Below are 57,671 nucleotides of genomic sequence, written 5' to 3'. Positions count from 1 at the left end.
TTAACCAAGCCAAAAAATGCACTTGTAAAGCAATATCAAAAAATGTTGGAGCTTGACAATGTAGAATTGGAATTTGAAGAAGAGGCGCTTCGTGAAATCTCGAAAAAAGCAATCGAGCGTAAAACGGGTGCTCGTGGGTTAAGATCGATTATTGAAAACATTATGCTAGAAGTCATGTTCGATCTTCCGTCACGTGATGATATTAAGAAATGTATCATTACAAAAGGAACTATTTTGGATAATGAAGCTCCGAAATTATTACTTGAAGATGGAACGATTGTAGAAGGTTCAGAAGAAACGAAAACTTCGGCGTAATAACAATTTATGTAAAAATTTTTAACCGGAGAGGAATGGTTCCTCTCTGGTTTTTTAAATAGTCTCTTTTCTAAAAGTTTGTTGCTTTTAACAACATTGAAAACGCAAAGTGGATTGAAGCGGAAGGCACTTGACTCCTGCGGGATGAGGAAAAGTCGAGACAAACGGAACGTCGAGGAGGCTCGACTTCCTCCCCGCGGAAAGCAAGTGCCTGTAGCGGAAAGGAACGGTCAACGGTAAATTGTTTATTCAAAAACAACAACAATCACTACGAAAAGAGCCTTTAATTATAAAATCTCTTTCATACATTTTTTGATTTCCGAGATGAATAAGCGAAGTTATTTATAGGAATAAAAAGGTATCGAAAAGATGCACTGTGCTTTTAGATTCTTTGTTTATTCCCTCCAGGTGAAGGAGATACTACCTTATAACAACAAGTTAAACTGGAGGGAAGTACATGAGCTTTGCAGGCATCGCATTAATCATCCAGTTATTTTTTGGAGTGATTATCGGTTTATACTTTTGGAACTTATTAAAAAACCAACGAACACAAAGAGTATCAATTGATCGTGAATCAAAAAAAGAAATGGACCAACTAAAAAAAATGCGTTCGATTTCATTAACTGAACCATTAGCAGAAAAAGTAAGACCGACAACCTTTGCTGATATTGTTGGTCAGGAAGATGGGATTAAATCACTAAAAGCGGCTCTTTGCGGACCGAATCCCCAGCATGTCATTATTTACGGGCCCCCTGGTGTAGGAAAAACAGCTGCGGCAAGACTTGTTTTGGAAGAAGCAAAACGTAATATTCAGTCTCCGTTTAAATCAAAATCTGTTTTTGTAGAGCTCGATGCGACGACGGCTAGATTTGATGAGCGAGGTATTGCAGATCCTCTGATTGGATCTGTCCATGATCCAATTTATCAAGGTGCAGGAGCAATGGGACAGGCAGGAATTCCTCAGCCTAAGCAAGGGGCTGTAACAAATGCTCATGGCGGCGTCCTTTTCATCGATGAAATTGGAGAACTTCACCCGATTCAAATGAACAAACTTTTGAAAGTCTTAGAAGATCGTAAGGTTTTTCTTGAAAGTGCATATTATAGCGAAGAAAACACACAAATCCCTTCTCACATCCATGATATTTTCAAAAATGGGCTCCCAGCTGATTTTCGTTTAATTGGGGCGACGACGAGAACACCTAATGAAATACCACCAGCGATTCGTTCTAGATGTATGGAGGTTTTTTTCCGGGAACTTGATCGAACAGAGGTATATAAAGTAGCCAAAGGTGCTGCTGAAAAGGTGAATCTCTCTATCAGTGAAGATGGGTTAGATACACTTTCTTCATACGCTCGTAACGGTCGTGAAGCTGTAAATATGGTTCAAATAGCGGCTGGTATTGCCATAACAGAGAAACGAGAATCGATTAGTGATAAAGATATCGAATGGATGATTCAATCAAGTCAGCTTTCACCGAGATTTGATCGTAAAATTGGAAACAAGGCAACAGTCGGTCTAGTAAATGGGTTAGCTGTCACCGGCCCTAATACCGGCTCCCTTCTTGAAATCGAAGTTACCGTTATTCCAGCTGAAGATAAAGGAAGTATTAATATTACGGGGATTGTTGAGGAAGAGAGTATTGGCGATCGGAGCAAGTCTATACGGCGAAAAAGTATGGCAAAAGGATCGATTGAAAATGTACTAACGGTATTACGAACAATGGGTGTACCTGCTGATCAATACGATATTCATGTGAACTTTCCTGGAGGAATTCCAGTAGATGGACCTTCCGCAGGAATTGCAATGGCGACAGGAATTTATTCTGCTATTTATCGGATCCCCGTTCGACATGATCTCGCGTTAACTGGTGAAATTAGTATCCATGGTTTTGTTAAGCCGGTTGGAGGGGTTTATCCAAAAGTGAAAGCAGCGAAAATCGCAGGATGTAAGACAGCTATCATTCCTTTTGAGAATAAACAATCGATCTTGTCAGAAATTCAAGATATAGAGGTTAAGACTGTTCAGCATTTACAGGAAGTGTTTGATCTTGCCCTCAATAAAGAATTAATGGAAGAAACCCATGAATCAGTGGTAGAAAATTTTAATCAAAAAAGTGTTTAAGATCTCGAGCTGCTCCATTTATGTTAGTGAAGTGGACAGCTCTATATTATTTTATCATCTGGAGAGAAGCCAGGGCTAGGAATTAATAATTTTTCCAAGCTTCACATTAATGGACACTATCTGGTAAATAAGATAGAATTGTACAAAGGTTATAGACAATTGGAGGTGTATGACATGGCTAAACAAACGAAAGTAACAGTTCCCCTCCTCCCTTTAAGAGGTTTGCTTGTATACCCGACGATGGTTCTCCATTTAGATGTAGGACGAGATCGCTCGGTACAAGCTTTGGAAAAGGCCATGATGGATGATCAGTATATCTTTTTGACGACCCAAATTGATATGAATATAGATGAACCAACAACAGAAGATTTTTATAGTATGGGAACCTTAACAAAGGTTAAGCAAATGTTAAAGCTTCCTAATGGAACAATCCGTGTATTGGTGGAAGGGGTTAAACGAGCAGAAGTAATCTCTTTTACGGATGAAAAAGAGTTTTATGAAGTAGTGCTCGAAACTTTTGATGATTCGGAAACCAAAGAATCAGAGACAGAAGCATTAATGAGAACACTATTAAATTACTTTGAGCAATACATAAAGCTTTCTAAAAAAGTTTCTGCAGAAACATATTCGACCGTTTCTGATATAGAAGAGCCAGGGCGTTTAGCAGATATAATCGCTTCCCATTTACCACTTAAAATGAAAGAAAAACAGCGTGTTCTTGAAACATTAGCTATTAAAGATCGATTACAATTAGTTATTCAAACAATCAATAACGAAAAAGAAGTACTAAATCTAGAGAAGAAAATCGGTCAGCGTGTAAAACGGTCAATGGAGCGAACCCAAAAGGAATATTATCTCCGAGAACAGATGAAAGCGATTCAAAAAGAACTTGGAGATAAAGAAGGAAAGACAGGAGAAATTGAGGATTTAACAAAGAAAGTTGAAGAGGCTAATATGCCTGAGCATGTGGAAAAAACGGTGATTAAAGAGCTTGCCCGTTATGAAAAAGTTCCGTCTAGCTCTGCTGAAAGCTCTGTTATTCGCAACTATATTGAGTGGCTTATTACTCTTCCGTGGTCTAAGGAAACAGAAGATGACTTAAATATAATAAAAGCGGAGGAAATTTTAAACAGGGACCACTATGGACTTGAGAAGGTAAAAGAGCGGGTCCTTGAATATTTAGCAGTCCAAAAGCTTACTCAATCATTAAGAGGACCGATTCTGTGCCTTGCAGGACCTCCTGGTGTAGGAAAAACCAGTTTGGCTAGGTCTGTGGCAGAATCGATGGGACGAAACTTTGTTCGTATTTCACTTGGTGGTGTACGTGATGAATCAGAAATCCGTGGTCACAGGAGAACATATGTAGGAGCAATGCCTGGAAGAATCATTCAAGGAATGAAAAAAGCTGGGACCATTAATCCTGTCTTTTTACTTGATGAAATTGATAAAATGTCCAGTGATTTTCGAGGAGATCCATCCTCTGCGATGCTTGAGGTTTTAGACCCAGAGCAAAATAGTAACTTTAGTGATCATTATATTGAAGAAACCTATGATCTTTCAAAGGTGATGTTCATTGCAACAGCCAATGATCTTTCAACGATTCCAGGACCACTTCGCGACCGTATGGAGATCATCACCATTGCAGGCTATACTGAGATTGAAAAAATTCATATTGCAAAAGATCACTTGCTTCAAAAGCAAATTAGTGAGAATGGACTAACGAAAGGGCAGCTGCAAGTAAGAGACGATGCACTCAAAAGCTTGGTTCGCTATTACACAAGAGAAGCAGGTGTTCGTGGTCTTGAACGTCAGATTGCGTCACTATGTCGTAAGTCAGCAAAAATAATCGTGTCTGGTGAGAAGAAAAAAGTGATCATCACAAATAAAAATATTGAAGACTTCTTAGGGAAGAAAAAATTCCGTTATGGTCAAGCAGAAACAGAGGATCAAATTGGTGTTGCTACTGGACTAGCTTATACTACAGTAGGAGGAGACACACTTCAGATTGAGGTTTCACTTTCACCTGGAAAAGGGAAGCTTGTGTTAACAGGTAAATTAGGTGATGTCATGAAGGAGTCTGCTCAGACAGCCTTCAGCTATGTCCGTTCTAAAACAGCGGATTATGGAATTGAAGAAGATTTCTATGAAAAATATGATATCCATATTCATGTTCCAGAGGGAGCCGTCCCAAAAGATGGACCGTCAGCTGGTATTACGATGACAACAGCTCTTGTTTCGGCCTTATCAGGTAAAAAGATTCGCAGAGAGGTAGGAATGACAGGTGAAATTACGTTACGTGGGCGTGTGTTGCCAATTGGTGGTGTAAAAGAGAAAACATTAAGTGCCCATCGTGCTGGACTGACGACCATCATCCTACCGAAAGATAATGAAAAAGATATAGATGACATTCCGGAAAGTGTTAGAAACGACCTTCAATTTATTCTCGTTTCCCACGTAGACCAAGTCTTAGAGAAAGCTCTTGTAGGTGATGAGAAATGAAAGTAAATAATGCAGAAATCGTTATAAGTGCCGTCAAACCAGAACAATACCCTGAAGATTATTTGCCTGAGTTTGCCTTAGCGGGTCGCTCAAATGTAGGGAAATCTTCTTTTATTAATAAGATGATTAACCGGAAAGCACTTGCCCGTATTTCCTCGAAGCCAGGAAAAACGCAAACCCTTAATTTCTACAAGATTGAAGAAGCTCTTTACTTTGTCGATGTTCCTGGCTACGGATTTGCAAAAGTTTCTAAGCGTGAACGAGAAGCATGGGGAAAAATGATTGAAACATACATCACATCAAGGGAACAGCTGCGTGCAGTCGTTATGATTGTTGATTTACGTCATCCGCCAACAAAAGATGATTTAATGATGTATGACTTTCTAAAACATTATGAAATCCCTTGTATCATTATCGCCACGAAAGCAGACAAGATTCCTAAAGGAAAATGGGAAAAGCATCTAAAGGTAACAAAAGAATCACTTGACTTAGAAAAGGGAGATGAGATTGTCCTCTTTTCATCTGAAACCGGCTTAGGGAAAGACAAGGCTTGGACCGCTATACAAAGAAGAATGGCTTAATAGAAAACAGTTCTCCAAAGGAAATGGACACATTTCAGGGGTGCAAACGTTATAAATCACTAAGGGAAACACACTCGATATCACACATGATTTCGCAGTGTGTTTTTTTTGTTTTATCTGTTATATCCCCAAGAGATTTCTGGGAGGGAGGAAATAATAATGGGAGTGGGATTAGTTTGATGTGACTTTTGGTGTGTATGTAACTGTGAAGGACAAAACTCTGTGGGAGAGCAGAAGAAAAGGGTTCGTCTAAAAAAAGAGAGTGGAACAAATTGTAATTCTTTTTCATGTAGAGTAGTAGGAAACGGGGCTGTCCAAATGGAGAGAAATCCAGGAAATTTTAAAAAATGGAAACGTTATTTTTCCTATTTCTAAAATCAAATGATCCGCCTGATAGTAGAAATATGGACTTATCAAACAGCCCCAAAACTCTGTGAAAAAGTAAAAGAAAAGTCCTTCATAAGGATTATGAGGTTTGTAAAAGATCAACATGAATAGTGCTTCGCGAAAAATTATATTCATTATTCATTTGATGAAAAACTATTTAGATAAAACCTTTGTCGAATACTGTAAAAGTAACATGAACCCTGAGGGATTAAGAGGATCTGTATGAATATCTATGCATTTATAAGAATGGGCAAGCATATTTTATTCTTAGAAAAGATTACAACGATATGAGCCTAATTTTCATTAAATTTGAATTTTGTGAAAATTCCCATTCGTTGATAAAATTATACAAGGATAAGAAAAAAGTACTACAAGGGGGACTATAGAAAAGTGAAAAAGTGGACTAGCGTAATTTTATTAATGCTAACAATGGTAGTGATTGCAGGATGTGGAAGTAAAGCGACAACAGAAAGTGGTGCTAAACTGGTTGAAGAAGGAAAGTTCACCTTTGCCGCTTCTGGTGAATTTAAGCCATTTAGTTTTACAAACGATGATGGAACAATGTCAGGATTCGATATTGCAGTAGGGGAAGCGGTTGCTAAAGAATTAGACTTAGAGCCGGAACAAAAGAAATTTAAATTCAATGGGATCGTGGAGGGTGTCCGCTCTGGACGTTTTGATGCAGCAGTAGCAAGTCATACGATTACACCTGAACGGGAAAAAGAAGTAAACTTTTCAACCCCATATTACTACTCAGGACCGCAAATTTTTGTTCGTTCAGACAGTGATGTTGAAACACTTGCTGACTTAGAAGGAAAAGAAATCGCCGTTTCAAAAGGTTCCACGTATGCTAAAACGGCTGGAGAGGTAACGGAAAATATTAAATCGTATGATAGTGATGTTGTTGCACTAGAAGCACTTAATAAAGGAAAACATGATGCTGTTATTACGGATTTTGTCACAGGTAAAGAGGCAATTGGTGCTGGCTTTAATATTGAAGCTAAAGAATTGCTTGGACGTAGTGAACAAGCAATCGCCGTTTCTAAAGAGAACGAGAAATTACTAGAAGAAATCAATAAAGCAATAGAAACCCTTCGTGAAAACGGTACTCTAACAGAAATCAGCAAAGAATACTTTGGGGAAGATATCACTAAAGACCCTGAAAAAGAGTAACGCATCGAGACACAGAGAGCGAATGTGCGGGAATGCTCATTCGCTTTTTTTTACTTTTAAATGATCGAATGGAGGGATTTCATTGACTTTTTTTGAAACGTTTATAGATACGTTCGATATATTTGTTGAGGGGATGCTTTTAACATTTAAATTAACGGTCGTATCTGTATTAATTGCTATATTCATAGGTTTATTTTTTGCCTTTCTCAAAATTTCCCGAGTGAAAATTCTAGAGCTTATTGCCGATTTATACATCTTCGTGGTACGTGGAACACCTCTTATTGTTCAAATCTTTATTTTCTATTTTGGTTTAACCTCACTTCAAATTTCAGGCTTTTGGTCGGTAGTATTAGGACTCGCCTTCCATAATGGAGCATATATAGCTGAGATCTTTAGGGGAGCGATCCAATCGATTGATAAGGGGCAGACAGAGGCTGGACGTTCGCTTGGAATGTCACTCGGACTGACAATGCGTCGCGTCATATTGCCACAGGCGTTTAGACGAGCACTGCCACCATTAGGAAATCAATTTATCATTGCACTAAAGGATTCTTCGCTAGCATCCTTTATTGGAATGTACGAATTGTTTAGTGTGGCCACCACATTAGGTTCACAAAACTTCGATTCCATGACTTATTTATTAATTGTTGCTGTGTACTATCTTGTATTAGTACTGTTCTTCTCTATTATTGTAAATATCATCGAAAAACGTATGTCTATTAGTGACTAATAGTAGTCAAGATTTTCTTTTATTCTACTGAATGATAGAGAGAATTCATGAAAAAGCTTAATACCTATTTGGTTAAATGACTTCCTTAGAAAATGGAGGGTTTAATTTGAGTCAAGAAATGATTAAAGTTGAAAAACTTAATAAATCGTTTGGAAACTTGCACGTATTGAAAGATGTAGATATGAGTGTAAAAGAGAGTGATGTGGTTTGTCTTATTGGTGCAAGTGGATCAGGGAAAAGTACGCTATTAAGATGTTTGAATTTTTTAGAGATAAAAGATAATGGCAAAATCATTATTGAAGGAGATGAGGTGAATAAAGAATCCCATGACCTAAATGATATTCGTACGAAAGTAGGGATGGTGTTTCAACACTTCTACCTTTTTCCTCACAAAACAGTGATTGAAAATGTTATGGAAGCCCCCGTTCATGTGAAAAAAATTTCTAAAAAACAAGCTAGGGAAGAAGCACTGATTTTATTGAAAAAAGTAGGATTAGCAGATAAAGAAAATGTTTACCCTTCTAAACTTTCAGGCGGCCAAAAACAACGTGTCGCAATTGCAAGAGCGCTTGCAATGAAGCCTGATATTATGTTGTTTGATGAACCGACATCAGCACTTGATCCAGAACTTGTAGGAGAAGTTTTATCGACAATGAAGGAATTAGCAGAAGAAGGAATGACAATGGTTGTCGTTACTCATGAAATGGGGTTTGCTAGAGAAGTTGCTGATTGGGTCGTTTATATGCATGATGGGAAAATCGTTGAGGTTGGTCATCCAGAGGATATTTTCCAAAATCCAAAAGAAACTAGAACGAAAGAGTTTTTAGATTCGGTATTATAATTTAAAACAGAGGGTGAGGCTGGCTCTTAACTAAGGGACAGCCCCATCCTCTGTTTATTTTTTCGATTTTTTCCGAAGTAGTAAGTAAACGCCAAGTAAGATAAAAAGTATCGGCCAAAACTCAAAAGCTATTGAAAAATTCCCTTCAATCACTCCCATCCACTTCATAACATGTTCATAAAATAGCAAGAAGATTGATAAGCTAAGAAAGAGGAATCCTTGGAATAGCCCTGCCCCCGTTTTTTGATAGCGGAGAAGAAATCCTAGAGAGATAACCAAGATGAAGGTCCCGATATGATCTGGCCAAATTGTGAGCTTATTGACAATATGAAAATGCAGTCCAAACCCTACTAATATGGTGCCTGGGAGAATAGCTTCATAATCTCTGCCCTTGTAACCTTGTCCTAAAAAAGCAAGACCTACAATGATTAATAGAGTTGGCCACGAATAAAATTCGCGAAACAAGGGTATGTTGCTACTTTCAAGGTAAAAGTATAATCCAAATCCAATTAAAATCATTCCTGGAAAAATTTTTTGACTCTTCATGTCTTCCTCCAATGTCCCCACTACTTGAAGTTAAAGTGTATTTTTGATACTCTACATAGTAGAGTTTGTCGAAATGTGTTATTAAATCGATTGCTTATAATGAAAGTGCTTCCACTGTTTGATTCCTTAGGGTTAAGGTTATAGACAGTATGAAAGTATTTTTCCACATGCATGTCATCCTGTCAAAGTCTTAGCATAAAAACGGCTATGATGTTTCAATTTATGTTCACATTTGGAATGATAGGAATTTTGAAGGACATGTTATACTTATAATAATGATTATTATTGGGGGTGTCATAGTATAAATGCATATTATCGTCGTTGGATTAAATTATAAAACGGCCCCTGTTGAGATACGTGAACGCCTATCTTTTAACGAAGGTGATCTCCCTTCGGCTATGAGATCATTAAAGGATAAAAAGAGTATTCTTGAAAACGTAATTGTTTCAACTTGTAATCGCACTGAAGTGTACGCAGTAGTTGATCAACTTCATACAGGTCGTTACTATATAAAAGATTTTTTATCCCAATGGTTTGGAATTGACAAAGATGAATTTAGTCCTTACTTGTTCATTTATGAACAAGATGGAGCTATCGACCATCTGTTTAAGGTAACGTGCGGATTAAATTCTATGGTGTTAGGGGAAACCCAAATTCTCGGACAGATTCGTAGTAGTTTCTTAACTGCTCAAGAAGCAGGTGCAACAGGAACAGTCTTTAATCAGCTTTTTAAACAAGCTGTAACCTTAGCAAAGAAATCACATTCTGAAACAGAAATAGGTTCAAATGCCGTTTCTGTCAGCTATGCGGCAGTAGAACTAGCGAAAAAAGTGTTTGGTGATTTAGACGGAAAGCATGTCCTAATATTAGGCGCAGGTAAAATGGGAGAATTAGCGATTAAAAATCTCCATGGAAGCGGCGCAACAAAAGTAACGGTCATAAACCGTACCTTCGAAAAAGCCGAAACTTTAGCTAACCGTTTCAACGGACAAGCGAAGACGCTTCAAGAGCTACAATGTGCACTAGTGGAAGCAGACATATTGATTAGTTCAACAGGATCTAATGATTATGTTGTGACGAAGGAAATGATGATCCATGTTGACAGTATGCGTAAAGGACGTCCTTTATTCATGGTCGATATTGCGGTTCCAAGAGATTTAGATCCTGGTATTGATGAATTAGAAAGTGTCTTTTTATATGATATTGATGATCTAGAAGGAATTGTTGAAGCGAATCTCGCAGAACGTAAGAAAGCGGCAGAAGAGATTCAACTCGTAATCGAAGGTGAAATTGTTGCGTTTAAGGAATGGTTGAACATGTTAGGAGTTGTTCCCGTCATTTCTGCATTAAGAGAAAAAGCTCTTTCCATTCAAGCTGAAACAATGGAAAGCATTGAACGCAAAATGCCGAATCTTACGGATCGAGAAAGAAAAGTTTTAAACAAGCATACAAAGAGTATTATTAATCAATTATTAAAAGATCCAATTTCACAAGTGAAAGAGCTTGCTGCATTACCTGATGCAGAAGATAAATTGGAATTATTTGTGAAAATTTTTAACATTGAAGAAGAACAAATACAACCGATTATTAAAGCAGCCGAAGAGAAGCAAGCTATCGGGCTCAAGCCACAACCTTCTTTTCAATCGTAAGCGAGGTTAATGTCTATGTTTGAACAAACGATGACAAGGCTGCATGAACTCATGATTGTTCTGTATGCTATTAGCATTTTATTTTACTTTATAGATTTCTTAAACAAAAACCGGAAGGCAAATCAGTTTGCCTTCTGGCTTCTTGCGATTGTTTGGGTTCTTCAAACAATTTTTTTATTTCTCTATATGATTCGAACTGGTCGTTTTCCAGTCCTTACAATATTTGAGGGACTTTATTTTTATGCTTGGGTATTAGTTACTCTTTCCCTTGGTATTAATCGCCTATTAAGAGTAGATTTCACTGTTTTTTTTACAAACATATTAGGGTTTGTCATTATGGCGATCCACACATTTGCTCCAGTACAAGTTGAGTCGAGAGCCATCGCAGAGCAATTAGTATCTGAATTGATGCTTATTCATATTACTATGGCCATTTTATCTTATGGTGCTTTCTCACTTTCGTTTGTTTTCTCTATGCTTTACTTATTACAGCATAAGTTGTTAAAAGAGAAGAAATGGGGCCAGCGTTTATGGCGGATTAGTGATCTGTCAAAACTGGAGAAAATGTCTTATATATTAAACGCGATTGGAGTTCCCATGCTTCTTCTCAGCTTAATATTAGGGCTTCAATGGGCGTTTATTAAAGTACCGAATTTTCTATGGTACGATCCGAAAATAATCGGTTCATTTATTTTATTAGTCGTTTATAGCAATTATTTATATATACGAGTTCGAAAAGGTATGTATGGGAAATCACTAGCTTATTTGAATGTAGGAGCTTTTCTATTTATTCTCGTAAACTTCTTACTTGTTAGTCGATTTTCTACATTTCACTTTTGGTACACATAAGGAAACCAGGATGATTTAGGTTATAACAAATCGGGATGTGAAATCAGTTTTTTTGTTTTGCTCCCCTTTACCTAGGTATTTTAACTTTAATTATTGGAGGTCATTATGAGAAAGATCGTTGTGGGTTCTCGTCGGAGTAAACTAGCTTTAACACAAACAAATTGGGTTATTCAACAATTGAAAGAATTAGGGGCTCCATTCGAGTTTGAAGTAAAAGAAATTGTGACGAAAGGGGACCAAATTCTTGATGTTACCCTTTCAAAGGTTGGAGGAAAAGGATTATTCGTAAAAGAAATTGAACAGGCAATGCTTGATCAGGAGATAGATATGGCTGTTCATAGTATGAAGGATATGCCTGCTGTACTTCCAGAAGGTTTAGGTATCGGTTGTATCCCAGAGAGAGAAGATCATCGAGATGCGATCATTTCGAAAGATCATAAAACACTAAGCGAACTTTCTCCAGGTGCCATTGTAGGGACAAGTAGCTTACGAAGAGGGGCACAAATCTTAGCAAGAAGGCCAGATCTTGAAATCAAATGGATTCGTGGAAATATTGATACAAGACTCGCTAAGTTACAAAACGAAGACTATGACGCCATTATATTAGCAGCTGCTGGTCTTTCAAGGATGGGCTGGACTTCAGATGTTGTAACAGAATTCCTAGATCCTGATATTTGTATTCCAGCTGTTGGGCAGGGGGCATTAGCGATTGAATGCCGGGAAAATGATGAGGAGCTATTACAATTACTCTCTCAATTTGCCTGTGACTCCACAACAAAAACAGTACAAGCAGAACGCGCATACCTTCACAAAATGGAAGGTGGATGTCAAGTTCCTATTGGAGGATATGCCTACCTTGAAGAGAACAGTGAAGTAGTATTAACAGCTCTTGTTGCTTCCCCTGATGGGAAAACAGTTTATAAAGAAATCGTTAGAGGAATAGATCCGATTGAAGTAGGAGAAAAAGCAGCGGAAATGTTAATCGAACAAGGTGCAAAGCAATTAATTGATCAAGTAAAAGAGGAGTTGGATCAATAATGGTTACTTTACCACTTGAAGGTAAAGAAATCTTGATCACAAGAGGGGAACAAGAGGCTGAAGGGATGTCAGAGCTTGTTAAACAATATGGGGGAATCCCCCATATTGTGCCTCTATTAGCTTTTCGTTTTTATGAAGATCACAAACAAACAGACTACATAAACCAGTTGCCTGAATATGAATGGATTATTTTCACTAGTAAAAATACTGTCCGTTTTTTCGTTTCATTATTGAAAGAAAAAGAGGTTACATTTTCTACAATGAAATGCAAAATTGGAGCGGTTGGAGATAAGACAGGAGAATTATTAAGGTCCTTTGGGTATACTCCTGATTTTATTCCAGATTCCTTTACTGCTGAAGATTTTGCAGAACAATTTCTTAACGAAGGAAAAAGACCTAAGAAAGTTCTCATTCCAAAAGGCAATCTAGCAAGAAATATTCTTGCTTCTAGTTTGAGGGAATATGGGATTTCTTGTGATGAATGGATTCTTTATGAAAACTATTTTCCACAGAAAAATCAAGAGAAGTTGAAACAATTGCTATTAATAAATGAATTGGATGCAGTCACATTTACAAGCTCATCTGCTATCCATCATTTCATAAAAACTGTTGAAAAAAATAATCTTAAGAGGATCATTGAGCACCCGATTTATGCTTGTATTGGTCCCGTTGCGAAAGAAACAGCTGAATCGTATGGATTGAAAGTAGAAATCGTTCCTGAACGCTATACGATGGAAGATCTCGTGGAGGCTTTGGCCCAATACTTTCATGCCCATTAAAAGGAGGAATCATGATGAGTGAAATTCAATTTAAGCGTCATCGCCGTTTGCGTAAAAGTGAAAATCTTAGATCTTTGGTGAGAGAGACATTCATTAGAAAAGAGGATTTAATCTATCCTTTGTTTGTAGTGGAAGGGGAAAATATTAAAAATCCTGTAGCATCTATGCCTGGTGTATTTCAAATTTCACTTGATTATTTAAAAACAGAAATCGATGAAATTGTATCCCTTGGAATAAAATCGATTATCCTATTTGGAGTCCCAGCTGAAAAAGATGAGCTAGGAAAAGAAGCCTATCATGATCATGGAATTGTACAGAGGGCTACACGATTTGTAAAAGAGCATCATCCTGAAATGGTTGTCATCGCGGATACATGTCTGTGTCAATATACAGATCATGGGCATTGTGGCATTGTAGAAGACGGGAAAATCTTAAATGATCCAACCTTAAACCTTTTAGCTAAGACAGCCATCAGCCAAGCAGAAGCTGGAGCGGATATAATTGCTCCTTCTAATATGATGGATGGATTTGTGGCAGCTATTCGTCAAGGCTTAGACGAAGCTGGTTTTGAAGATGTTCCAATTATGTCTTATGCTGTTAAATATGCCTCAAGCTTCTACGGTCCTTTTAGAGATGCGGCTCATAGTTCACCTCAATTTGGTGATAGAAGGACCTATCAAATGGACCCTTCAAACCGTATGGAAGCACTGCGTGAAGCGCAATCGGATATGGAAGAAGGGGCAGATTTCTTAATCGTGAAACCAGCCCTATCTTATTTAGATATCATTCGTGATGTGAAAAATGAATTTAATGCACCCATTGTTGCTTATAATGTTAGTGGAGAATATTCGATGATCAAAGCAGCTGCAGCCAATGGCTGGGTTAATGAGAAAGAAATGGTTATGGAGAAGTTATTAAGTATGAAAAGAGCAGGATCGGATTTAATCATTACCTATGCAGCAAAAGATGTAGCAAGATGGTTGTCTGAATAAAATGAGTATCTATTTTAAATTTTAAAAAAATGGAGGTAGATTTTTTGCGCATTTATGATCAATCTCAAAATGCATTTAAAGAAGCCGTTAAGCTTATGCCAGGTGGAGTAAACAGTCCGGTTCGTGCTTTTAAATCAGTAAATATGGATCCAATTTTTATGGAAAAAGGACAGGGATCGAAAATTTATGATATTGATGGGAATGAATACATAGATTACATTCTCTCTTGGGGACCTTTAATCCTTGGTCATGCGAATGATTCGGTGGTAGAAGCCATTAAGAAAGTAGCCGAACGCGGAACGAGCTTCGGTGCCCCTACCCTTATCGAAAATAAATTGGCAGAGCTCGTCATTGACCGTGTTCCATCCATTGAAGTAGTCCGCATGGTTTCTTCAGGTACAGAAGCGACGATGAGTGCTCTTCGATTAGCGAGAGGATATACAGGGAGAAATAAAATTCTAAAATTTGAGGGCTGCTATCATGGACATGGTGATTCTCTTCTAATTAAGGCTGGATCTGGTGTTGCAACCCTCGGACTGCCCGATAGCCCAGGAGTTCCAGAAGGTGTTGCCCAAAATACGATCACCGTACCTTATAATGATTTAGAAAGCATTCATTACGCCTTTGAACAATATGGTGAGGATATTGCGGGAGTTATTGTTGAGCCCGTAGCAGGAAATATGGGTGTGGTTCCTCCTAATCCTGGATTCCTTCAAGGTTTAAGAGAAATTACAGAAAAGAATGGTACACTGTTAATCTTTGATGAAGTGATGACTGGGTTTAGAGTTGGTTACAATTGTGCACAAGGCTATTATAATGTTACCCCTGATTTAACCTGTCTAGGGAAAGTGATCGGAGGTGGCCTGCCGGTAGGTGCTTACGGTGGAAAAGCGGAAATTATGGAAAGAGTAGCTCCAAGTGGTCCTATTTATCAGGCGGGAACCTTATCTGGTAATCCATTAGCGATGACAGCTGGATATGAAACACTTAAGCAGCTTACCCCTGATAGCTATAAGGAATTTGAACGTAAAGCAGTCTTGCTAGAAGAAGGCTTACATAGAGCTTGCTCAAAATATGACATTCCTCATACAATCAATCGTGCAGGCTCAATGATTGGCATTTTCTTTACAAATGAAAAGGTTACAAATTATGAAGGAGCAAGAAGTTCTAATCTTGAACTCTTTGCAGAATATTACCGTCAAATGGCTAATGAAGGGGTATTGCTCCCCCCATCTCAATTTGAGGGATTATTCCTTTCAACTGCTCATACAGATGAGGATATTCAGCGAACAATTGAAGCGGCTGAAAAAGCGTTTAGTAATATTAGCAGAAAGTAAATATTTTTTCAAAACCTGAACTAATTTTAGTTCAGGTTTTTTGTTATAACTCAATATGATGATTACTTATAAACAAGCCTTTTATACCCTTCTATAAGAATAATGAAAAGCTAGTTTCTATGGAAATTGACTCATTGATTTTTGACATTCTGATTTCCTTAACTAACTATTTAATTAATCAAAGATTAAATGTTCATATTCTAGTGATTTTCCACATAGATTGTTAATGACATTGTCATTCCTATGGCTGGAACTTGAAAGGAGGAGCTCTTTTGGCTGGAGAACAACAATCGTGTTTACGATTTTCATTGGAAGAATCCATTTGGTTTAAAAAAGGACAGGAAGTAGAAGAATTACTCTCAATCTCCTTAGATCCTCATATAACAATACAAGAGCAAGAACAATATGTAGTCATACGGGGAAGTCTAGACCTTACAGGTGAATATTTGCCCTCAACGATAAGAGAGGAAGAAGAAGATACTTGGGGAGATCTTCATCATAGTGGTAAGTTTGTACAAATCGTGGAGAAAAGAGAAAAAGGGGAATGTGAATTTACTCATAGTTTTCCTGTTGATGTGACAATTCCTAAAAATCGAATTGTGAATTTGGAAGACATAGATGTATTTGTAGAAGCATTTGATTACGTAGTTCCTGAAAATGCTTGTTTAAAACTAAATGCAGATCTGACGATTGCAGGAATTTATGGTGAACAACAAACTACAGCTCCTATTGATTTAGAAGAGGAACAGACCCTCGAGCCTCTTCATAGGTCTGCTCCCACACTTCAAGAAGCGGAAACCGAAGAAGGAACAGATGAATTTGAAGAGGAGTATGAGGAAGAATACGAGGAGGAAGAGGAGTATTATTCCTTTGATTTTGAAGAAGAGGATGACGAAGATTTATATGAAACAGTCTCTACTGATGGTAGACTATCTGAAGAAGAAGTGGGAGAAGAAGAATTAGAAGAACAAGTTGTCGAAGAATTTCGTCAGCCTGTAGAAGTGAATAAAGAAGCATTATATGAATCCATCTCGGAATCTGAAGAGGAGGATGACGAAGACTTATACGAACCTTTTTCTGTAGAAGGTCGACAACCAGTAGAGGAAGAAGAAGAGGAAGAGGAAGAGGAAGAAGAAGTACCTGTACAAATTCATTATGATTCCAAGCCATCTCAAGCTCCAATTTTAGGGTACTCGGAAGAAAACGAAGAGCAAGAAGTTAGAGGCAAGGAAAGTGTATTCGATTTACCAATCCAAGAACTTAGCGAATCTTCAAATGAGGATGTAAAGATGGACGTAGAGGTAGAGGAGATTTCTGCTGAAATAGAAGAAGAGTCATCTTCATCACCGCAAGTTCATCAATATTATAAGGGAAAAACCAAAAATGTTTCTGAAGAAGAGCAACCGGAAGAAACAGACAAGAAAAAGAAATCGAAAAAAAACTATGAGTCGATTTCATTAACAGATTTCTTTGCTCGAAAGGAAGAGGAAAGAGCAGCAAAATTGAAAGTATGTATAATCCAAGAAGGTGAGACCCTTGATTTAATTGCAGAAAGATATGAGCTAAGTGTCCCACAAATACTGAGAGTGAATCATTTAGAGGCTAACCAAGATCTGTATGAAGGTCAAGTTCTCTATATTCCAGTTGAACCAGCCTATTATAACTAATATATAGGGGCTGTCCCAAATCCAAGGTGTCTGGAACCACGACGAAGATGGTGGTTCTTAACCCCTTTGGGACAGCCTCTTCGATTTCGTTTTCTTTGGTGTCTATTCGCCACTCTAGGAGTATGTTTAATAGTAAGAATGCTTATTTAAGTAAGGCGGGTGATCATGTGGAACCTAACCAGTCTTCTAACCTAAATGAAATATTAAAACCATACGGAGTCACTCCACACTTTGTAGAGAACAATGGAAAAGTTAAAAAAATATTTAGTAATAAAGGGACATTGGCCTTAAAAGAAATTTCTGCTACAACAGGGGTTGACTTTGTTCGTAATGTTCAGCGCTTATTTCAACTTGGCTATAACCGCATTGTTCCAATCTACCCTACATTGGATGGACGATATGCAGTTTGGAATAAGGATAAGCTATATTATTGTATGCCATGGGTACTGAATGAATATAAGGAAGATCAATTTGAAAAAAATAAGAAGTTATTCCGTGAACTTGCGAGACTTCATACGATTTCTTCGAAAGAAATCACGATTGCTAAAGAAGAAAGAGAAGATCACTATGAAGAATTAACATCGAGATGGGAAAAGGAACAAGAATTTTTGGAGGAGTTTGTAGAAGCTTGTGAAAAAGAAACCTATTTATCCCCATTTCAATTGATTTATTGTTTATACTATCATGATGTATCTCAAGCGTTGAGGTTTTCTAGAAAGAAGTTTGATGAGTGGTATGAAGAAACCAAGGATCATGATAAAGTGAGAACAGTCATTGTACATGGAAAGATATCGTCAGAGCACTTTCTCTATGATGAAAGAGGGTATGGATACTTTCACAATTTTGAAGGTACAAGGGTAGGGTCGCCAATACATGACCTGTTACCTTTCTTATCACGAACACTGAAATCATACCCCAAATACTATGATGAGTGTATTGAATGGCTAATGACTTATTTTCAGCATATTTCATTCCGGAATGAAGAGATGAAGCTATTGTTAAGCTATCTTGCCTATCCAAGCACTGTTATTTCAGTAGTTAAAAAATATTTTCATACTCCAAAGTCTAAACGGAATGAAATGAAATTCGTTAAAAAAATTCAGCGACATTTTTGGCTTCTTAAAAATACAGAATACATTATTATGAGAATTGATGAATATGAAAGACAGAAAAAAGAACAACAACAATCACAAGAAGGAGCTTCCACATAGAGTGAAGAAGCTCCTTTTTAAATCCATTCAGCATGGTAGGCAAAGGCTAATAAAAGAAAAATAGCTAATAGGAGGACATCAAATGTTGTAGGTATGAAGAAAGTACGAATCCCTTGAAAGATTGTAAAAGGTATGATGAATTGTTTACAAATATCGCGGCAGGTTTTTAACCATGGGGGCATAGAGTAATGGCCATAATTAAACTTTTTTTTCATCTCTCTCTCCTCCGAATTTTTCTCTATACATCACTATATGATATAAATATATGTTTGTGCATTTACCCATATTTATGAAAAAAAGAATGATTTTATAAAAATAAGTCAATAATGATTGACGAAATGAATTGTTTTTGGATACTATAATGAGTAAATAATCAATTTAATAAAGATTGAATGCAAAGATAGGGAAGAGTACAATGGTCACTTGCTTTCAGAGAGGGAATGGTTGCTGAGAATTCCTAAGCGTAGACATTGGAAGGTCGCCCTTGAGCAGCCTCTATGAAAAATGTAGTAGTAGAGTCCGGTTAAATAGCCGTTATCTCAATGAAGATTCAAATGAAGATCTGTTGTTCCTTTATTTGAAAAAAAGGTGGTACCGCGAATGAACTCCTTCGTCCTTTTGACGTAGGAGTTTTTTTATTTGGAATAAATTTTAAGGAGGAAATCATAATGGCAACGAATGAAAAAGAATTAACAATGCCCACAAAATATGATCCTAACAATATTGAGAAGGGTCGATACCAATGGTGGTTAGATGGCAAATTTTTTGAAGCAAAGGATGATCAAGAAAAGGAACCATATACTATCGTCATTCCTCCACCGAATGTAACGGGTAGACTCCACCTTGGTCATGCATGGGATACGACATTACAGGATATTTTGACTCGTATGAAACGAATGCAAGGGTATGATGTATTGTGGTTACCTGGTATGGATCATGCAGGAATTGCTACGCAAGCGAAAGTAGAGGAAAAGCTAAGAAATGAAGGCAAGACCAGATATGATCTTGGTCGTGAGAAGTTTGTAGAAGAAACATGGAAATGGAAAGAAGAGTATGCTGAGCACATTCGCAAGCAATGGTCTAAATTAGGTCTAGGTCTTGATTACAGTCGCGAGAGATTCACCCTTGATGAGGGGCTTTCAAAAGCGGTTCGTGAAGTGTTTGTTACTCTTTACAAGAAAGGTCTTATATATCGCGGAGAGTATATTATTAACTGGGATCCTGCAACCAAAACAGCCCTTTCTGATATTGAGGTAATACACAAGGATGTACAAGGTGCGTTTTATCATATGAAGTATCCTCTAGCAGACGGTACAGGACATATTGAAATCGCTACAACTCGTCCTGAAACAATGCTTGGTGATACGGCGGTCGCAGTACATCCAGAAGACGATCGATATAAACATTTAATTGGCAAGAATGTTATCCTTCCGATTACAAATCGTGAAATTCCGATCGTAGCCGATGATTATGTAGACATGGAATTTGGTTCCGGTGCGGTTAAAATTACTCCTGCTCATGATCCTAATGATTTTGAAATTGGAAATCGTCATAATCTCGAGAGAATATTAGTGATGAACGAAGACGGCTCAATGAATGGTAAAGCAGGAAAATATCAAGGAATGGATCGCTTTGAGTGCCGCAAACAAATTGCTAAAGATCTAGAGGAGCAAGGAGTCCTCTTCAAAATTGAAGAGCATTTACACTCTGTCGGACATTCTGAACGAAGTAATGCAGTAGTTGAACCCTATTTATCGACACAATGGTTTGTTAAAATGCAGCCATTAGCAGATGAAGCCATTAAGTTACAGGATTCAGAGGAAAAGGTTAACTTTGTACCTGATCGATTCAATAATACTTATATGCGTTGGATGGAGAATACCAGGGATTGGTGTATATCACGGCAACTTTGGTGGGGGCATAGAATTCCAGCTTGGTATCATAAAGAGACAGGTGAAATTCATGTCGATCATGAACCACCTGCGGATATTGAAAATTGGGACCAAGAAGTGGATGTCTTAGATACATGGTTTAGTTCAGCTCTTTGGCCGTTTTCAACGATGGGGTGGCCAGAGATAGAATCAAAGGATTTTAACCGTTATTATCCAACAAATTGTCTTGTTACAGGATATGACATTATCGGATTCTGGGTTTCACGTATGATTTTCCAAGGCTTAGAGTTTACAAATGAACGTCCATTTAAAGATGTTTTAATTCATGGACTTGTACGTGATGCGGAAGGCCGTAAGATGAGTAAATCGCTTGGTAACGGTGTTGATCCGATGGAGGTTATCGATCAATATGGTGCAGATTCACTACGTTACTTCTTATCAACAGGGAGCTCACCAGGTCAAGATTTAAGATTCTCCATTGAGAAAGTGGAGTCGGTTTGGAACTTTGCAAATAAAATCTGGAATGCCTCTCGCTTCGCTTTAATGAACATGGATGGATTAAAGTATGAAGAAATTGATTTAAGCGGTGAAAAATCTGTTGCAGATAAATGGGTCCTTACTCGATTAAATGACACTATAGAATCTGTAACAAAGCTAGCCGATCGTTATGAATTTGGAGAAGTTGGACGCATACTTTACAACTTCATTTGGGATGATTTCTGTGACTGGTATATTGAAATGGCGAAGCTTCCGCTTTATGGAGATGATGAAGCAGCAAAGAAAACTACTCGATCAATACTTGCGTATGTTCTTGACAACACAATGCGCCTTCTTCATCCCTTTATGCCATTCATTACCGAGGAAATATGGCAAAATCTGCCTCATAACGGAGAGTCGGTTACAGAAGCCGCTTGGCCAACTGTGAATAGTGAGCTTTCAGATCATGCTGCTGCAGAGGAAATGAAGCTGCTTGTTGAAATTATTCGTTCAGTGCGTAATATAAGAGCAGAAGTAAATACACCATTAAGTAAACAAATTAAAATTATGATTAAAGCAAAAGACAAAAAGGTTCTCGGAATTCTTCAAAAAAATGAAGCTTATATTGATCGCTTCTGTAACCCAGAAGAACTTATCATCAATACCGAGATCAGTGCTCCTGAAAAGGCAATGACAGCAGTTGTTACAGGTGCTGAACTATTCTTACCCCTTAAGGGTCTGATCAACATTGAAGAGGAAATTGCTCGCTTAGAAAAAGAACTAGAAAAGTGGAACAAGGAAGTTGCACGTGTACAAGGTAAACTTAGTAATGAAAAGTTCGTAAGTAAAGCTCCGCAAAAAGTAGTAGATGAAGAAAAAGCTAAAGAAGCAGATTATCTTGATAAAAAAGCAGTCGTTGAAACAAGAATCAAAGAATTAAAAGAACAATAAAAAGGATTTGGAGGCTATCTGAACGGATGTAACAGAACAAATCGTCCTTCAGATTTGCCTCCTCTTTTAAAGAGGTGAAGAAATGGTTGCTACATATGAAGAAGCAGTGAATTGGATTCATTCGAGGTTACGTCTCGGGATAAAGCCGGGACTTAAACGCATGGAATATATGATGGAAAAGCTTGATCACCCCGAAAGGAAGCTCAAAACGATTCATATTGGTGGAACAAATGGAAAAGGTTCAACCGTTACCTTTTTAAGAAATATTTTGCAACAGTCAGGCAAGCGGGTTGGAACTTTTACTTCTCCATATTTTGAACGATTTAACGAAAGAATTAGTATTAATGGGGAACCTATCGCGGATAGCCACCTAGTGGAGCTAGTTAATATCATAATCCCATTATCCGAGGAAATGGAAGAATCGGAATGGGGAGGTCCTTCTGAATTTGAAGTGATTACGGCGATGAGCTTTTATTATTTTTCTCATGTTAATCCTGTTGACATTGTGATATATGAGGTTGGTTTAGGGGGGAGACTGGATTCGACGAATATTATTCAGCCATTAGTGTCGGCAATTACGAATATTGGCAAGGACCATACTCAGTTTCTTGGAGAAAGCTTCGAGGAAATAGCTTTTGAAAAGGCAGGAATAATAAAAGAACATGTACCTGTCATTAGTTGTGTTAAACAACCAGCGGCCATTAAAGTTATTAAAGAAAAAGCAAATGAACAGCAAGCTGATTTTTACCTATATGGTGTTGACTTTGATACTGATAAGGAAGAAAACCTTCAATCTGGAGAAAAGTTTACTTTTATATCAGGAGAATATAAAGAGTCTTATGAGATTTCAATGGTAGGCAGACATCAAATCGAAAATGCCTCACTTGCATTAAAAATAATCGAACTATTAAACGATAAGTATGGATTTCATATCGATCATAAAGCAGTACAATTAGGACTTAAATATGCCTATTGGCCAGGAAGAATGGAACAAATTTCTTCAGTACCATTGATCTATCTTGATGGAGCCCATAACCCTGAAGGTGTAAAAACTCTAATCAGAACAATTGAAGATAGATGGTCTAATAAAAAGGTAAAAATAATGGTAGCAGCTCTAAAAGATAAAGATCTAAAACCTATGCTATCAGGTTTTGAAAGAGTAGCAGAGCAATTAATATTGACGACCTTTGATTTTCCGAGAGTTGCTTCACCACAAGAATTAGCAACTTTTATATCAATTGATAACGTAATTGAAATGATTGATTGGAAATCAGCTTTGGCTAATATGATTAGCGAAGTCAAAGAGGATGAAGTTTTAGTGATTACCGGCTCGCTATATTTTATATCCCAAGTAAAACCATATCTTTATTCGGTTTTAAGGAATTAGGTGAAACTAAAGATGACTTCTTTGCTTTAGTTTGGTAAAATATTCATAAAAACATGACTTTTTAACTATTTTCGAGAGAGGGGATTGGAAATGGATGTAGGTACCAACCAGAAGAAATTTATTTGGATACTTTGGGCATTTATTGTTCCGCCAGGGCTATACTTAACCTATCATTTCTTTCCTCCACAAATTGAAAATATATGGGGAGTCATCTCTTTATTTGTCATGACGGCATGTGCTTCATTCATGCCGATTGTCATTAACAGTACTCCCATGGTTATGATTCAATGGGTAACATTAGCAGCCTTTTTACAATACGGCCTATTTTTTGAAGTTCTGCTGATGCAATTTTCGGTTGTTCTTTTGTTGGTTAAATTAAGAATTAATAAAAATGAAATGTATCGAATTCCTCTTAACTCTTCGATGTTTTTTCTCGTATCCATTTTAAGCGGACTCCTTTATTTCGGGATAGGTGGCGAAATTGGCCCGCAACCATTAGAAGAATTAGTAGGACCTGCCATAGTTTATCAAGTTATGAACATAATCCTGAATCAAGTGATCTTAATCGTTTTCTTTCGTTTCCTAGATCGAAAGATAAAGCTATTAGGAGAAGACTTAGTATGGGATTTTCTATCCATCATGTTAATGTTTCCCCTTGGAGTTACATGGTTTTATTTGTCTTTAGAACTAGGGGCTGTTTCACTGTTTTTACTAGGTATTCCTTTTATTTCGGTTGCTACACTTCTTCGCTTATATAATTCTTCCGAAAAAATAAATCAATACTTGCAGAAGGCCGTTGAAATCGGCCACCAATTAACGGAAAACTTAAATGTCAAAGAAGTGTTAGACTTATTCTTAGATAGGATCACTTCCACATTACCTGTTGAGTATGCTTATATTCTAGATGTAAAAGACGATAAGCTTATTCTCATTAGAAGAGTAGAAAAAGGTGAACTTAAAAACAATGATATTTCCCCATTAAAAAGGAATGAAGACATAAGTGGAGGCGTTTGGGCTTCTGGAAAGTCCATCATTTTTCGTAATAAGACAGAATGGGATTCATTGGTAGGGGGATATATGCCAGAGGATGCAGAAAGCGTCATTTGTGTCCCAATAGTACGAAGCCAAATGGTAAGAGGAGTTCTTCTGCTGGCCTCATCAAAGAAAAATGCATTTGAAAAATATCAGTTAATGATTGTTGATATACTATGTTCCTATTTAGGCGTTGCAATCGCAAACGCACGACACTATGAAACAACAAAATGGGATAGTGAAAGATGTGCATTAACCAAGTTGTATAATTACCGCTATTTTGAAATTGAGTTAGAGGCGGTAATTGCAGGTTTACATTCTGGTGAATATGAATGTATCTCTTTAATAATGCTAGACATTGATCGATTCAAATCCATTAATGATACATACGGTCATCAAAGTGGGAATGAAATTCTTTGTGTATTGGCACAGAAGCTAGAGAAATTGATCGATTTAAGAGGGACAGTTGCACGTTATGGGGGAGAAGAGTTTGTGATCCTCTTAAAAGATATTAAAAAAGGAGAAGCATTAAAATTGGCTGAAGATATAAGAATCCATATAGAAAGCCATTCCTTCCTATTACACAGTGATTTAGAGAAAGAACGTAAACAATTAAGTGTGAATATTACTGCGAGTCTAGGAGTTGCTACAGCTCCCTATGAAGCAGATGATGGCTTATCACTCATCCGCCAAGCCGATCGTGCACTTTACACGGGAGCAAAACAAGCGGGGAGAAATCGTGTTGCACAATATGTGAAATGATTGGCATAGTGGATTATTCTCTATTTTGGCAACATGTATGGTGTTAAACTAAAAATAATCATCAAAACACATAAGGAGATAATAAATAATTTTCTATGAATATATTATTCTTTATTTACGGACTACTCTTAGCATCCTTCTACAACGTTGTAGGCTTAAGAATACCGTTAAAAAAGTCAATAATCCGGCCCCGCTCAGCTTGTCCCTATTGTGGACATCAACTCAGTACAAAAGAACTCATCCCTGTTTTCTCATTTATCATGCAAGGCGGGAAATGTGTCAGCTGTAAGGGGGAGATTTCTCCTTTGTATCCTGTAATGGAAGTCATAACAGGGGCATTTTTTGTTCTTGCTTACCAAGTTTTCGGTCTTCAGTTAGAGCTCATTATTGCACTGACGCTTATTTCGTTGTTTTCGATTATTACAGTTAGTGATCTCAAATATATGATCATACCAGATAAGGTACTCTTATTTTTTGCCATTCTCTTTATAGTGGAACGTCTCTTTAAACCGCTATCACCATGGTGGGCTTCGCTAACAGGAGCAGCACTTGGTTTTTCCTTACTTTTATTGATCGCCATTATCAGTAAAGGTGGAATGGGAGGTGGAGATATTAAACTGTTCACACTTATTGGCTTTGTACTTGGCGTAAAAGGTCTTTTACTTTCCTTTTTCCTTGCCACGTTATTAGGAGCTGTTGTTGGTATAGCTGGAATGTTGATTGGAAAATTCAAGAAAGGTGAGGCCATTGCGTTTGGCCCCTATATTTGTCTTGGGACAATTCTAGCTTATTTTTATGGTGAGGAAATCGTACAATGGTATTATTCTTTATATATCTAGATCATTAATGCGGTTAACGAATGATGTATAACTTCATTTACCAAAAATAACGATTTTATTCATTTTGTAAATATACATGCACCTAACTCACAAATCAATTCCCTTGATTCCACATACCAAAAGGTTAAACAAGAACAAACCTTTTCGACAAATTCCATACCTGATTGATGAAAGCCAGAATAATTTATTGAAATTAAAAAAATTGACGAAAACCTATGGGGGCAAGACGACAAAAGTCTTGTTCTTTTTTTTGTGGCCTATGATAGCATGTAAAAAAACAACTAAAAGGAGGGGCGTAAAATTTGGACAAGCAGAGTAAAAATAGTGGGAAAATAACCGTTAAAATTAATGGCGAAAAAACAAAATATCAAGAAGATCTGCTTGTACATGATTGGCAGCTAGGGACAGATGAACTCGCGGCGGCAAAAGATCGTGCAGAGGATGATTCGTTCAACTGGGTATTACCGGATGAAGAAGAAAAGCCGCCAAAAGAATATAAAAAAATTAATTATGTACAAGAAAAAGGTAAAAAGAAAAAGATGAGCTTTAAGGGGGGGGCAAAAGATTATACTGTCTTTCTCTTTCCTTTAATAGGTGCGATTGCCATTGGTATTACGCTAGGGTTTATTATATTAAATGTTATAACAGATGGGGAACAGTCTGCCCCAGCCATTGCTCTCCAAGAAGAGGTCTCCTCTAAAGGGGAAGAATCTGGTGGAAAGAGTGGTTCAAAAAATAAAATTCAAGCCTTTTCACTTCCAGTACTACAAGCGGGTGTGTTTGGTACCGAAGAGTCTGCAAATGCAATGCAATCATCCATTGAATCAAAAGGTGTACCTGTAGCGATGATTTCAAGTGATGAACAATATTATTTATTTGTTGGGATAGGTGAAAACCTTGATACCATTAATTCGTTTGGTGAAAAATTGAAAGAGAAAGACATTGAAGTTTATGCTAAAGAGTTTACCCTTGATGAAAAAGAAATTAAAGCTTCTGGAGATGAAGCTGATTTTATTAATAAAGGAATGAAGATTTTTACTGTACTTGCTCAAGAATCCCTTACTGCTAGCCTCGAAAATAAAGTTAATAAAAGCGTCATTACTTCGGTTGAAAAACAGCAAAGTGAACTAGATGGGATGAAAATTGAAAACAAAACGTTGGTTAGTATGAAAAAAGATTTAACCAATGCTGTCACAAGCATGAAAGAATATAGTTCAACAACAGAGGATGCACAACTTCAAAAGGCACGTGAAAGTCTTTTTTCATTTATTGAAAAATATAATAAATTATAACAACACATCGACAGAAAGTGATATTTTCTAGGAAATAATTTAAGATGAGAAAAGTGATGATCGACCTATTCGGTTCTAGTACTTTGAAATTGTACGTTGAATGGTTGGTTATCACTTTTTTTGTTTTTTATTTTCCTAATCTCTTGACTATTTGTTGAGAACTTTTGACGAATTTGGTAGGATTATGTTGTATCTCCCAATCTTTATGGAAGAAGGGAAAGGTGATTTTATTGACTAACCTCATTTTGGCTTCAAGTTCTCCCCGCAGAAAAATGCTTCTCCAACAACTGCATCTTGATTTCTCCATTATTCATTCAAATGTAGATGAAAGTATTGATCGAAAGGTAAGCCCTGAATGTGTCGTCACAGATCTAGCTACCCGAAAAGCGCTTGCGGTCGCTGATGATTATCACAGCTCTTATGTGATTGGCTCTGATACCGTAGTGGCGCAAGGTGATCATATTCTCGAAAAACCGAAAGACAAAGAAGAGGCCAAGAAGATGCTCAGTCAATTATCTGGAATAACGCATTCCGTTTTTACAGGTGTGGCTGTCATATTTGAAGGTCAACAGGAAGTATTCTACGAAAAAACAGATGTAACATTTTGGGAGTTAACAGAGCAAGAGATTCTAAACTATATCGAAACAGGTGAACCTTATGATAAAGCTGGTGGATATGGTATACAAGCTCTTGGGGCATTATTTGTAAAAGAGATTAAAGGAGATTATGCTTCTGTAGTTGGACTTCCAATATCAAAGCTTTATCGTACATTGAAGAAAATGGGATACCCATCGTTACGAGTTTGACCTTTGCTTACTTCCTCCCTCCCATAGTTACATTAAGGAGGAAAGGGTTTGTGACGAATAAAACAGAAGAACGCTTAATGATTAGGGATTACCCTAATGATGAGCGACCTCGCGAAAGAATGATCCAAAGCGGGGCAAAAAGTCTTTCCAATCAAGAGCTTCTAGCTATTTTGCTTAGAACTGGAACAAAGTCGGAATCTGTAATACAATTATCTAATCGTCTATTGCAAACGTTCGAAGGGTTGAGATTACTAAAAGATGCTTCAATAGAAGAAATTACAGCCATTCATGGGATTGGTTTAGCAAAGGCTATACAGCTTATGGCTGCTGTCGAAATTGGGAGAAGAATTAGTAATCTCACCTATGATGATCGATTTTCGATACGCTCACCTGAGGATGGGGCTAATTTCGTAATGAATGATATGCGTTTTCTTTCTCAAGAACACTTCGTATGTTTATTTCTTAACACAAAGAATCAGGTTCTTCATAAGAAGACGATTTTTATTGGAAGCTTGAATGCCTCCATAGTCCATCCACGAGAGGTTTTTAAAGAAGCCTTTCGAAGATCGGCTGCTTCAATTATTTGTATTCATAATCATCCTTCTGGGGACCCTACACCAAGTAGGGAGGATATTGAGGTTACCAAAAGACTAGTGGAATGTGGGAAGATTATCGGAATCGACATTCTCGATCATCTTATTATTGGCGAGAAGAAATATGTAAGTTTAAAGGAAAAAGGGTATTTATAACACTATGATTTTATAGGGTGTTGCGATATAATATTGTTTGTGATTTTTGACCTAAAAATTGGAGAAATGAAATAGATTGGTAATGTAAAATACACCGCCCAATCCGTATCAGAAAGGGAGATACAAGCATGTTTGGAACGAAAGACCTTGGAATTGATTTAGGAACAGCGAACACACTTGTTTACGTAAAAGGAAAAGGAATTGTGGTACGTGAACCGTCTGTTGTCGCTTTACAAACTGATAATAAACAAATTGTTGCCGTTGGAAATGACGCCAAAAATATGATTGGAAGAACACCAGGAAACGTCGTAGCTCTAAGACCGATGAAAGACGGAGTTATTGCAGATTATGAAACAACAGCGACGATGATGAAATATTACATAAAACAAGCAGTGAAAGGAACATCACCTTTCGCTAGAAAACCATATGTAATGGTTTGTGTCCCTTCTGGAATAACGGCAGTTGAAGAAAGAGCGGTTATCGATGCTACTCGTCAAGCAGGTGCAAGAGATGCTTACACGATTGAAGAGCCATTTGCAGCTGCAATAGGAGCAAATTTACCTGTATGGGAACCAACGGGTAGTATGGTTGTGGATATTGGCGGAGGAACAACTGAGGTGGCAATTATTTCTCTGGGAGGGATTGTTACAAAACAATCCATTCGCGTTGCCGGTGATGAAATGGATGATGCCATTATTAATTATATCCGCAAAACATATAATTTGATGATTGGGGATCGTACGGCTGAGACGATTAAATTAGAAATTGGCTCAGCAGCTGACTCTGAAGGAATTGAAGCGATGGATGTCCGTGGACGGGACCTGTTGACTGGACTTCCGAAAACCCTTGAAATTACCGCTGATGAGATTGGAAAAGCACTTCATGATACGGTATTTGCTATAGTGGATGCAGTTAAAAGTACATTAGAAACAACACCTCCTGAACTGGCTGCTGATATTATGGACCGAGGAATCGTTCTAACAGGCGGGGGGGCATTACTGCGGAACCTCGATAAGATTATTAGTGATGAGACAAAAATGCCGGTGTTAATTGCTGAAAATCCATTAGACTGTGTAGCAATTGGAACTGGAAAAGCTCTTGATCATATCCATTTATTTAAGAACCGCGGTAAATAAGCGTAAGTTATAAAATTACTGGGGCTGGCCCATCAAGATAAACAAGGGACAGGCCCTGTATTTGTGATTGATTTAGAAAGTCATTTATTATTTTCGTGAATATATACGACGATATAACTAGCGCAAGCAGCAGGTTTTAATTTTACCTTATTCATATGAAGGAACGCTGCGTTTTTGTGCTGGAATTAAAAAAGCACTATTTTTATAGTGAAAGAGATAGAGGTGTAAATCATGCCACAATTTTTCATGAATAAGCGGTTGATCATCTTACTCGTCAGCATTATTGTTCTAGTGGCATTGGTTGGTTATTCTTTACGAGAGAGAGAAAATATTTCTTGGCCCGAACAATTTGTGAAAGACATTGTTGGGTTTGGTCAATCGATTGTTTCTAAGCCAGTAAGCTCTGTGTCCGGTTTTTTTGAAGATCTTGATAACCTGCAAAATACATACACGGAAAATGAGAAGCTGAAATCTCGTTTAGAAGAGCTAGTTCAATTGGAAATCAAAGTTGAAGATTTAGCTAAAGAGAATGAAAAACTGCGAGATATTGTTGGAAAAGAAGAAAATTTACGAGAATATAATCCAATTCATGCAACTGTCATTGCTAGAAACCCGGACCAATGGCAGGATCTTCTAATTATTAATCGCGGAGAAAATCATGGGGTGTATCCAAATATGGCAGTGATCACCTCGAAGGGATTAATAGGAAAAGTAAAAAGCGCGACAAATTTTTCGGCGACCGTTGAACTATTAAGTGCCAAAAATTCAAATAATCGAGTTTCCGTAACAATTCAAGGAGAAAAAGATATCTTTGCTTTTGTAGAAGGGTTCGATAAAGAGAAAAAGAAGCTTATGGTTAAACGAATTCCTTATGATATGAAAGTGAAAAAAGGTTCCATTGTTGCTACATCCGGTTTAGGTGGGGTTTTCCCTAAAAACTTGCCTGTGGGAAAAGTGACAGAGGTCATACCTGATCAATACGGATTAACGCAAACCGCATATGTTGAACCAACAGCGGATTATTATGATTTAGAGCATGTAATGGTTGTAGAGCGTACGATGACAAAAGCAAAAGAGCCTAATACTGCTAACAAGGAGGAGGAAGAATGATGAAACGTCTTCTTCTTCCATTCCTTGCCCTGATGACCTTATATAGTGAAAGTATTTTTGTCAGAGTTTTTCCTGTTGAATTAATAGAAAGTCATCGAATTATTGTTCCACACTTTTTGCAGATCTTCATTTTATTTATGGCCGTATTTTTTCATTACCGTTCTGCGATTGTTTATGCTTTTGTGTTCGGTTTTTTATTTGATTTATTTTATACAGAAATCATTGGAATTTACATGCTTATTTTCCCTTTAACGATTTTCTTAATGGATAAAATGATGAAAATTTTGCATAACAATTTAATTGTTGTAGGGATTTCAATGATCATTAATATATCGATATTGGAATTACTCGTTTATCAGCTCAATTTTATTATTCAAAGGACAGACTTTACTCTAATCCAGTTTGCAGACTGGAGGCTATGGCCAACGCTCGTTTTAAATGCGGTCTTTATTATTATTTTCTCTTATCCTATAAAGCTCCTAATGAATAATTTAAGAAAAGAATTTATTGAACAATAGGCTTTAAGGTTTGAAAAAGAGGAATTAAAGAGGTATTTGTCGAATTAAATGACGACTGAGGTGAACAATGCGTCATGATAAAAAAACATAATATTTTAATAAAAGGAACAAAGGATGGATTAACACTTCATTTGAATGATCAATGCTCATATGAAGAATTAAAGAAAGAGCTGGATTCTAAATTGACGGCTCAATATCATCATTCGGAAGACCGTCCATTAATGTCTGTAAATATTCAAACCGGCAATCGATACTTAACTGAGGGACAAGAACAGGAACTCAGAGAAATTGTAAGTAATAATCGAAACCTTATAGTAGAGCAAATTTCGAGCAATGTCATGACAAAAGTTGATGCGAATAAACTTATCGAAGAATCTGATATATACCCTATAACAGGTGTAATTCGGTCAGGACAAGTAATAGAAGTTCCTGGTGATTTACTAATTATTGGAGATGTGAACCCCGGTGGTACTGTCAAAGCAGCTGGGAACATATATATTCTAGGCGTTTTAAAGGGTGTTGCACATGCAGGTTGTTCTGGTAATGATGAAGCAGTAATCGTCGCTTCGCAAATGACGCCTACACAGCTGCGCATTTCAGAACAACTTAATCGTTCACCTGATCACCTTGAAAAAGAGGAAGGTCATGAAATGGAATGTGCATACATAGATGATTCAAATCAAATTGTTGTCGATCGTTTGCAAGTTTTAAGACATATAAGACCAAATATATCTAGTTTTAAAGGGGGGCGCTAATGTGGGTGAAGCAATCGTAATTACTTCCGGAAAAGGCGGGGTAGGCAAAACCACTACTTCAGCAAATGTGGGTACAGCATTAGCTCTGCAAGGCAAAAAAGTATGTTTAGTAGATACAGATATTGGCCTTCGGAATTTGGATGTGATAATGGGGCTCGAAAATCGGATTATCTATGACTTAGTAGATGTTGTTGAAGGGCGCTGCAAAACACATCAAGCCCTTGTAAAGGATAAAAGGTTTGAAGATAAATTGTATTTACTACCTGCTGCACAAACAAGTGATAAATCGGCTGTCAATCCTGAACAAATGGCGGCTTTGATTTCGGAATTGAAACAAGAATATGATTATATCATAATTGATTGTCCAGCTGGAATCGAACAAGGCTATAAAAATGCCGTAGCTGGAGCAGATAAAGCTATTGTTGTGACAACTCCAGAAATCTCCGCTGTTCGTGACGCAGATCGCATCATCGGGTTATTAGAAAAAGAAGAGATTGAGCCTCCAAAACTTGTCATTAATCGTATAAGGAATCATATGATGAAAAATGGTGAAGTGCTTGATGTTGATGAAATCACTACACATCTGTCGATCGATCTAATTGGAATTGTGGCTGATGACGATAATGTCATCAGGTCTTCGAATAAAGGAGAACCTATCGCCCTTGATCCTAATACTAAGGCAGGGATTTCTTATCGTAATATTGCAAGAAGAATTCTTGGAGAATCCGTCCCGTTACAATCTTTAGAGGATGATAAGCCAGGAATGTTCACGAGATTGAAAAAGTTTTTCGGTGTAAAAGCATAGAAATTACTAAACTGATAGAAGGTTCATCCTTTTATCAGTTTTTTTAATGAGATAAGAATGTATAAAAATTTGGAGTGTTTATGGATAAAAAAGCTTGTTATTGTCCAGCTCCAGCGCCTTGGCCTTCGAGTCATAAGCCAAGTCACCTAGAAAGGGAAAATCACCTTTTCTAAGTGACTTGGCTTATGCTTGTCAGGCCTGTTCAAGGCGCTTCTGCTTTTCTTATCATATTCTCTATGGACAAGTCATATATTGAAGCAAAAGACTAGCTCTCTGATAAAGAGGAGTAATAGGGAGAGGGAATGGTGTTAATGGGAAATCGCGCGGATGAAATTAGAAAGAGGATTGCAAAAAGAAAGAAAATGAATACAGCGCAAGCTTCGAACACCTCAGGAAGAATGCTTCTTCCTACGGACGAAGAGCGTTATGGAGGGGAACGTTTTTCTACCTATGAGTCACCGCCTCCATCACAAGGTGGTCATCCTTTATTTAATAAAGAGGTATTTATATTAAAAATACTCGGTGCAGGAATCATGGTACTGCTTACAGCGATCATGTATAAGAATCCTTCACCTATTTTTCAGGATGCCCGCGGATATGTAGAGAAGACGATGGAAAGTGAGTTTCAATTTGCAGCTGTGTCTAATTGGTATGAAGATCAGTTTGGTAAGCCTCTTGCCTTATTGCCTTTGGGTGGTGAAAAAAACAAACAAACTGAAGCCGTCAATAAGGATTTCGCCCTTCCAGCTTCAGCGAAAGTGGTAGAAAATTTCGAAAGCAATGGCAAAGGGATTATGATTGAAACGAAAGGTGAAACCGTTGATGCCATGAAGGGTGGCTTAATTATCTTTGCAGGGAAGAAGGATGATTTGGGTAATACCGTCGTGATTCAACATGATGATAAAAGTGAATCATGGTATGGTCACCTCGAATCTATTGACGTCAATCAGTATGAGAAAGTAAAGAGCGGTGTCAAGGTTGGAACAGTTAAAGGCGATGATTCCGCTGAGACAGGTGAGTTTTATTTTGCAATTAAAAAGGGCGATACATTTGTCGATCCAATCCAGGTGATATCCTTTGAATAAACATGTGATGAGTGTTTTAGGAAAAGTGTCCATCCATCCGCTTCTCTGGTTAGTTATTGGAATTGCGGTTGTTACTGCTCATTTTATTGAGCTATTAATGTTGTTAGTGATTATCTTAATACATGAACTGGGACATGGGGTGATGGCCCATGTTTTTTCTTGGAGAATAAAACGAATTTCGTTGCTTCCTTTTGGAGGAGTAGCTGAAATGGATGAGCATGGGAACCGTTCACTAAAGGAAGAGTTGCTGGTTATTATAGCTGGACCTCTCCAGCATGTATGGCTAATGGCAGTAGCTTGGTTACTATTTAGTCTAGGATTATTTCCAGACAGGATGTTTGAGCTTTTTATTCAATATAATCTTATGGTTCTTCTATTTAATTTACTTCCAATCTGGCCTTTAGATGGGGGGAAAATTCTTTCAGTCATTTTTGGCTATCGAATGACATTTATTAAAGCCTATGAATGGACGATTTTCTTTTCATTAGCGATGCTCTTCTTGTTACATTTTATTGTTATCGTTACGGTGCCATTTCATTTAAACCTTTGGATCATCCTTACCTTTTTATATTTTTCATTATGGGCTGAATGGAAACAAAGGCGTTATACCTTTATGAAATTCTTACTTGAAAGGTATTACGGAAAGAATGAATCCTTCCAGCAATTAAAACCACTAATCATTAATGGAGAAGATAGCTTAGCGACAGTCTTGGAAAAATTCCAAAGAGGATATAAACACCCGCTTATCATTTATGAAGGAAATAAGGAAGCCGGAAAACTCGATGAAAATGAGTTGCTTCATGCTTTTTTTGCTGAAAAAAAGACGACAGCCAAAACGAAGGATCTTTTATATTTAATTTAAATGGCTGTTTTCTAAAGGCTCTTTACGTCAAAATTGTTGTTATTTAACCCGGATCCTGAATACACTTCGCTATCCGCTTAGTGACCCGTTAGCCTCTTCGCTACGCTGCGGGATCTCACTTGGCCACTATTTAAAAAGAGGTTTTCCAAAAAGGGTCTCGAACTTCATTTTTCGCTCATATTTAGAAGTTGATTTAATATGTTCTTCTAATGGTGAGAGGTTGAGGTTCCTGACACCTTGGGTTTTGGAAATCCTCTTTTTTCTTGATTTATCCTCTGTGATTATGATAAGCATGTATAAAGAGATCAGGTAAGGGAATGAGGAAACAACTTGTATAAAATCATTTTGAACACAGTAGCAAGAGAAAAACGATGGGCTTTAATGAGAGATCAAACCTTATTTCAAATCCAATACTATCAGCCCCAACAAGAGTCTCTTGTAGAAAATATTTATGTAGGAATTGTTGAGAAAGTAGAGAAGGGGCTTAATGCTGCTTTTGTTAATATCGGGCATGATAAAAACGGTTTTCTGCACTTCCGAGATCTCCCACTACTGGATGGTTCAAAGGAACATAAAATCCATCAAGGGGAAAAGATTCTCGTTCAGGTTGTGAAAGATGCAACTGGGACAAAAGGTCCGAAATTAACAGCCATCATTGAATTAAAGGGTCAACATCTTGTTTATATGCCAACCGGCCGCTATATTGCTGTTTCAAAAAAAGCCCAGGATGATAAAGTTCGTAACGAGTGGAAAAGGCTTGGAGAAACAATAACATCGAAAGAAGAGGGAATTTTATTTCGTACTAGTGCTCTAAGTCAAACCAGGGATGAAATAATAGCGGAATTAGAGGAATTACGTCTGCAATATAGCCTATTTAAAAATAATATAGGCAAGGCACCTCAGCTTCTTTTTCAAAGAGACCGAATGATGGATGACCTTTTAGAATTAGCAAAGAAACTACAACAAGTAGAGGTTGTAGCAGACTCTTATTCTGTAAAAAAAGAGTTGTCCGAGCAGTTTGAAAAAGAAGACACAATAACTAATTGGTCCATATCCCATTACAACGGGCAAGAAGGTATCTTTTCACATTTTGATTTGGAATCTAAGGTGAAAAAGGCTTTACAACAGCATGTTTGGCTGCCAAATGGAGGATCGATTGTCATAGAACAAACTGAGGCAATGACTGTAGTCGATGTTAATACTGGAAAATTCACAGGAAAAGATCAGCTCAAGCAGACAGTTCTTAAGACTAATTTAGCTGCAGCAAAAGAAATTGGTCGCCAAATCATGTTAAGAAATTTAAGCGGGATGATAATGATTGATTTTGTGGATATGAATCAAAAAGATCATCACGCAGCAGTTATCTTTGCTTTAAAAGAAGCATTAAGAACTGATTTTACCCGTACGATTATTATAGGATTTAATGATCTCGGTGTTTTACAATTAACCAGAAAGAAGACAAAACGGCCATTATTGGAATATGTCACGACTAGATGTCCAGTATGTCAGGGAAGTGGAAGAATAGAAAGCCCTGAAACAAAAGCATTTCAATTAGAAAGAGAACTTCACGAATATCGGAATCGAATCGAAGAAGTCGTTGTGGTTGAAGTAAGTGTAGATGTAGCTTATTTTTACAAGGGGGAGCACCAGGTTTATTTTAACGATTTGCAAAAACGTTTACAAAAAGAAATAAGGTTCGTTGTCCGTGAGCATTCACATCCTTTTTATCATATCAGTCGTTTTGAGTAATGAAATTGTTTCTGATGGTCGAGAGATCCTTATGGCAGCGAAGTACTTCATCTTAACATTTTTTTTGTGAAAAAAAGACCTACGTAAAAACTTCTACTAATTCTATTGACACTATTCTATATAATATGATAGGATTTTTAATGTTATGGCTCTGTAGCACCCGTGCTACAACCGCTCAAGAACAGGTTGTAAAGTATTGGACTTTCCAATCACCTGTCATTGGCGAGTCTTAGTCTTTAAGGAGGTGCGATTATGTACGCAATTATTGAAACTGGCGGAAAGCAAATCAAAGTAGAAGCAGGACAATCAATCTACATTGAAAAACTTGACGTAACAGAAGGCGACACAGTAACTTTTGACAAAGTACTATTCGTAGGTGGCGATAGTGTGAAAGTAGGAAGTCCATTAGTGGATGGAGCTACTGTAACAGCTAAAGTTGAAAAACAAGGCCGTGCGAAAAAGCTTGTTGTTTTCAAATACAAGCCAAAGAAAAACTACCATCGTAAACAAGGTCATCGTCAACCGTATACTAAAGTAACAATCGATACAATCAACGCGTAAGGCGAATTGAAATGATTCGAGTTTACATTAGTCAGGATCCGAATGGAAGGATTACCTCCTTCTCAATGGATGGACATGCAAACTTTGCAGAACATGGTCAAGATATTGTTTGTGCTGGAGCTTCGGCTGTTTCCTTCGGTTCTATAAATGCGATTATAGCATTAACGGGTGTAGAACCTGAAATTGAACAGACTGACGGGGGCTATCTTCACTGTACTTTTTCAGAGGATTTACCAAAAGAAAAGGACGAACAAGTGCAGCTCTTACTAAAGGGAATGATTGTTTCCTTACAAACAATTGAACGTGATTATAAGAAGTATATAAAAATAACCTTCAAATCGTAGGAGGTGGGACAGATGCTAAGACTAGACCTTCAATTTTTCGCATCGAAAAAAGGGGTAGGTTCTACAAAGAATGGTCGTGACTCAATCGCAAAGCGCCTTGGTGCTAAGCGTGCAGACGGTCAATTCGTCACTGGTGGATCTATTTTATATCGTCAACGCGGTACTAAAATTTATCCAGGTGAAAACGTAGGCCGTGGTGGAGATGACACTCTTTTCGCAAAAATCGACGGCGTAGTACGTTTTGAACGTATGGGCCGCGACAAGAAAAAAGTGAGCGTATACCCAGAAGCGAAAGAAGCATAAAATGCTAACCTTTGAAAACTCTAGCCGTTTTACGGTTAGAGTTTTCTTATTTTTATGGAAAAAATTCACGTTTCTCTTTACTTTCTGATATACTTACATGTAAAGATGAATGAACGATATTCTGTATAGGGAGTTAAAGAATGAGTAGTGAATGGAACGTAATTCAAGCACTTAGACATACTCGTCATGATTGGATGAACCGGTTGCAATTAATCAAAGGGAATCTCGACTTGGATCGAGTGGAACGGGCAAAAGAAATCATTTATGAAATCGTTCAGGAAGCTCAAAATGAATCAAAGCTTTCTAATTTAAAGCTGCCCCATTTTACAGAATGGATGCTAACCTACAATTGGGACAAGAATATGATTCATATAGAATATGAAATCCTCCAAGAAAATCCCCATAAATTGCAGGATATTCAGCTTGTCACTTGGTTTTCAGACCTGTTTCGGATTCTGGAATACTCTGTTAAACCCTACGCTGAGAACGTAATGATTGTGTCGATGGACTTTAACACAGAAGAAGTATGTTTTGAATTTGATTTCAACGGAATAATAAACAATAGTCAACAATTAGAAAAGCAGCTGCAAGAGCTCAAAGAACGAAATGCCTTTTATCTGGATATTCTTCAATTGAATGATCATATGTTACTTTTCAAAATAAAAATTAAGTACATATAGAAGAATAAATATTGTGTTAAAAGTGTTTCCTTTAGGCTTGTTTGTACGTAAGGAGTGAAAATATGTTTGTCGATCAGGTCAAGATTTATACGAAAGGCGGCGACGGTGGAAATGGTATGGTTGCCTTTCGTCGAGAAAAATATGTACCAAAAGGTGGACCCGCCGGTGGTGACGGCGGTAAGGGTTCAGATGTCGTCTTTCAGGTAGACGAAGGATTAAGAACGCTTATGGATTTCCGTTATCAACGACACTTCAAGGCTCCTCGTGGAGAACACGGGATGTCAAAGAATCAGCATGGAAAAAACGCTGAAGACATGGTCATTAAAGTTCCGCCAGGTACCGTCGTTAAGGATGATGACACAGGAGAAATAATTGCTGACCTAGTAGAGCATGGTCAACGCTCGGTGATTACAAAAGGTGGAAGGGGAGGCAGAGGCAATACGAGATTTGCTACACCCGCTAATCCTGCGCCAGAACTATCAGAGAAGGGCGAACCAGGGCAAGAACGCTATGTTGTTATGGAATTAAAACTATTGGCTGATGTAGGTCTAGTAGGGTTTCCTAGTGTTGGTAAATCTACCTTGTTATCCGTCGTATCTGCTGCAAAACCGAAAATTGCTGAGTATCATTTCACAACCATTGCACCCAATTTAGGAATGGTAGAAACCGAAGATGGTAGAAGCTTTGTTATGGCTGATCTTCCGGGTTTAATCGAGGGTGCACATGAAGGGGTTGGTCTCGGACATCAATTCTTAAGACATATCGAACGTACAAGAGTAATTGTACATGTTATTGATATGAGTGGACTTGAAGGAAGAGATCCGTATGAGGATTATCTTACAATCAATAAAGAATTGGAAGAATACAATCTTCGTTTGACAGAGCGTCCACAAATTATTGTTGCTAATAAAATGGATATGCCCGATGCTCAAGATCATTTAATTGCCTTTAAAGAAAAATTAACGGATGATTACCCAGTTTTCCCAATTTCTGCGCTTACTCGTCAAGGACTTCGTGATCTGTTATTTACCATTGCAGATAAAGTGGAAACAACACCAGAATTTCCATTGTATGAAGAAGAAGAAATTGGTGTTAATCGAGTTCTTTATAAACATGAAAAAGAAGAAAAAGAGTTCACGATTACAAGAGATTCTGATGGCACATTTATCGTCGAAGGTGCACCTCTCGAAAGACTATTTAAAATGACTGACTTTACACGGGAAGAATCTGTACGTCGTTTTGCCCGTCAGTTAAGATCAATGGGAGTTGATGAAGCACTTAGAGAAAGAGGTGCTAAAGACGGTGACAGTGTTCGTCTCTTAGATGAATACGAATTCGAATTTATTGATTAATCCTTCATCATTCTATTACTGGAGGAACGACTATTGGTAAAAAGAAATCAAGAAGGCAAATTCTATCTTGTTCGGGAAGATGTTTTGCCAGAAGCTATGAAAAAAACATTAGAAGCGAAGGAGCTCCTTGAGAGGGGAAAAGTGGATTCTGTCTGGGAGGCGGTTCATCAAGTCGATCTAAGTAGAAGTGCTTTCTATAAATACCGCGATACCGTTTTTCCTTTTCATACGATTGTAAAAGAGAAAATTATCACGTTATTTTTTCATCTTGAAGATCGCTCTGGGACATTATCCCAACTATTGGGTTTAGTCGCTTCTGATGGCTGTAATATCTTAACAATTCATCAAACGATTCCCTTACAAGGGAGAGCAAACGTTACGCTTTCATTAAATGTAACGGGTATGACAGTTGAAATCGATGTACTCTTAACGAAGCTTCGTCGGTTAGAATTTGTTGAAAAGGTAGAGGTACTAGGTTCAGGTGCCTAGTACCTTTTTTTTTGGACGGTTTTCTAAAAGATTGTTGTTTTTATGAACAAAATTTTTGTGAAAAGGTTGGTCTTCGCTGCAGGTGCGAGACTCCTGCGGGAGCAGCGGGACAGGTGAGAGTGCAAAGCGGCGAGGAGGCTCTCCGACCGCCCCCGCAGCAAGCGAGCATCCTTTCGCTGCAACCAATTAACTCCATTTAAACAATAATGTTTACGAAAACTGCTTTTTTTTAAAAAAAAACGAAATGAAAAATTTTTTAGAAAATTTCCTCTATAACAGTTATAATGGTGAGAAGTTTTAAATTTTGAGATAGAGATAACATTAGGAAAGAGGAGAGAACAAGTGAAGATAGCGTATTTAGGTCCCGAAGCATCGTTTACAGATTTAGCGGTAAGAAGCGCGTTTGCAGGTGATGAACGATATCCCTATGTAACAATTCCGGAGTGTATAGAAGCTGTTATGGAAGACAAAGTAGACTTAGCCGTGGTACCACTTGAAAATGCCTTAGAAGGGTCTGTACATATTACTATTGATTATTTATTTCATGAGGCAGATTTATCGATTGTAGCTGAGATAACATCTCCGATTCAACAACACTTAATGATACATCCTAATCAGCAAGAAAAATGGCAGGATGTTCATAAGATTCTATCCCACTCACATGCATTGGCACAATGTCACAAATATTTACATCATTATTTTAGAGGAGTGTCATTAGAACAAACTACCTCTACTGCGGCAGCTGCTAAATATGTTAGTGAAAATCCTGAGCACCCTATTGCAGCCATTGGAAACCGTTTAGCTTCTGAGAAATATCAATTGATGATTGTACAGGATGACATTCATGATTTCCATTTTAACCATACAAGATTTATTGTGTTAAGTAAGGACCCACGAAACATTGATGTTCCGATTTCAAAATCAAACGGGAAAACGACCGTTATGGTTACTCTTCCATCTGATCGATCAGGGGCATTGCATCAAGTACTTTCTGCATTCTCATGGAGAAATATAAATTTAAGTAAAATTGAATCTAGACCATTGAAAACGGGCTTGGGTAATTATTTCTTTATCATTGATATTGAACAGCAAATCGATGAAGTGTTGATCCCGGGTGCCATTGCGGAAATAGAAGCTCTAGATTGCAATGTGAAAGTCCTAGGTTCCTATCAGTCCTATACACTTTAGGTGTAAGTGGATTATCAGAAGAAAAGGGGCTTTCCCTAATGGCTACAGAACCACAATGTTTAATGCGTTCTATATAAAAATTGCGGTTCCTGGCAAATGAATTTGGAAAGCCCTTTTAGTTCTATTTAGCTCTGATATGCTTATACTTTAATCCTCATCTAGTTAATTGAATTCGATTAAAAATCCAGCTCTTTTTAATGCATCTTCAGCTTCAATTAACTGTTTTTCACTTGAGGCAGCAAGTGTATGAAGGTGAACTCCTTCTGTTAACTGCGAGAGATAAGCTGAACCCGTATTTTTGATTTTTTTAAGAAAATTTGTTACTTCTTTGCGGTTAGATACCATTATCGAAGCGGTTAAATCTCCATAAACGCTATGTTCGATTTTAACGTCTTTAACGGTTACTCCATGGTCGACGAGGAGATTAAGCTCTTCTTCCGCGCGTTCAGGAGAATGCTGACATGCAACGGTCCTTTCCACTACGCCTATAGCTGTTTGAGGCATATACATATACCCTTGACTAGTAGCGATAATTGGCTCGTTTTTGGCTTTTAAAAGTGTGATATCACTCACAATAACTTGTCTGCTTACATTCGTTAGCTTTGCGAGTGCGCCTCCTGTAATTGGCGCTCCGTTATTTACTAATTTATTCAAGATGAGCTCTCGTCGTTGATCTCCCAGTATTTTTTTCTTGTCACTCATTACGTTCACCGTCCAGTATTTAATTGACTTTTCTAGGAATTTATAATGTTTTTTCTGATACCTTCTTTAATGTTTCAACTAGTGCTATTACATCTTCTACTTGTGTTCCTTTTCCGAATGAAATACGAATAAATTCTTTTTGTTTTTCTTCCGCGACCCCCATTGCAATCATCGTTTTAGAAGGCGTTTGAAGACCTTGTCGACAGGCGCTTCCCGTCGAAATAAAGAAGCCTTTACGATTACATTCTAACATAACCCATTGCCCTTCATGGCCATTAATGGCTAATCCAATCACATGAGGAAGCTGTATAGAAGGCTCAGATTCATAGATTGTGACGCAATTCTTAAGTTCATTTGTTAATTGTGAAGTGAAAAGCTTTCTTAGTTGGACAGCTTTATCCCAGTGATCATGATTAGGTTGGATGGCCGCTCCTACAAAGGCGGCGATTCCAGGAGTATTTATTGTACCTCCTCTAAACCCATTTTCATGTGATTGATGGGGAAATAAGCCTTTCACATGAATCGTTGGACGAATATAAACTGCACCCACACCTTTAGGTCCATATATTTTATGGGAGGATATCGAAATACTATCAACGAATGAACAGATTTTTTTTAAATCCATTTTTCCAAATGATTGGACACAATCACTATGGAAAAAGATGTTTTTATTTTTAATTAAATTGTTAATATCTTCAAGAGGCTGGATCGACCCAATCTCCCCATTCACATGACCAATAGTTATTAAGATTGTATCCTCTCGAATCGATTGCTTAAGGGCGGAAAGGTCAAGTTGACCGTTACTTAAATAAGGGATTTTCGTTATCTCATAGCCATAACCAGATAAATAGTCAAGAGCAGAAGATACAGATGAGTGCTCTGCCATGCTTGTGATAATATGTTTTCCTTTATGTTGCTGACTAAATGCAAGTGAGGGAATAGCAAGTTGATTGGACTCTGTTCCTCCCGATGTAAAATAAACGCCTCGTGAAGAAACATTTAAAAGAGAAGCTAATTTATCCCTACAATTTTCGAGTAGCTCTTCTGCCTTCGTTCCCACATCATGAAGACTGCTTGTATTTCCCCAATATTCCGATGCAACCTCCTGGTAAATTTTTAACACCTCTGAATCCATTGGTGTTGTTGCAGCATAATCAAAATACTTCAAATGAATTCCCTCCCTTTCTACATTTTATATAGTATTGAAACGAATCATATACTAGCTCTTGGACCCAAAGTGGCGAGAAAACTTGTGTTAGACAACACGATCTAGGTTTATACTTGTTGGAATTCGCAGCAGTTTAAAGCAATCTTGTCCAATAATAGTGAATTTTATGAAAACAATTTGAAATATAGAATGTTAGAAAAAAACACTTGTAATCAGTTTAATAATATGTAAATATATGTGTCAAGACACCTGTAAATTAACAGGAGGAAAATCAATGAAAAAAGCAGATGTAATTATCGTAGGTAGCGGTATTGCAGCACTGCAATTAGCGCGAACACTTAGTCAGCAATTACATGTGATGATTATCACAAAGAATCATAGACGGAGTAGTAACTCTTATATGGCGCAGGGAGGAATTGCTGCAGCCATTTCTAAAGAAGACCATAGCGACCAACATTTTATTGATACGATGATTGCCGGAGAATGGCATGGAAATGATGAACGGGTAAAGCGCCTTGTTGAAGAAGGCAAGGAAGCGGTGGAAGAACTGATTGCGTTGAAAGCACCTTTTGATCGTAATGGGAATGACGAATTTTCCCTTGGAATGGAAGGAGCGCATAGTACCCATCGGATTCTGCATTCTGGTGGAGATCAAACCGGAAAACATCTAATCAACTTTTTGCTGGAAACCCTTTCAACTCCAAATGTTGAATGGATTGAAAATGAAATGGCTATTGAGCTATTGTTAAATTCTAGCGGTTCATGTATCGGTGTAAAGACTAAAAATGGTGCAGAAGAAACCAGGGAATATTTTTCTTCACATATTGTGTTAGCAACAGGAGGAGCAGGTGGATTGTACCTCCCGACGACCAACCATTCATCAGTATCTGGTGATGGATTAGCGATGGCTTACCGTGCTGGAGTTAGAATAACGGACTTAGAGTTTTTTCAATTTCATCCCACTCTTCTTACGATTAATGGAAAGGCAATCGGCTTGATATCAGAAGCGGTGAGAGGGGCTGGTGCCACTCTTATAAATGATCTTGGAGATCGAATTATGGAAGGGAAACATCCGCAACTGGAGCTAGGACCGCGTCATATTGTAGCCCATGAAATTTTTATACAAAATGAGAGTGGAAGAAAAGTATTCTTAGATATTAGCAGTATTGACCATTTTCAATCCAAATTTCCTTCCATCTCATCAATGTGTGTGCAAAACGGAATTTGTTTAGAGGATGGAAAGATTCCTGTTTCACCTGGTTCTCATTTTATGATGGGAGGAATTGTGATTGATGAAGTCGGACGGACAAATTTAAAAGGGCTTTATGCAATCGGGGAAGTGGCATGTAGCGGAGTTCATGGGGCAAACAGGTTAGCTAGTAATTCTCTACTTGAAGGCCTTGTATATGGAAAACGACTCGCTTCATTCCTTATCAAACACCTGAAGATAGAAGATTGTAAAGAATTTTCACCGATTAAAGTTTGTAAAAAGTCTAAAGTACCTCTTCCTTTTTCTATGAAAGAGATCCAAGAAAATATGATGAGGTATGTTGGGATTATCCGTGAGAAAAAGGGATTGGATGCTCAAGATTTATGGCTGAAGTCTACATCAATGTCCCCATTTGAAAATATAGAAGATTGGGATCGTAAGTCCATTCAAACGTACTTTATGTGGATCAATGCCTTGCTTATGACAAAATCTGCTTCTTTACGAACAGAAAGCAGAGGTGGTCATATTCGATCAGACTTTCCGCAAGTTGATGATTCAAATTGGTTTAAGAAAAGGATTGTTCATGAACAAAGAAATCAAAGGATGAAGGTGGAGTATGATGAACAACGTGAAATTAAAATCTATGCTTGAAGGCTTTTTATTAGAAGACATTGGAGATGGTGATCTTTCCTCCCAAACCTTATTCCATCAAAATAGCGAAGGGACATTACATTTAGTTGCAAAAGGATCTGGGGTTTTTTGTGGTCAAGAAATTATTCAATATGGTTTTTCTATCATTAATTCTTCAATCGATCCTCAAATTTTTGTAAGAGATGGCGAATTCGTCGAAAAAGGAAGCGAAATTGCTGTAATTAATGGACCAATGAGAGATCTTCTTCAAGCTGAAAGAGTCGTATTGAATCTTATCCAGCGATTGAGTGGGATTGCAACAATGACAGCAAAAGCGGTAAAGATAGTAGATGGAACAAACGTGAGAATCTGTGATACTCGTAAAACTACTCCTGGCCTAAGAATGTTGGAGAAATATGCTGTAAGGTGTGGAGGAGGATTTAACCACCGAAATGGGCTTTATGATGCAGTGATGCTAAAGGATAATCATATTGCATTTGCTGGTTCCATTACAAATGCTGTGCAAAAGGTAAAAGAACAGCTTGGGCACACAACGAAGATTGAAGTGGAGATTGAAACAGAAAGTCAATTATTTGAAGCGATACAAAATAATATAGATATTATCATGTTTGATAATTGTACACCTGAAACGATTTGTCAGTGGCTACAGCATGTTCCCGGACATATCACGACAGAAGCTTCGGGTGGAATACAGTTAGAAGAGCTTTATGAATACGCTCGTACAGGCGTTAACTACATTTCGTTAGGATGTTTAACACACTCTATTCAATCATTAGATATTAACGCAAAGGTACACCTTTTAGAAAGTCGTCTTATCCAATAGGAGGGAGTATGAATGATGGGATTACTACAAGAATTAACCACGTCACAAACGACGATTCCGGAAGAATATCTTCGATTATCAAAAGAAGAAATGGAATTTCGAGTCCGAAGAATAAAAAATGAATTGGGAAAATCATTGTTTATCCCTGGTCATCATTATCAAAAGGATGAAGTAATTCAGTTTGCTGATGCAGTAGGAGACTCTCTCCAGCTTGCCCAAGTATCAGCCAAGAATAAGGATGCTAAATATATCGTGTTCTGTGGTGTTCATTTTATGGCAGAAACAGCCGATATTCTTACGACTGAGAAGCAAGCCGTTATACTGCCTGACATGAGAGCTGGATGTTCAATGGCAGATATGGCTGATATCTATCAAACTGAAAGAGCTTGGGAGAAACTAATTAGTTTGTTAGGGGAAACGATCCTTCCTTTAACTTATGTTAATTCAACTGCCTCCATAAAATCATTTGTAGGGAAAAATGGTGGAGCAACCGTTACCTCTTCAAATGCTCACAAAATGGTGGAATGGGCACTTACACAAAAGGAAAGAATTCTATTTTTACCTGATCAGCATCTTGGACGAAATACGGCTGCAGATATCGGAATTGGTTTACATGAAATGGCAGTATGGGATCCAATCAACGATGAACTCCTTTTTGAAGGGAAGGTTGAGGATATAAAAGTGATCCTTTGGAAGGGGCATTGTTCTGTACATGAAAATTTTACATTGAACAATATTCACTCTGTTCGTGAAAAGTACCCTGAAATGAATATTATTGTACATCCAGAATGTAGAAAAGAAGTTGTAGATGCATCTGATTACAATGGAAGTACAAAATATATTATTGAGATGATTAAACATGCTAAACCCGGAACCTCATGGGCGATTGGAACTGAAATGAATCTGGTTCAACGATTAATTAGCAACCATTTGGATAAACATATCATTTCTTTGAATCCTCAAATGTGCCCATGTTTAACAATGAACAGAATTGATTTACCTCATCTATTATGGTCATTAGAATCAATCGATGCTGGTAATCCAGTTAATACAATCCAAGTAGATGAAGATGTGTCTAACAATGCAGTCCTTGCACTTGAAAGAATGTTACATCGTGCCTGAAAACAATAAAAATTATTAAGTCGTATGTCTCCTCAGGCGTCTGAGGAGACATATTTTTTTTAGGAATTTCATAAGTTTTTATGTAGATGGTTCGCACTTTGCCTACTTTATCATAGGATATATAGACTTATGCCTGAGGAGGGAAAAAGAGTGAAAATCCACATTGTACAAAAAGGGGACACTCTTTGGAAGATCGCCAAAAAGTATGGTGTGAATTTCGAAGAGCTGAAAAAAATGAATGCCCAGCTTTCAAACCCTGACATGATTATGCCCGGAATGAAGATAAAAGTTCCAACATCTGGAGGAACGGTGAAAAAGGAGGCAAAATCCGGTCAAACACCAATTAATTATGGATCAAAGAAAGAAATGCCTAAAGCAAAGCACCCTTTCGCACAACAAAAGCCGGTACAACAAATGCCTGTAGCGAAACCAAAAGAAATGCCGGTTGCTCCAGTAAAAGAACAGCCAAAGGAAATGCCCAAAAAACAATATACTCCAAAAATGCCACAGCCCGTTATTCCAGAAATTGATATCAATAATTATTATATGATGAATATGGCAAATATGCAGGCACAGCAGCAAAAGCCGAAGATGCCGAAAAAACCGACAAATGTTTTACCTTCCGTTAAAGAGAAAAAGAAAGAAGTTAAGGGTGTAAAGAAAGAAGAAGTAAAAGGAGTTAAAAAAGAAGCAAAAAAAGAAGAGGAGCTTAAGATGCCACAAATGCCGATCTACCAACAACCTATGATGCCTGCTGATCAATGTTATCCGGTCTCACCTATTATGCCTGGACCGGGATTCTGTCCGCCACATGGAATGTATGGTGGTCATCCAATGCATGGCGGTGGCTACCCAGGGCAAGTTCAAGGAGCTTCTATGATGCCGCAAATGCATGGACAGACACCGGTAATGCCATATATGGGATTCGATGACGAATCATCGGAAATGATGCCATCTAATCCTTCGCACCATATGATGTCACCAATGCATCAACAAGGTGCTGTTCAAGGAGTTCAGGATAATCCTTATCCAACAGTACAAATGCCAAATGGAGGAATGCCGTATGGCCAAATGCCACAACAGATGCCATATGGACAGATGCCGTTCGGAGATAATTGTTACCCTGCTTCCCCAGTAATGCCTGGAACAGGTTTTCATAATAATGGAGGCTACCCTGGCCAAGTGCAAGGAGCCATGACAGATGAATCACCAGAGGGTATGCCGTATGGTCAAATGCCAGTGCATCAAAATCCAATGCACCAAAATCCAATGCATCAAAATCCAATGCACCAAGATGATTGTGGTTGTGGTCCTGCTCCTCAACCATATGGAATGCAACATGTAGGTATGGGATCTAACGGCTATGGAATCCCACAAGGTATGAATCCTTATGGAAACCCATATGGAATGCAAGGAATGGAGCAAGGCATGAAAGGGATGGACCAAGGAATACCACAAGGAATGGAGCAAGGGATGCAAGGGTCGCCGCAGGGAATGGACCAGTGGATGCAAGGAATGCCGCAGGGAATGGAGCAAGGGATGCAAGGAATGCCGCAGGGAATGGAGCAAGGGATGCAAGGAATGCCACAGGGAATGGAGCAAGGGATGCAAGGGATGCCACAGGGAATGGACCAGTGGATGCAAGGGATGCCACAGGGAATGGAGCAAGGGATGCCGCAGGGAATGGAGCAAGGGATGCAAGGAATGCCGCAGGGAATGGAGCAAGGGATGCAAGGAATGCCACAGGGAATGGACCAGTGGATGCAAGGGATGCCACAAAGGATGCCACAAGGGATGCAAGGAGGTCCTCGATCGTTTCCGCAACAGGGTCCAGGAATGTTTGGCCCCGGAGCATTTGGAATGCCAAGAATGCAAGATGATGACTTTGAGGGTTAATGGAAGAGGGGACGATCATCTCAATCGTCTCCTTTATTTTTTACGATTAAAATTAAATTTAAAGTATGCTCAATTACAAGAAATTAAACAAGGAAAATGGCTTCTTTCAACACAGAATGAAAAATGGTTTTTAAAAGAGTTTTCGACCGAAAAAAAGTTTATGAAACAGCTGATTTTAACTAAGGAGCTATTGAAAAGAGGATATTCCCAAGTACTAGCTTTTCATCCCATTCATCAAACCTCCCCAATACGTTTTGACGGGAAGCTCTACGGTTTAATGGAATGGTTGGAGCATGAACAAGACTTTGGCTATAGTCATGAATATGAACGACAATATGCCTTACAAACATTAAAACAATTTCATGATGTAACAAAAAAGATTTTACTTGAAAGTCCACAACTGTCTAAATACTTCGATGAAAATAACTACTTATCTAAATGGGAATCACGTCTTGCAGAATTTACGAATAATATCCCTTACTTACAAGCCTTTATCCCTCTTTATTACTTACTGGCCTATAAACAATGGGGAGAGTGGTCATTGCATAGGTTGAAAAATATGTCTTTTGCTCCTACCAACTATTGTATCATTCATGGTGATGTAGCCCATCACAATTTTCTTTTATCAAAAAATGGGAAGCTATATTTAATTGATTTTGACTTGGCTACGATCGCAGCTGAAGAGGTTGATGACCTTCAATTTGCCAATCGAATCCTCCCATATCTAAAATGGTCTACTAATGAGTTATTCTCCTCCTCTTTATATCATGTATATAGAAAAGATAAGGTTTTTTTAATGGCTCTTGTCTATCCAACTGATATTTATCGGGAATGGAATCGTTTTTTACGTGAAAATATTCGTTACAAGGACAAAGTGTGGAACTATTTAGTCGATTTAAGCATTAATCAATTTTCATATCGAATGCTGTTTATTCAAAAAATTGGGGGATGGATACAATATCAGGAATAAGGACCAGTTAATTATCTTTCTCAAGTAGAATCAGCTTTATCTTTCCATCACAACATATTTATAAGGGGAACTTTTAATAAGCTGACCCTTAAAGTGAGGAAAGAAAGAGGGGTATTTTCATTGAACAGAAAACGATTTCTGATTCCGATAACAGCTGTAATGGTTTCTGGATTATCCGCTTGTAATACGATTGAAGATGCTGCTCAAAATCGGTATAATGACACCTATGAACCAATAGGTTATTACTCTAATGAAGGTCATGGAGGAGATAACCGAGATGAACGAGATGGACCAGTGACAGAGTTATATGATCACTCTATTGGTCGTGAAGCAAAAGCGATTCGAGATCATAAGCGTCATTATCTACAAGCACGAGATGAGAATGGAAATCCTCCAAACCCTTCAACCCCTTTATCGACAGATGACCGAAACTTTCTTTATCAAGATAACCGTGCTTCACATGGTGATGCAAACTATCATGGGCATCTTAATGGGAATATTCGTTCTGTTAAGAAACCTAATCCATCTGTTGAAGGTGAATGGGCAGAAAAAATTGAGGATATCACTGCATCAGTTGAGAATGTAAATGATGTTCGCTCCGTTTCATTTGGCAGTGATGTCATGATTGCTGTTGATTTAAATGATCACAGTAAAGAGGAAGAAACAAAACGAGAAATCAAAAATGCTGTTCAACCTTATATCAAAGGAAGATCAGTAACGGTTGTAACGGATGAAGGAATATTTAGTCGTGTTAGAAACAATGATAATGACGTTCGTGACGGGATTAATTTTGATATCCACAACATGTTCAATCCCACAAAAAATCGTTGAGAATTAAAATAATAGGGGGTAATCCTTCGGGGTTGCCCCTTTTTTCGGTTTTTAAAAAGGATGATGATGTTTTCTTTATAGTTTATCTCCCATCATTTTTTTATAAAATATAGGATAAAGTTTCTAAATCCTGGTCAAACTAGAAATGGAATGACAATACATTTTTTAGTTTGAGGTGTTCACGATGACGGTTAAAATTCGACTCGTGTTTATGGTTTTTCTATTACTCGGAGCTTTTTACTTCACATTTTTTCATGAAGATAAAAAGGAAGCAGCTGAGAGAATTAAGGATACAGAAGAGCTGTCAGAAGTCGAAACTTCCGCACATACAGTGAAGGTAGTGTTGAAGAGAACCTACTTAGATGGTGAAGTAAGTGAAGAGGTTGTTCAGGAAACGATTTGGTCGATGGAAGATTTCTGGGCACAATATGAACAATGGGACTTAGTGGATATGAATGAAGAACGGATCGTTTTTCAGCAGGAGGTCGATGACATCTCACCTCTGTTAAAAACTAATGGATTTTTTGGAATCTCGGATAAAGGAGTCCTTTCCATATTTAATGGTAAACCAGGTCATTCCGAAATCATCCAATCCTTTTTCCAAATAGACGTAAAAAAACTTGAAAGTAAGAAACATGAGGAGCTTGTAAAAGGAATTCCTGTTAAATCGAAGCAGGAATATCAAGCCGTTATTGAAAGCTTTAAACCATATTCAAGGGACGGTTCTCGGTTGCAGTAATGCTTTAATGCAACCGAGAACCGTCCCTCTTCATTTTTGTTGAGTTTTTGATAAAATAGGAACAGGTGTTTTGGAGAAGTTTTCACGATAATGTTTGTTGATATGGTAAAATAACATAGTCTGTTTAATAGAAATATTTTATAATCATGCTTTTTTAAAGTTATTCATATACGGGGGAAAATAGCGTATAGATAGAAATCTGGTCAAGTTTCTATTCCTTTTCTCTTTAAGGCAATCACCCATCACTATAAAAGAGAGCAGGATTATAATAGAAAATAGCCGAAATATTGAGGAGAGAGTTCATGTATGAATATATTAAAGGCATTGTTACAAATGTCTGCCCAGAATATGTTGTAGTAGAAAATGGAGGAGTAGGCTATCAGATTTTTACGCCGAATCCATTTTTATTTTCAAAATATAAAAATCAAGAGATTCAAATTTTTACATATCAGCATGTTAGAGAAGATATCTTAGCTTTATATGGCTTTTTGTCTCACGAAGAAAAATTATTGTTCGTTAAATTGCTTAATGTATCAGGCATTGGGCCTAAAGGGGCATTAGCTGTTCTTGCATCTGGAGAACCTCAGCAAGTAATATCGGCAATTGAACAGGAAGATGATCGTTTTTTAACGAAGTTTCCTGGTGTTGGGAAGAAGACTGCTCGTCAAATGATTTTAGATTTAAAAGGCAAGCTTCAAGATGTGGTTCCAGACTATTTCCCAAGTCTGTTTCATGAACCTCAAGAGGAAATCAATCATAATGAGGCTTTAGAAGAAGCCGTTCTTGCTTTAAAAGCTTTAGGATATTCTGAAAGAGAAATTAAAAAGATTACACCAAAATTAAAAGGGGTTCCGCAGTCAACAGACGAAATGATTAAGAAAGCCCTTCAACTCTTATTAAAATAGAAAGGAGGAACGAGGAATGGAGGATCGCATTGTATCCACCGAAGCAGATACTACTGAAGGATCATTTGAGCTTTCGTTAAGGCCACAGACCTTAAGTCAGTATATTGGACAAGATAAGGTGAAAGATAATCTTAAGGTCTTTATTCAGGCAGCGAAAATGAGGCAGGAAACGCTTGACCATGTATTACTATATGGACCACCTGGGCTGGGAAAAACTACTCTAGCAGCTGTCATTGCCAATGAAATGGGAGTGAATCTGAGAACAACCTCAGGGCCTGCGATTGAAAGACCAGGAGATTTAGCAGCGATATTGACAGCATTGGAACCTGGTGATGTGTTATTTATTGATGAAATTCATAGACTACCACGCTCAATAGAAGAAGTACTGTACCCTGCAATGGAAGATTTCTGTCTAGATATTGTCATTGGGAATGGACCAAGTGCAAGGTCTGTTCGCCTAGACCTACCGCCGTTTACCCTTGTAGGAGCGACGACAAGAGCAGGAGCATTGTCGGCCCCGTTAAGAGATCGATTTGGTGTTTTATCAAGATTAGAATATTATACAGAAGAGCAGCTAAGGGAGATTGTCATTCGGACTTCAGAAATTTTTCAAACGAGCATAGACCTACCGGCATCATTTGAACTAGCGAGAAGATCGAGGGGGACTCCGAGAATCGCTAATCGCTTATTGAGACGTGTACGAGATTTTGCTCAAGTTAAAGGGAATGGTACGATTACAACTGAGCTAGCTCAAGAAGCATTAGAGCTTTTACAAGTTGATCGCTTAGGTCTTGATCACATTGATCATAAGTTATTAAAAGGAATCATTGAGCGATTCAAGGGAGGTCCGGTTGGGCTAGATACAATCTCGGCTAGTATCGGGGAAGAATCACATACAATTGAAGATGTGTATGAACCTTATCTGTTACAAATTGGCTTCCTGCAACGTACACCACGGGGGCGTATTGTGACACATCTAGTGTATGAACATTTTCAAATGGAGGTACCTGAAAAGTGACTGGACTACCCAAAACACTAATGACCATCGGGGGAATTCTTCTTATTTTAGGATTTCTAATGCAATTTATTAAAATTGGGAAGCTTCCAGGTGACATTGTCATTAAGAAAGAAAATGCAACTTTTTATTTTCCGATTGTGACCTCGATTCTGATTAGTGTTATACTGTCGATTGTGTTTTATTTTTTCGGACGTTTGAAGTAGTGAATGGACCGGTAATATTAAGAAGGTGAGAATATTGAAAGTAGAAGATTTTGATTTTTATTTACCAGAAGAACTCATTGCGCAAACTCCTCTTAAGGAGAGAGCGGAAAGTCGTTTAATGGTATTGAACCGTGAGACAGGGGAAGTCTCCCATAATCAATTTAAACAAGTAATTGATTTTTTATCTGAAGGGGATTGTCTTGTTCTTAATGATACACGTGTTCTGCCAGCACGATTATTTGGAATAAAAGAAGATACAGGTGCTAATATTGAAGTTCTATTATTGAAGCAAGAGGTTAATGACGAGTGGGAGACACTAGTTAAACCAGCAAAAAGAATAAAAGCAGGAAGCGTCATAACGTTTGGTGATGGAAGATTAACAGCCACATGTACGGATACGAAAGAACATGGCGGTAGAATATTGAAGTTTTCTTATGAAGGAATCTTTTATGAGGTATTAGAAGATCTAGGAGAAATGCCATTGCCTCCATATATTAGAGAGCGCCTAGACGATCAAGATAGGTACCAAACAGTATTCGCCCGTGAACGCGGGTCGGCAGCAGCACCGACAGCTGGCCTCCATTTTACTGAAGAGCTTTTGGAGAAAATACGTGAAAAAGGTGTTCATATTGCTTTTATTACCTTACATGTCGGACTTGGTACATTCCGTCCCGTTTCCGTAGATAGTATTGAAGAACATGATATGCATGCTGAATTTTACCAGGTTTCAGAAGGAACAGCTCAACTCTTGAACAAGGTAAAATCAAATGGCGGAAAAATTATAACAGTAGGAACAACCTCGACGAGGACATTAGAAACGATTCGGTCCAAGCATAGTGAATTTGTAGAGGAAAGTGGATGGACGAGTATCTTTATTTATCCTGGGTATGAATTTAAGGCAATCGACGGATTGATAACCAATTTTCACCTACCTAAATCTACACTGATCATGCTGGTAAGTGCTCTCGCAGGAAGAGATCATGTCTTAAATGCTTATGAAACCGCAGTAAAGGAAAAATATCGTTTCTTCAGCTTTGGCGATGCCATGTTGATTAAGTGACGTTGGAAGGAGAAAGATCAGTGACAGCAATACGTTATGAACATATTAAAACATGTAAGCAAACTGGTGCTCGACTTGGTCGTGTTCATACCCCTCACGGTACATTTGATACACCTGTATTTATGCCGGTAGGAACCTTGGCAACCGTCAAGACAATGGCACCAGAAGAATTAAAAGAAATGGGAGCGGGAATAATCCTGAGCAATACGTATCATTTATGGTTAAGACCAGGGCACGAAATTGTTAAAGAAGCCGGTGGACTTCATAAGTTCATGAATTGGGATCGGGCAATCTTGACTGATTCAGGTGGATTCCAAGTGTTCAGTCTGAGTGAATTTCGCAATATTGAAGAAGAAGGAGTTCACTTCAGAAATCATTTGAATGGAGATAAACTGTTCTTGAGCCCTGAAAAAGCAATGGAAATTCAAAATGCCCTTGGCTCTGACATTATGATGGCATTTGACGAATGTCCACCTTATCCTGCAGAGTATGATTATATGAAAAGCTCAGTTGAAAGAACTTCCCGCTGGGCAGAACGTTGCCTAAAGGCTCATCAACGTCCAGAAGACCAAGGGTTGTTTGGAATTATACAGGGTGGAGAATATGAAGATCTTCGCCGTCAAAGTGCTCGTGACCTCGTATCACTTGATTTTCCTGGCTATGCAATCGGTGGATTATCTGTAGGTGAACCAAAGGATGTTATGAATCGTGTGTTAGACTTCACGACACCATTATTACCGTCAGATAAACCACGTTACTTAATGGGCGTCGGATCTCCTGACTCTTTAATAGATGGAGCTATTCGTGGAGTAGATATGTTTGATTGTGTGCTTCCTACTCGTATTGCACGCAATGGAACGCTAATGACGAGTGAAGGCCGACTTGTTGTCAAAAATGCAAAATTTGCACGTGATTATCGTCCTTTAGATGAAAATTGTGATTGCTACACATGTAAAAATTACACACGAGCATACATCCGACATTTAATAAAATGCGACGAATCTTTGGGGATACGCCTTACGACTTATCATAATCTTCATTTTCTGTTAAAATTAATGGAACAAGTCAGACAAGCGATTCGCGAAGATCGTCTAGGAGACTTTAGAGAAGAATTTTTCGAGATGTACGGCTTCAATCGTCCTGATGCGAAAAATTTCTAATCATATATTATTTTGAAAGGAGGATGAAAACATGGATGGTTTAATGACATTATTACCATTACTCCTAATGTTTGTTCTATTCTACTTCTTGTTAATTCGCCCACAGCAAAAACGCCAAAAAGCGGTTGCACAAATGCAGAATGAACTTCAAAAAGGAGATCGCATCGTAACAATCGGTGGCTTGCATGGGATTGTAGATGCTATTGAAGAGGGCAAGATTGTGATTAAATGTGGTGACGGAAGTCGACTTACATATGATCGTAATGCAGTACGTGAAGTTGCTGAAAAAGCGACGGTATAATAAGTAAGAAGCAGCCTGCGGCTGCTTCTTGTTTTGTTCTGAATCATGTATAAACAGGATTTGTGTGCCAGGTACAAATAAGTGGAATTGTACCCGGAACCTTCACACCACGCCCTCACCCTAAACCTATGCTTCTTTCTTCCCGCCACTTAAATTAACACCAAGAATTCCACCCATCATGGCTGTAAGTGTATAACAGATATGATAAACAACCTGCTGCATTGAGAATAAGGAGTCATGCCCTAGATATTGAAACAAAAAGATGATAAGTGTATAGACAACCCCGGTGGTTCCACCCAACATCCATCCTTTTTGTTTTCCTTTACCACCAGACATGAAGCCGCCAATAAATAATGATATAAATGAAATAATCGAAACTAATAATGCAATCGAGCTTTCTTGAAGAGAAGTAAAACGAAGTGTTACTGAGAAGATTAAACTTGCCACAATCACAATAATAAATATGGCCATGACACCATAGATCACTGCTCCCCCTAATTTCTTCAGTTCGATTGTCTCCATCTCCCTTCTATAAACCATTACAAAAGTGAATAACTAAGATTTCCTAGTACAAGCATATTCAGGAGAATCAAAAAAAGACTATAATTTTTGTTATATGTTTTTAAAAGGCTATTTCTGTTTAAATTGTTGCCTTGTATAACAATGAAAAGTTCCTGTAACGCTTTGTGTCCTTGTAAGAACCAATCTGGGATTTGCCAATTGCCTTTTTATAAGCTGTTTCCTAGAAGTATGTTGCTATTTGAGATAAGTCGGATATACATTTTAGAAGCATTGAACAGTCTATACACGTAGACTCCTGAGGAAACAGCGGTCATAGTGAGACCACTCAGCGTAGCGAGAAGGCACACGTGTCACACTAAGGTGCACGAAGTGTATTCAGGCTGGGGGTTAAATAACAACAACAATGATTAATAATGCAGAAAAAAATTCCTATTATCTTTTCTTTTTCCAAGTACATAATAAAAAATGCATATGTCTAATTGAAAAGGAGGAAGTAAAAGTGGAGGAGTACCTAATCCTAATTGTACGGACGCTTTTTTTATATGTCATG

General features: G+C 37.9%; 56 protein-coding genes and 2 other annotated features (2 of these 58 running past the window's edge). Of the genes, 51 read left to right on the top strand and 5 right to left on the bottom strand.

Annotated elements, in window-relative coordinates:
* The 7 genes from clpX to JOC86_RS06765 all read left to right on the top strand — a co-directional run.
* Positions 1 to 315 carry the final stretch of an ATP-dependent protease ATP-binding subunit ClpX gene (gene clpX, locus JOC86_RS06795; protein WP_205169369.1) on the top strand. The gene continues 960 nt to the left of window position 1, outside the view, so 315 of the gene's 1,275 nt are visible here — the last part of the coding sequence; its start codon lies off the left edge, out of view; the stop codon is at positions 313 to 315.
* A 457-nt stretch (positions 316 to 772) separates the two neighbouring features.
* Complete coding sequence (gene lonB, locus JOC86_RS06790) at positions 773 to 2,437, top strand: ATP-dependent protease LonB (protein ID WP_205169367.1); 1,665 nt, start codon at positions 773 to 775, stop codon at positions 2,435 to 2,437.
* A gap of 174 nt (positions 2,438 to 2,611) precedes the next feature.
* Positions 2,612 to 4,936 (top strand): endopeptidase La, encoded by a 2,325-nt coding sequence (gene lon, locus JOC86_RS06785; protein ID WP_205169365.1) that lies wholly within the window; start codon positions 2,612 to 2,614, stop codon positions 4,934 to 4,936.
* Positions 4,933 to 5,517 carry a ribosome biogenesis GTP-binding protein YihA/YsxC gene (gene yihA / locus JOC86_RS06780; protein WP_205169363.1) on the top strand — a complete coding sequence of 195 codons (585 nt, stop codon included), beginning with the start codon at positions 4,933 to 4,935 and terminating at the stop codon, positions 5,515 to 5,517. Before lon ends, yihA begins: the two co-directional genes overlap by 4 nt.
* Positions 5,518 to 6,333: 816 nt before the next feature.
* Positions 6,334 to 7,077, top strand: a complete 744-nt coding sequence (locus tag JOC86_RS06775) for a transporter substrate-binding domain-containing protein (RefSeq protein ID WP_419096033.1) — start codon at positions 6,334 to 6,336, stop codon at positions 7,075 to 7,077.
* A gap of 82 nt (positions 7,078 to 7,159) precedes the next feature.
* Complete coding sequence (locus JOC86_RS06770; RefSeq protein ID WP_205169361.1) at positions 7,160 to 7,807, top strand: amino acid ABC transporter permease; 648 nt, start codon at positions 7,160 to 7,162, stop codon at positions 7,805 to 7,807.
* Between the two features lie 118 nt (positions 7,808 to 7,925).
* Positions 7,926 to 8,648, top strand: coding sequence for an amino acid ABC transporter ATP-binding protein (locus JOC86_RS06765; protein ID WP_205170183.1), 723 nt, complete (start codon positions 7,926 to 7,928; stop codon positions 8,646 to 8,648).
* A 54-nt stretch (positions 8,649 to 8,702) separates the two neighbouring features.
* Here JOC86_RS06765 and JOC86_RS06760 read toward each other — a convergent pair whose 3' ends face one another.
* Complete coding sequence (locus JOC86_RS06760; RefSeq protein WP_205169359.1) at positions 8,703 to 9,194, bottom strand: LiaI-LiaF-like domain-containing protein; 492 nt, start codon at positions 9,192 to 9,194, stop codon at positions 8,703 to 8,705.
* Positions 9,195 to 9,499: 305 nt separating this feature from the next.
* Here JOC86_RS06760 and hemA point away from each other — a divergent pair, with 305 nt between their 5' ends.
* The 8 genes from hemA (at position 9,500) to ysxE (ending at position 18,716) form a co-directional block, all read left to right on the top strand.
* Complete coding sequence (hemA, locus tag JOC86_RS06755; RefSeq protein ID WP_205169357.1) at positions 9,500 to 10,843, top strand: glutamyl-tRNA reductase; 1,344 nt, start codon at positions 9,500 to 9,502, stop codon at positions 10,841 to 10,843.
* A gap of 15 nt (positions 10,844 to 10,858) precedes the next feature.
* Entirely contained in the window at positions 10,859 to 11,692 is an 834-nt protein-coding gene (locus JOC86_RS06750) for a cytochrome C assembly family protein (RefSeq protein ID WP_205169355.1), read from the top strand.
* 105 nt (positions 11,693 to 11,797) lie between these two features.
* Positions 11,798 to 12,730, top strand: coding sequence for a hydroxymethylbilane synthase (hemC, locus tag JOC86_RS06745; RefSeq protein ID WP_205169347.1), 933 nt, complete (start codon positions 11,798 to 11,800; stop codon positions 12,728 to 12,730).
* A complete protein-coding gene (locus tag JOC86_RS06740; protein ID WP_205169345.1) occupies positions 12,730 to 13,509 on the top strand; it encodes a uroporphyrinogen-III synthase in 780 nt (259 codons plus the stop codon). The genes hemC and JOC86_RS06740 overlap by 1 nt, the downstream gene beginning before the upstream one ends.
* Positions 13,510 to 13,523: 14 nt before the next feature.
* Positions 13,524 to 14,501, top strand: coding sequence for a porphobilinogen synthase (hemB, locus tag JOC86_RS06735; RefSeq protein WP_205169343.1), 978 nt, complete (start codon positions 13,524 to 13,526; stop codon positions 14,499 to 14,501).
* A gap of 44 nt (positions 14,502 to 14,545) precedes the next feature.
* On the top strand, positions 14,546 to 15,838 hold the full coding sequence (gene hemL / locus JOC86_RS06730) for a glutamate-1-semialdehyde 2,1-aminomutase (protein WP_205169341.1): 1,293 nt from the start codon (positions 14,546 to 14,548) through the stop codon (positions 15,836 to 15,838).
* A 272-nt stretch (positions 15,839 to 16,110) separates the two neighbouring features.
* Positions 16,111 to 17,505, top strand: coding sequence for a LysM peptidoglycan-binding domain-containing protein (locus JOC86_RS06725; RefSeq protein ID WP_239587407.1), 1,395 nt, complete (start codon positions 16,111 to 16,113; stop codon positions 17,503 to 17,505).
* Positions 17,506 to 17,627: 122 nt separating this feature from the next.
* On the top strand, positions 17,628 to 18,716 hold the full coding sequence (gene ysxE, locus JOC86_RS06720; protein WP_205169338.1) for a spore coat protein YsxE: 1,089 nt from the start codon (positions 17,628 to 17,630) through the stop codon (positions 18,714 to 18,716).
* 17 nt (positions 18,717 to 18,733) lie between these two features.
* On the opposite strand, the gene JOC86_RS06715 is transcribed toward ysxE, so the two are convergent.
* Positions 18,734 to 18,931: a hypothetical protein gene (locus JOC86_RS06715; protein ID WP_205169335.1), complete on the bottom strand. Its 198-nt coding sequence runs from the start codon at positions 18,929 to 18,931 to the stop codon at positions 18,734 to 18,736.
* A gap of 173 nt (positions 18,932 to 19,104) precedes the next feature.
* Positions 19,105 to 19,337: a binding site (T-box leader), on the top strand.
* Between the two features lie 47 nt (positions 19,338 to 19,384).
* On the opposite strand from JOC86_RS06715, the gene JOC86_RS06710 reads away from it, so the two are divergent.
* From JOC86_RS06710 to pheA, 22 genes are all read left to right on the top strand, one after another.
* Positions 19,385 to 22,036 (top strand): valine--tRNA ligase, encoded by a 2,652-nt coding sequence (locus JOC86_RS06710; RefSeq protein ID WP_205169333.1) that lies wholly within the window; start codon positions 19,385 to 19,387, stop codon positions 22,034 to 22,036.
* 82 nt (positions 22,037 to 22,118) lie between these two features.
* Positions 22,119 to 23,423 carry a bifunctional folylpolyglutamate synthase/dihydrofolate synthase gene (locus JOC86_RS06705; protein WP_205169324.1) on the top strand — a complete coding sequence of 435 codons (1,305 nt, stop codon included), beginning with the start codon at positions 22,119 to 22,121 and terminating at the stop codon, positions 23,421 to 23,423.
* 90 nt (positions 23,424 to 23,513) lie between these two features.
* Positions 23,514 to 25,217 carry a sensor domain-containing diguanylate cyclase gene (locus JOC86_RS06700; protein ID WP_205169322.1) on the top strand — a complete coding sequence of 568 codons (1,704 nt, stop codon included), beginning with the start codon at positions 23,514 to 23,516 and terminating at the stop codon, positions 25,215 to 25,217.
* Between the two features lie 95 nt (positions 25,218 to 25,312).
* The gene (locus JOC86_RS06695) at positions 25,313 to 26,056 is read left to right on the top strand and encodes a prepilin peptidase (protein WP_205169314.1); all 744 of its coding nucleotides are present in this window, start codon (positions 25,313 to 25,315) and stop codon (positions 26,054 to 26,056) included.
* A gap of 302 nt (positions 26,057 to 26,358) precedes the next feature.
* Complete coding sequence (locus tag JOC86_RS06690) at positions 26,359 to 27,348, top strand: hypothetical protein (RefSeq protein WP_205169312.1); 990 nt, start codon at positions 26,359 to 26,361, stop codon at positions 27,346 to 27,348.
* 272 nt (positions 27,349 to 27,620) lie between these two features.
* On the top strand, positions 27,621 to 28,154 hold the full coding sequence (locus JOC86_RS06685; RefSeq protein ID WP_419096025.1) for a Maf family protein: 534 nt from the start codon (positions 27,621 to 27,623) through the stop codon (positions 28,152 to 28,154).
* Between the two features lie 77 nt (positions 28,155 to 28,231).
* Entirely contained in the window at positions 28,232 to 28,903 is a 672-nt protein-coding gene (radC, locus tag JOC86_RS06680) for a RadC family protein (RefSeq protein ID WP_205170181.1), read from the top strand.
* A gap of 128 nt (positions 28,904 to 29,031) precedes the next feature.
* Positions 29,032 to 30,039 carry a rod shape-determining protein gene (locus JOC86_RS06675; RefSeq protein ID WP_205169310.1) on the top strand — a complete coding sequence of 336 codons (1,008 nt, stop codon included), beginning with the start codon at positions 29,032 to 29,034 and terminating at the stop codon, positions 30,037 to 30,039.
* 231 nt (positions 30,040 to 30,270) lie between these two features.
* On the top strand, positions 30,271 to 31,149 hold the full coding sequence (mreC, locus tag JOC86_RS06670; protein ID WP_205169308.1) for a rod shape-determining protein MreC: 879 nt from the start codon (positions 30,271 to 30,273) through the stop codon (positions 31,147 to 31,149).
* Complete coding sequence (gene mreD / locus JOC86_RS06665) at positions 31,146 to 31,667, top strand: rod shape-determining protein MreD (protein ID WP_205169306.1); 522 nt, start codon at positions 31,146 to 31,148, stop codon at positions 31,665 to 31,667. The genes mreC and mreD overlap by 4 nt, the downstream gene beginning before the upstream one ends.
* A 74-nt stretch (positions 31,668 to 31,741) precedes the next feature.
* Entirely contained in the window at positions 31,742 to 32,422 is a 681-nt protein-coding gene (gene minC / locus JOC86_RS06660; protein ID WP_205169304.1) for a septum site-determining protein MinC, read from the top strand.
* 1 nt (position 32,423) lies between these two features.
* Positions 32,424 to 33,227: a septum site-determining protein MinD gene (gene minD / locus JOC86_RS06655; protein ID WP_205169302.1), complete on the top strand. Its 804-nt coding sequence runs from the start codon at positions 32,424 to 32,426 to the stop codon at positions 33,225 to 33,227.
* Positions 33,228 to 33,538: 311 nt separating this feature from the next.
* Positions 33,539 to 34,312, top strand: coding sequence for a M23 family metallopeptidase (locus JOC86_RS06650; RefSeq protein WP_205169301.1), 774 nt, complete (start codon positions 33,539 to 33,541; stop codon positions 34,310 to 34,312).
* Positions 34,305 to 35,174, top strand: coding sequence for a M50 family metallopeptidase (locus JOC86_RS06645; RefSeq protein ID WP_205169299.1), 870 nt, complete (start codon positions 34,305 to 34,307; stop codon positions 35,172 to 35,174). The genes JOC86_RS06650 and JOC86_RS06645 overlap by 8 nt, the downstream gene beginning before the upstream one ends.
* Positions 35,175 to 35,504: 330 nt before the next feature.
* The gene (locus JOC86_RS06640; protein ID WP_205169298.1) at positions 35,505 to 36,923 is read left to right on the top strand and encodes an Rne/Rng family ribonuclease; all 1,419 of its coding nucleotides are present in this window, start codon (positions 35,505 to 35,507) and stop codon (positions 36,921 to 36,923) included.
* A 159-nt stretch (positions 36,924 to 37,082) separates the two neighbouring features.
* Positions 37,083 to 37,163, top strand: a sequence feature (ribosomal protein L21 leader region).
* A gap of 12 nt (positions 37,164 to 37,175) precedes the next feature.
* A complete protein-coding gene (gene rplU, locus JOC86_RS06635; RefSeq protein ID WP_205169296.1) occupies positions 37,176 to 37,484 on the top strand; it encodes a 50S ribosomal protein L21 in 309 nt (102 codons plus the stop codon).
* Positions 37,485 to 37,495: 11 nt separating this feature from the next.
* On the top strand, positions 37,496 to 37,828 hold the full coding sequence (locus JOC86_RS06630; protein WP_205169294.1) for a ribosomal-processing cysteine protease Prp: 333 nt from the start codon (positions 37,496 to 37,498) through the stop codon (positions 37,826 to 37,828).
* A 12-nt stretch (positions 37,829 to 37,840) separates the two neighbouring features.
* Entirely contained in the window at positions 37,841 to 38,131 is a 291-nt protein-coding gene (gene rpmA, locus JOC86_RS06625) for a 50S ribosomal protein L27 (protein ID WP_205169292.1), read from the top strand.
* A 140-nt stretch (positions 38,132 to 38,271) separates the two neighbouring features.
* Positions 38,272 to 38,811: a Spo0B C-terminal domain-containing protein gene (locus JOC86_RS06620; RefSeq protein ID WP_205169289.1), complete on the top strand. Its 540-nt coding sequence runs from the start codon at positions 38,272 to 38,274 to the stop codon at positions 38,809 to 38,811.
* A gap of 62 nt (positions 38,812 to 38,873) precedes the next feature.
* Entirely contained in the window at positions 38,874 to 40,163 is a 1,290-nt protein-coding gene (obgE, locus tag JOC86_RS06615; RefSeq protein ID WP_205169280.1) for a GTPase ObgE, read from the top strand.
* 33 nt (positions 40,164 to 40,196) lie between these two features.
* Positions 40,197 to 40,652 (top strand): ACT domain-containing protein, encoded by a 456-nt coding sequence (locus tag JOC86_RS06610; protein WP_205169278.1) that lies wholly within the window; start codon positions 40,197 to 40,199, stop codon positions 40,650 to 40,652.
* A gap of 342 nt (positions 40,653 to 40,994) precedes the next feature.
* Positions 40,995 to 41,840, top strand: coding sequence for a prephenate dehydratase (gene pheA / locus JOC86_RS06605; RefSeq protein WP_205169276.1), 846 nt, complete (start codon positions 40,995 to 40,997; stop codon positions 41,838 to 41,840).
* A gap of 162 nt (positions 41,841 to 42,002) precedes the next feature.
* Here the strand turns inward: pheA and JOC86_RS06600 are convergent, their stop codons facing one another.
* Both JOC86_RS06600 and JOC86_RS06595 read right to left on the bottom strand, forming a co-directional pair.
* On the bottom strand, positions 42,003 to 42,542 hold the full coding sequence (locus JOC86_RS06600) for a transcription repressor NadR (RefSeq protein WP_205169274.1): 540 nt from the start codon (positions 42,540 to 42,542) through the stop codon (positions 42,003 to 42,005).
* Between the two features lie 40 nt (positions 42,543 to 42,582).
* On the bottom strand, positions 42,583 to 43,710 hold the full coding sequence (locus JOC86_RS06595) for an IscS subfamily cysteine desulfurase (protein WP_205169272.1): 1,128 nt from the start codon (positions 43,708 to 43,710) through the stop codon (positions 42,583 to 42,585).
* 274 nt (positions 43,711 to 43,984) lie between these two features.
* On the opposite strand from JOC86_RS06595, the gene nadB reads away from it, so the two are divergent.
* From nadB to yajC, 13 genes are all read left to right on the top strand, one after another.
* Positions 43,985 to 45,571, top strand: a complete 1,587-nt coding sequence (gene nadB / locus JOC86_RS06590) for an L-aspartate oxidase (RefSeq protein WP_205169270.1) — start codon at positions 43,985 to 43,987, stop codon at positions 45,569 to 45,571.
* Positions 45,540 to 46,394, top strand: coding sequence for a carboxylating nicotinate-nucleotide diphosphorylase (gene nadC / locus JOC86_RS06585; protein WP_205169268.1), 855 nt, complete (start codon positions 45,540 to 45,542; stop codon positions 46,392 to 46,394). The genes nadB and nadC overlap by 32 nt, the downstream gene beginning before the upstream one ends.
* A gap of 15 nt (positions 46,395 to 46,409) precedes the next feature.
* On the top strand, positions 46,410 to 47,516 hold the full coding sequence (nadA, locus tag JOC86_RS06580) for a quinolinate synthase NadA (RefSeq protein WP_205170179.1): 1,107 nt from the start codon (positions 46,410 to 46,412) through the stop codon (positions 47,514 to 47,516).
* 150 nt (positions 47,517 to 47,666) lie between these two features.
* A complete protein-coding gene (safA, locus tag JOC86_RS06575; protein ID WP_338021717.1) occupies positions 47,667 to 49,412 on the top strand; it encodes a SafA/ExsA family spore coat assembly protein in 1,746 nt (581 codons plus the stop codon).
* A complete protein-coding gene (locus tag JOC86_RS06570) occupies positions 49,393 to 50,382 on the top strand; it encodes a phosphotransferase (protein WP_205169258.1) in 990 nt (329 codons plus the stop codon). The genes safA and JOC86_RS06570 overlap by 20 nt, the downstream gene beginning before the upstream one ends.
* A 120-nt stretch (positions 50,383 to 50,502) precedes the next feature.
* Positions 50,503 to 51,213, top strand: a complete 711-nt coding sequence (locus JOC86_RS06565; protein ID WP_205169256.1) for a YhcN/YlaJ family sporulation lipoprotein — start codon at positions 50,503 to 50,505, stop codon at positions 51,211 to 51,213.
* A gap of 184 nt (positions 51,214 to 51,397) precedes the next feature.
* A complete protein-coding gene (locus JOC86_RS06560) occupies positions 51,398 to 51,952 on the top strand; it encodes an intercompartmental signaling factor BofC (protein ID WP_205169254.1) in 555 nt (184 codons plus the stop codon).
* 302 nt (positions 51,953 to 52,254) lie between these two features.
* Positions 52,255 to 52,857 carry a Holliday junction branch migration protein RuvA gene (gene ruvA / locus JOC86_RS06555; RefSeq protein ID WP_205169252.1) on the top strand — a complete coding sequence of 201 codons (603 nt, stop codon included), beginning with the start codon at positions 52,255 to 52,257 and terminating at the stop codon, positions 52,855 to 52,857.
* Between the two features lie 16 nt (positions 52,858 to 52,873).
* Complete coding sequence (gene ruvB, locus JOC86_RS06550; protein ID WP_205169250.1) at positions 52,874 to 53,875, top strand: Holliday junction branch migration DNA helicase RuvB; 1,002 nt, start codon at positions 52,874 to 52,876, stop codon at positions 53,873 to 53,875.
* On the top strand, positions 53,872 to 54,078 hold the full coding sequence (locus JOC86_RS06545) for a DUF2905 family protein (protein ID WP_205169248.1): 207 nt from the start codon (positions 53,872 to 53,874) through the stop codon (positions 54,076 to 54,078). Before ruvB ends, JOC86_RS06545 begins: the two co-directional genes overlap by 4 nt.
* Before the next feature lie 34 nt (positions 54,079 to 54,112).
* The gene (gene queA / locus JOC86_RS06540; protein ID WP_205169246.1) at positions 54,113 to 55,138 is read left to right on the top strand and encodes a tRNA preQ1(34) S-adenosylmethionine ribosyltransferase-isomerase QueA; all 1,026 of its coding nucleotides are present in this window, start codon (positions 54,113 to 54,115) and stop codon (positions 55,136 to 55,138) included.
* Positions 55,139 to 55,158: 20 nt separating this feature from the next.
* Positions 55,159 to 56,298 carry a tRNA guanosine(34) transglycosylase Tgt gene (gene tgt, locus JOC86_RS06535; protein WP_205169244.1) on the top strand — a complete coding sequence of 380 codons (1,140 nt, stop codon included), beginning with the start codon at positions 55,159 to 55,161 and terminating at the stop codon, positions 56,296 to 56,298.
* A 31-nt stretch (positions 56,299 to 56,329) separates the two neighbouring features.
* Positions 56,330 to 56,599 (top strand): preprotein translocase subunit YajC, encoded by a 270-nt coding sequence (gene yajC / locus JOC86_RS06530; RefSeq protein ID WP_205169242.1) that lies wholly within the window; start codon positions 56,330 to 56,332, stop codon positions 56,597 to 56,599.
* Positions 56,600 to 56,725: 126 nt separating this feature from the next.
* Here the strand turns inward: yajC and JOC86_RS06525 are convergent, their stop codons facing one another.
* Positions 56,726 to 57,139, bottom strand: coding sequence for a TIGR04086 family membrane protein (locus JOC86_RS06525; protein WP_239587406.1), 414 nt, complete (start codon positions 57,137 to 57,139; stop codon positions 56,726 to 56,728).
* 481 nt (positions 57,140 to 57,620) lie between these two features.
* Between JOC86_RS06525 and JOC86_RS06520 the strand changes: the two genes are divergently transcribed.
* Positions 57,621 to 57,671 carry the 5' portion of a DUF421 domain-containing protein gene (locus JOC86_RS06520; protein WP_338021716.1) on the top strand. It continues 606 nt past the right edge of the window, so 51 of the gene's 657 nt are visible here — the first part of the coding sequence; the start codon lies at positions 57,621 to 57,623; its stop codon lies beyond the right edge, outside the window.

Source organism: Rossellomorea pakistanensis (assembly GCF_016908495.1).
In the GTDB taxonomy this organism is placed as follows: domain Bacteria; phylum Bacillota; class Bacilli; order Bacillales; family Bacillaceae_B; genus Rossellomorea; species Rossellomorea pakistanensis.
The sequence above is the reverse complement of the archived record's forward strand: the minus strand, read 5'-3'. Positions and strand labels throughout refer to the sequence as shown.

Coding starts and splice junctions, on each gene's coding strand:
- lonB (WP_205169367.1), top strand. CDS start 773: ATGAGCTTTGCAGGCATCGCATTAATCATCCAGTTATTTTTTGGAGTG.
- lon (WP_205169365.1), top strand. CDS start 2,612: ATGGCTAAACAAACGAAAGTAACAGTTCCCCTCCTCCCTTTAAGAGGT.
- yihA (WP_205169363.1), top strand. CDS start 4,933: ATGAAAGTAAATAATGCAGAAATCGTTATAAGTGCCGTCAAACCAGAA.
- JOC86_RS06775 (WP_419096033.1), top strand. CDS start 6,334: ATGGTAGTGATTGCAGGATGTGGAAGTAAAGCGACAACAGAAAGTGGT.
- JOC86_RS06765 (WP_205170183.1), top strand. CDS start 7,926: ATGATTAAAGTTGAAAAACTTAATAAATCGTTTGGAAACTTGCACGTA.
- JOC86_RS06760 (WP_205169359.1), bottom strand. CDS start 9,194: ATGAAGAGTCAAAAAATTTTTCCAGGAATGATTTTAATTGGATTTGGA.
- hemA (WP_205169357.1), top strand. CDS start 9,500: ATGCATATTATCGTCGTTGGATTAAATTATAAAACGGCCCCTGTTGAG.
- JOC86_RS06750 (WP_205169355.1), top strand. CDS start 10,859: ATGTTTGAACAAACGATGACAAGGCTGCATGAACTCATGATTGTTCTG.
- hemC (WP_205169347.1), top strand. CDS start 11,798: ATGAGAAAGATCGTTGTGGGTTCTCGTCGGAGTAAACTAGCTTTAACA.
- JOC86_RS06740 (WP_205169345.1), top strand. CDS start 12,730: ATGGTTACTTTACCACTTGAAGGTAAAGAAATCTTGATCACAAGAGGG.
- hemB (WP_205169343.1), top strand. CDS start 13,524: ATGAGTGAAATTCAATTTAAGCGTCATCGCCGTTTGCGTAAAAGTGAA.
- ysxE (WP_205169338.1), top strand. CDS start 17,628: ATGTTTAATAGTAAGAATGCTTATTTAAGTAAGGCGGGTGATCATGTG.
- JOC86_RS06715 (WP_205169335.1), bottom strand. CDS start 18,931: ATGAAAAAAAAGTTTAATTATGGCCATTACTCTATGCCCCCATGGTTA.
- JOC86_RS06710 (WP_205169333.1), top strand. CDS start 19,385: ATGGCAACGAATGAAAAAGAATTAACAATGCCCACAAAATATGATCCT.
- JOC86_RS06705 (WP_205169324.1), top strand. CDS start 22,119: ATGGTTGCTACATATGAAGAAGCAGTGAATTGGATTCATTCGAGGTTA.
- JOC86_RS06700 (WP_205169322.1), top strand. CDS start 23,514: ATGGATGTAGGTACCAACCAGAAGAAATTTATTTGGATACTTTGGGCA.
- JOC86_RS06695 (WP_205169314.1), top strand. CDS start 25,313: ATGAATATATTATTCTTTATTTACGGACTACTCTTAGCATCCTTCTAC.
- JOC86_RS06685 (WP_419096025.1), top strand. CDS start 27,621: ATGCTTCTCCAACAACTGCATCTTGATTTCTCCATTATTCATTCAAAT.
- radC (WP_205170181.1), top strand. CDS start 28,232: ATGATTAGGGATTACCCTAATGATGAGCGACCTCGCGAAAGAATGATC.
- JOC86_RS06675 (WP_205169310.1), top strand. CDS start 29,032: ATGTTTGGAACGAAAGACCTTGGAATTGATTTAGGAACAGCGAACACA.
- mreC (WP_205169308.1), top strand. CDS start 30,271: ATGCCACAATTTTTCATGAATAAGCGGTTGATCATCTTACTCGTCAGC.
- mreD (WP_205169306.1), top strand. CDS start 31,146: ATGATGAAACGTCTTCTTCTTCCATTCCTTGCCCTGATGACCTTATAT.
- minC (WP_205169304.1), top strand. CDS start 31,742: ATGATAAAAAAACATAATATTTTAATAAAAGGAACAAAGGATGGATTA.
- JOC86_RS06650 (WP_205169301.1), top strand. CDS start 33,539: ATGGGAAATCGCGCGGATGAAATTAGAAAGAGGATTGCAAAAAGAAAG.
- rplU (WP_205169296.1), top strand. CDS start 37,176: ATGTACGCAATTATTGAAACTGGCGGAAAGCAAATCAAAGTAGAAGCA.
- JOC86_RS06630 (WP_205169294.1), top strand. CDS start 37,496: ATGATTCGAGTTTACATTAGTCAGGATCCGAATGGAAGGATTACCTCC.
- rpmA (WP_205169292.1), top strand. CDS start 37,841: ATGCTAAGACTAGACCTTCAATTTTTCGCATCGAAAAAAGGGGTAGGT.
- JOC86_RS06620 (WP_205169289.1), top strand. CDS start 38,272: ATGAGTAGTGAATGGAACGTAATTCAAGCACTTAGACATACTCGTCAT.
- obgE (WP_205169280.1), top strand. CDS start 38,874: ATGTTTGTCGATCAGGTCAAGATTTATACGAAAGGCGGCGACGGTGGA.
- JOC86_RS06600 (WP_205169274.1), bottom strand. CDS start 42,542: ATGAGTGACAAGAAAAAAATACTGGGAGATCAACGACGAGAGCTCATC.
- nadB (WP_205169270.1), top strand. CDS start 43,985: ATGAAAAAAGCAGATGTAATTATCGTAGGTAGCGGTATTGCAGCACTG.
- nadC (WP_205169268.1), top strand. CDS start 45,540: ATGAACAACGTGAAATTAAAATCTATGCTTGAAGGCTTTTTATTAGAA.
- nadA (WP_205170179.1), top strand. CDS start 46,410: ATGGGATTACTACAAGAATTAACCACGTCACAAACGACGATTCCGGAA.
- JOC86_RS06570 (WP_205169258.1), top strand. CDS start 49,393: ATGATGACTTTGAGGGTTAATGGAAGAGGGGACGATCATCTCAATCGT.
- JOC86_RS06560 (WP_205169254.1), top strand. CDS start 51,398: ATGACGGTTAAAATTCGACTCGTGTTTATGGTTTTTCTATTACTCGGA.
- ruvA (WP_205169252.1), top strand. CDS start 52,255: ATGTATGAATATATTAAAGGCATTGTTACAAATGTCTGCCCAGAATAT.
- ruvB (WP_205169250.1), top strand. CDS start 52,874: ATGGAGGATCGCATTGTATCCACCGAAGCAGATACTACTGAAGGATCA.
- yajC (WP_205169242.1), top strand. CDS start 56,330: ATGGATGGTTTAATGACATTATTACCATTACTCCTAATGTTTGTTCTA.
- JOC86_RS06525 (WP_239587406.1), bottom strand. CDS start 57,139: ATGGTTTATAGAAGGGAGATGGAGACAATCGAACTGAAGAAATTAGGG.